Origin of the sequence: Pseudoalteromonas sp. MMG010 (genome assembly GCF_018100905.1) — a bacterium.
Taxonomy (GTDB): domain Bacteria; phylum Pseudomonadota; class Gammaproteobacteria; order Enterobacterales; family Alteromonadaceae; genus Pseudoalteromonas.
Genome location: NZ_JAGJEG010000012.1, coordinates 1 through 57,671, shown reverse-complemented (window position 1 = coordinate 57,671; position 57,671 = coordinate 1). Strand labels below are relative to the sequence as shown.

Genomic DNA, 57,671 nt, shown 5'->3' with positions numbered 1-57,671 from the left:
TGAATGGGGTGCTAGGTATGCTAAATATAGTTCAGCAATCTGAGCTAGATCAACAACAAAACCATCACCTTGAGTTAGCGCAATCTTCTGCTCAATCTTTACTGAACATTATTAATGATATTTTAGATTTTTCTAAAATTGAAGCCGGTAAACTCGATATTGAAGAAATACAATTTAATTTATCAAAACTGTTAGGTGAAGTTGTTGAATCATTTGCCTTAAAAGCTGAACAAAATAAAACCACGCTAATTTTAGATGCCACTCGCATTCGCGTGACTGACATTATTAGTGACCCCAATCGACTAAGACAAATTCTTAATAACCTTGTAGGAAACGCAGTAAAATTCACCTTAGAAGGCGAAATTATTATTACTGCCCAAATAAGTACAAATAGTGACGGTGAGTTTTTACATTGCTCCGTCATTGATTCGGGTTTAGGTATCGCGCCCGATAAACAAAAAACACTGTTCGATTCGTTTACCCAAGCAGATACTTCAACAACACGTCAATTTGGTGGTACTGGCTTAGGGTTAGCAATCGTCAAGCAACTATGTCAACTAATGCAGGGTGAAGTCAGTGTAACCAGTGCTGAGGGCGTTGGCAGTACGTTCTCTTTTTCAGTAAAAATACAGCCAAGAATAAGCCCTCAAGAAGGTTTTCCGAGTCATTTAATTAAAGGAAAACATATTTTAGTCGTAGATAACAATACGTTAAACGCCAATATTGTTTATAAACAACTCACAATATGGGGAGCTAACGTGCAATGCATTACCGATTACAATGAAGTAATAGAATATATAAATAACACTCAACACTTCCCAGATGCCGTATTAATTGACTATTACTTTTTCGAGACAGCCAACCCAAAATACGTTAATGCATTACAAAATATGCTGTATAAAAGGCTAAGTAAAATTATTTTAATGGCTCCAATGAGCTACGCTAAATCGGATGCACAGCCAGCACTGAAGATAGATTGCATTGTATTTAAACCATTAACGCCATCCGATTTATTTGATTCATTGGTAAACGAAAAGTTTATTGAAAAAAAACATAAAGAGTACCACACCGCTCCTATTGTAAAACCCGCGCTAATAACGCCAAAAAGCACGGTGTCTGAGCAAGGCGAAATACAACCGCCTTCAGAGGCACACCTATTATTAGTTGAAGATAACAAGGTAAATCAAGTTGTCGCCGCGGCATTATTAAAGCAACTTAAAGTCACCTTTGATATTGCAGAAAATGGCAAACACGCATTAGAAAAATTACAGCAAAAGGAAGGAAAACCTTACGATCTAATCTTAATGGATTGTCAAATGCCTGTCATGGATGGGTATCAAACAACCAATGCGATTAGAAATGGTGAAGCCAATAAAGAGAATAAAGGCATTACTATCATTGCCTTAACTGCAAATGCAATGCAAGGCGACCGTGAAAAATGCCTTGCTGCAGGAATGGATGATTATCTGACAAAGCCATTAGATATTGCAGCATTAGAACCTAAACTTAAGCAATGGCTAGATAAACAATAAACGTGTAAGCTTAATTAAATTTTTATTTAACCGTCGGGCACACTATGCAGTTATCAGCAATAGGGCAACGTATTATCGGTTGCTTATTAGAAAAACAAAGTACTACGGTTGAGCATTACCCGTTATCTTTAAACTCATTAACCAATGCCTGTAATCAAAAGTCGAACCGCGATCCAGTTATGAATTTAACCGAAAGCGATGTGCAAAATGCATTGGATTCGTTAGTAACTCAACGAGTAGTAACAACAGATGAAGGCCTTGGCGGGCGCGTTACTAAATACGATCACCGTTTTTGTAACTCTGAATTTAGCCATTTGCAATTTACACAACAACAACGTGCGATTATATGTTTACTCTTACTCAGAGGTGCTCAAACACCTGGAGAAATAAGAACGCGCAGCAGCCGATTAGCTGATTTTAATAATGTGAATGACGTTGAAAATGCGCTAGAGAGTTTAATTAACGACGGTTATGTTGCAAAATTAGCTCGAGAGCCTGGGAAACGAGAAAGTCGTTATACACATTTATTCTGCGATCAAGACGACATACATCCAGCTGAAAGTGATATAACCGCACAATTACATAATGATGAGTTAAATGAATTACAAGCACAGGTTGATCAGCTAAAAGAACAACTTTTGCAAATTAAAAGCCATTTAGGACTTTAATTCATACACACTACATCAGATAATAATAAATAATAGACTAAAAAGGAGCTGGCCATGCGCGCCGAAATAATGGCTGAAATGAAAGTACAGCCATCAATCAATATTAATTCAGAAGTCACTCGTCGAGTAAACTTTATTAAAGCCCGTTTAATTGATGCACAAGCCTGCTCATTAGTACTAGGTATTAGCGGTGGCGTTGATTCATCAACATGCGGTCGTTTATGTCAAATTGCAGTAGATGAATTAAATAGCGAATATAATACTGATAAATATAAATTTATTGCTGTACGCCTACCCTATGGCGTTCAAGCTGATGAAGATGAAGCGCAACTTGCAGTCGACTTTATACAGCCAACATTACGCATGACTGTTAATATTAAGCCCGCAGCCGATGCTTTACACGAGCAGTCAATTGCAACCCTTAGCGACAATAATATTGCGCTACCAGATCAAGCTAAAGTCGATTTTATAAAAGGCAATGTAAAAGCTCGCCAGCGTATGATTGCACAATACGAAATAGCCGGTTTTTGTCATGGTTTAGTTGTTGGTACAGACCACAGTGCAGAAAATATAACGGGTTTTTATACTAAATTTGGTGATGGCGCCTGTGATTTAGCTCCATTATTTGGTTTATCTAAACGACAAGTTCGTGCAATAGCCAGCGCATTAGAAGCACCAAAAGCACTTGTAGAAAAAGCCCCTACCGCCGATTTAGAAAGCGATCGTCCAGGCCTTACTGATGAAGAAGCCTTAGGCCTTACTTATGACCAAATTGACGACTTTTTAGAAGGCAAGCCCGTTGATGAGCAAGCTGAGCAAAAGTTAATTTCGATTTACTTACGTACTCAACATAAACGCCAAGCAATTCCCACTGTTTATGATCAAGTTTAGGTCAAATATAGCGCATAACTTTATGCGCTATATTTACAACAATGTTTTAGCTGTTTAAACCGCCTTTATTAACCAATCTATACATTGAGAACAATATGGCCATGACTTCGCCAATATTAATTACAGGAGCAGCGCAACGCATTGGTCTTGCCGTTGCTGAGCATTTAATTGCCCAAGGACACTCGGTTATCGCCACATACCGTACGCGCCATCAAGCAGTCGAACGCCTCGAAAAATTAGGTGCGACTTGCTTATATGCTGACTTTAATAACAACGACAGTATTATCGAATTTACACAGCAACTAGCAACGCATGCCAGCAGCTTGCGGGCTATTATACATAATGCGTCGAGCTGGGATTGTGAAGCCAATAACCCTGACTTCCCTGCTCTATTTGAAAATATGATGCATATTCATGCAAAAGTGCCTTATTTAATTAATCTTCAATGTGCTGATCTATTGCTGACTTACGAACGTTTACATACAACGCCCAGCGATATAATTCACCTCACTGATTATATTGTCGATACAGGTAGCCCTAAACATATCGCATACGCAGCCAGCAAAGCAGCATTAGATAATTTAACAAAATCATTTAGTGCTAAATTTGCACCAAGTATTAAAGTAAATTCAATCGCGCCGTCACTCATCATATTTAATAAAGATGATGATAAACAGTACCGCGAAAAGACCTTAAAAAAATCATTAATGGGCATTGAACCAGGATGCCAAGAAATTATAGACAGCATCGATTTATTGTTAAAAAGTAATTATATAACTGGTCGTTCGATTGCTGTTGATGGCGGACGCCATTTAAAATAACACCTAATACTGAGAATCCTATGCACAATGAACTAAAGCAAAGTTATAAAAACATTATCACCGCTGTAGGCGAAGATGCCGATAGAGAAGGCCTACAAGACACACCTAAACGTGCGGCTAAAGCAATGGAATATCTTACTCAAGGTTATCGTCAAACACTGGATGAGATTACTAACAATGCCATTTTTAGTTCAGATGCAGACGACATGGTACTGGTACAAGACATTGAGTTATATTCAATGTGCGAGCATCATTTACTGCCTTTTATAGGGCGTTGTCATATTGCCTATATCCCAAACGGAAAAGTACTTGGCTTATCTAAATTTGCCCGTATTGTTGATATGTATGCGCGCCGCTTTCAGATTCAAGAACAACTTACGCATCAAATAGCCAAAGCGGTAGAAGAAATTACTGGCGCGAAGGGCGTTGGGGTTATTGTTGAGGCAAAACATATGTGCATGATGATGCGCGGTGTAGAGAAGCAAAACTCCAGTATGCGTACCTCAGTTATGCTAGGTAATTTTAGAAGCGATTCAAAAACGCGTAACGAGTTTTTACAGTTGATTAAGGGTTAACGCAATGGCCAATGCAATAATTAATGTAACCAATTTAAGGTTACGAACATTCATTGGCTTTAACCCCGATGAACGCGAAAAAAAACAAGATGTGATTATTAATTTAGAGATTCACTACCCTGGGGATCAAGCATGTGCAAGCGACGAAGTAGAGCAAGCTTTAAATTACAAAGTGATCACAAAAGAAGTCATTCGTTTAGTTGAGCAAGGTCACTTTTTATTACTCGAAAAACTGGTTGCTGAAATTCTTGCTATTTGCCACTCGCATCCTAGCGTACATTATGCAAAAGCACGGGTTGATAAACCTCATGCTTTGCGCTTTGCCGACTCAGTTTCACTGACATTAGATTGGCTTAAAAGTTAAATAACCCGATCTAACCCAACAGCAAAGGCCAATACCGCCACATAGCGCGCGCCTTTGCTAAACGTGACTAACGCTAAAAATATTACAAACCTTACCCTAAATATACCGCCGACCACCGTGAGTGGATCGCCAATAATAGGCACCCACGCTAACAACAAACTATACACACCATATTTATCAAAGTTTTGTTTTGCCTTGGTTAATGCTTGTTCAGATACCGGAAACCATTTTTTATCTTGAAACCGCACAACTTGCGTACCCAGCCAATAATTTATACAACTCCCTAAAACGTTGCCCAGCGTAGCCACACACCAAAGCCAAAATAAATTAACTTGCCCTTGGGTTATCATGGTTGTCATTAACACTTCTGATGAGCTGGGTAATAAAGTAGCCGACACAAGTGCGGTTAAAAAAAGCGTAAGGTATAGCATAAGCCCTTGTTAAAAAAATAAAATACAAAGCCAAAATACCATACCATATAAAAATCTAAGCTGAATATAGTTAGTGCATAAAGTGCTTGTTTTACTTGCACTTTACTTTGTCATATCACAAACAATTCACAGTAAAAATAGTTGTGATAAAAATGTGATAACTTTGTGAGAGTTTCTTGAGGTTGCTATTCGATACTTACACTCGAACCATCAATTACAGGAAATAAAAAATGAAAGCTTCAACATTAACAATGGCAACTTTACTTGCAGTAGCAAGCCAATCAACTCTTGCAGCAGAGCTAGAAGTTGAGTTTACTAACCTAACAAAAGGTTTGTACTTTACCCCAGTTTTAATCACTGCACATGACAGTGAAGATAAATTATTTGAAGTAGCAACAGAAGCATCAACAGCACTTCAAGCAATGGCTGAAGGCGGTGATATTTCAGCGCTTGTTACACAAGCAACCGCGTCAAATAGTGATGTAGTTGAAAACCCAGCTGCAGGCTTACTAGCACCAGCAACATCTGCCTCTGCAGAATTAATGACCACCGATGGCAATGAATACTTGTCACTAACGGCAATGCTATTACCAACAAACGATGGCTTTGTAGGTCTTGATAGTTGGAAAATACCAACAGAAGCCGGTACATACACAGTATATTTAAATGGTTATGACGCAGGTACAGAAGCAAATAATGAGCTTGTTGTTGAAGGTTCAGGCGCGCCAGGCGTACTGGGCATTCCAGCGGCACCAGGTGGTGATGCAGGTACAGGCGGTAGCGGTGTTATTATAGCCGATACAAATACAATGGTTCATATTCACCCAGGTAGTTTAGGTGATGACGAGCTAGAAGCAGGTAACAGTGATTTAGACAATACAGTACATAGATGGTTAAACCCAGTTGCTAAATTAACCGTTACAGTTAAGTAGGAGTGCTCCCATGTCATCTACTAATCATTTTAAGAAAAGCGCGCTGGTACTAATGCTGGCAGCCACACTTGCTGCTTGTAGCGACAACGATAATAACGACAGTGTTCCTGAAGTCGTGGACGTTGTTGAACCAGCACCAGTAATGAGCGAGTTTACAATTACATTTAGTAATTTAACGGCTGGCCAACCTTTATCACCGTTATCGGTTATTGCTTTTGAAACCGAAGCGCCATGGATGTTTGGTACTAGCGCCTCTGTTGGTTTAGAAATGCTAGCAGAAAGTGGTGCAAACGAAGAATACCTTGCTTTTAGCTCGGCATTAGCAAGTGCATCAGCTGAAGGTGCAATTACACCAGGCGAAACAACAAGCGTTGTTATTACAACAGAAGCACTTGAAACACTTAATTTGTCATTTGCAGCCATGCTTGGGAATACAAATGATGCTTTTACCGGTCTTAGTTCTGTAGATGTATCTTCATTAGCGGTAGGTGAGTCAATTTCGAACACCACATTTGCTTATGATGCAGGTACTGAAGCAAATACAGAAACAGCTGAAACTGTGCCGGGCCCTGCCGCAGGCGGTGAAGGGTTTAACGAATTACGTGACGATATTAACGATGTGATCACGATGCATCCAGGCATTGTGTCAAACCAAGATGGTTTAGTAACCTCTGCACTAGGTGCAGATCAAAAGTTTGATAATCCAGTGTCTAAAATAGTTGTTACGCGTACACAGTAAAATACCAGCTTGTAATGGGGAAGTGGAGAGACACGGATGTCCCCTTTTTTTTACGAGGTAATACATGCGTCACGAAAAAATTCTGGTAGTCGAAGACGACAGAGAAATAGGTCAACTAATAACAACACAATTATCAGCACTTAATTTACATGTTGACCATGTTGTGAGTGCCGAACTTGCACTAAAAAGAATCGCCAAACAGCCTTATGGCTTAATTTTACTCGATATAAATCTACCACAAATGGATGGACTGAGTTTATGTCGTAAAATAAAAGAACATTACCCGGCTATTTCGGTCATTTTACTCACCGCATTAAGCAGTGACATGGACCGTGTCATTGGTTTAGAAATGGGAGCAGATGATTATATTTGTAAGCCTTTTTTTGCCAGAGAATTACAAGCAAGAGTAAAAACACAATTAAGGCATCGTGCACTATTACTTAGCGCCCAAAATCCCGAAAGCGTCACCACAGACAACGAGCAAACTCTTGATATTGGCTTATTACATATCGCGTTTAGTTCCCATCAAGTTTACTTAGATAAACAAGCACTTAATTTAACCGCCACCGAATTCGACTTGTTAGTTTATTTTGCACGCCATCCAAACCATGTGTTTAGCCGCCAACAGTTACTCGATAAAGTTTGGGGATACCAACACAGTGGTTATGAACACACTGTAAACTCACATATAAATCGCTTACGCGCCAAGTTAGAGCTTCATCACCAAGGCCCTTGTATTGAAACAGTCTGGGGCGTGGGCTACAAGCTAAATCCAAGTCAATTAACAAGCTAAGGCTTTAATAATGAAGTTTTCTTTGTATCAAAAACTATCACTTTCTATTGTTATTATATTTTGCTTTATATGCGTTATTGTTTATAACTGGAGCAAGCAATTAGAGCTCACCTCAAAACATCATGCCGAGCAAAACTTACATTTATCATTAGCTGAACATTTAGTACAAGATAACCCTTTAATAAAAGAAGGGGTATATGATTACAATGCGCTAGAAAACCTATTTCATACCTTAATGATTTTAGGCCCAGCGTTTGAATTTTATTTTGTGGATACTCACGGACAAATCCTTACATACTCAGCAGAGCCTGGGAAAGTAAAGCGCAGTCATATTAATTTAGAGCCTGTAAAAAAATTAATTAATGGAGCGAGCAGCGCTCCCGTGTATGGTGATAACCCTCGAAACACCAACGAGACAAAAATATTTTCTGCAGCCCCGGTGTTTAATCACAATCAGCTACAAGGGTATTTGTACGTTATTATTGGTGGCGAAGCATACGATACCTCTTTAAATAATATAAAAAGTAACGACCAACTTTGGCTTACTGCTTTATGGCTCGGTTCAGCGTTATTATTTTTAATGATAGCCATGCTGATTTTATTGCGCTTTTTTACCAACCCATTACAACGTTTAGCCAATAAAGTAAGCGAAATAGAAGCCAAAGATTACACCTTAACCGACACCCAGTTAAGTCAGTTTTCACATCAAAAAAACAACGAAGTACATACCTTAGAACGCAGTATTCAAGCCATGCTTACGCGTATTAATGAGCAATTTAAAGCGTTAGAGCAAAGTGACAAACAACGCAAAGAGCTACTTACTCATTTATCTCATGATTTACGCACCCCACTTGCATCATTGCAAGGATTTTTAGAAGTGATGAGCCAATCGCTCAACCAACTAAGCCCTACAGAGCAGCAAGAGTATTTACACGTATCATTAAATAACTGCGAGCAATTAAAACAACTTATTGAACAAATTTTTGAATTAGCTCATTTAGAAAACGGCGATATTAATATTCATAAAGAAACCTTTAACTTAGGCGAATTAATTTATGACTGTATTGCCAAATTTAGTATTACCGCAGAAAACAAAGGAATTAATTTATCGGTAGAGCCAGCAATTTGTGATTTTCCTGTATTTGCTGATATAGCAAAACTCGAACGCGTACTGAGTAACTTAATCGATAATGCAATTCGCCACACTCCCAAAGGCGGTAGTATCGCTGTGCAAGTGCATAAAAACGACGAACAACAACTATTTGTTAATGTTGCCGATACCGGTATCGGTATCAAAGAAGACGAGTTACACGCTATTTTTAACCCACACTATCAAGCTTCTAACTCAAACAATGAAGGACGCCAGCAAGGTGGATTAGGGCTTGCCATTTGTAAAGGTTTACTGCAATTAATGGATAGTGAAATCCAAGTGAAAAGTACACTCGGCAAAGGCACTTTATTTACCTTTAACTTGCCACAAAAAAAGGTGCTTTCGTAAAGCACCTTTGCCATGTTTAACTATTTAGTCGTTATTTTTTAATACCGGCTAAATCAAGCATAAAGGCATAATTAAGTGCGGTATCTTCTAATCGCTTAAAGCGACCCGATGCCCCTCCATGCCCTGCTTCCATATCTATTTTAAACAATAACTTATTGTTATCGGTTTTATAATCACGCAGCTTAGCAACCCATTTAGCAGGCTCAAAATACTGTACTTGCGAGTCATGTAAACCGGTTGTCACTAACATATTTGGGTATGCTTGCTTCGACACTTGATCATAAGGTGAGTACGACAGCATATAATCATAATAGCCTTTCTCATTTGGGTTACCCCACTCACCATACTCGTTTGTAGTCAGCGGAATACTCGCATCAAGCATCGTCGTCACGACATCAACAAATGGCACAGCAGCAACCATTCCTTTGTATAATTCGGGCGCTTGGTTTGCAACCGCCCCCATTAATAACCCTCCCGCGCTGCCGCCTAAAGCGAATATTTCGTCTTTTGCACCATAGCCTTGCTCAACCAGCGATTTAGTCACATCAACAAAGTCATTAAAGGTATTCTTTTTATTAAATAATTTACCGTCTTCATACCATGGACGACCTAGCATTTGTGAACCACGTATATGTGCAATAGCAAATACAAAGCCTCGGTCTAATAAGCTCAGTCGAGCACTCGAAAAAGTAGGATCGATGGTTGCCCCATATGAGCCATAACCATATTGCAATAACGCATTAGTGCCGTCTTTTTTAAACGAATCTTTACGGTATACCAAGCTAACAGGTACTTTAACACCATCACGAGCACTGATAAAAATACGCTCAGAGGCATAGTTATCCGCGTTAAAGTCACCTAAAACAACCTGCTGTTTAAGCTGCTCTTTTTTACCGGTTTTTAGCTCAATATCGTAAGAGGTCGACGGTGTCGTCATGCTGCTATAATAAACGCGTAGCGTATCAGCATTTATGTCGTTATTACCGTAACTTGCAATCGTATATGCACTATCGTTAAAGCCTAATACTTGCTCTTCGCCGGTTGTTAAATGGCGTACAACTAGGCGTGACTGCCCCATTTCACGCTCTTGATAAACTAAATAATCGTTAAATAAATCAATATCTTCAAGCTTCACATCATCACGTGGAGCAATAACACTCTGCCAATTAGCTTTATCGTGCGCTTTATCTGCCTCCACTTTCATCAGCTGAAAGTTAACCGCATTTAAGTTAGTGACAATATAATAAGTATTACCCAGTTTAGAGATGCTGTATTCAAGATCGGCTTCACGTTCAATAAAACGCTTAGGCATCGCTTTAGCATCATCTGCACTTAATACCGACATGCCCGAAGCCGCAGTGCTGCTATGCCAAATATAAATCTCAGAGCCATCTTTGCTTTTACTCAAGCCCATGTAATAGCTGCTATCCGTTTCCTCGTAAATAAGCTCATCATCACTTTGAGGCGTGCCTAACGTATGGCGATAAACTTGATAGCCCAGCAGGGTTTGTAAATCTTTTTTAATGTAATAAAAAGTTTTATTATCGTTTGCCCAAACAACCCCGCCATTTGTCCCCTCAAGGGTTTCTTCTAGTAACTTACCTGACGTTAAATCTTTTACTTTTATCGTGTAAATACGACGGCTTACAGTATCTTCACCATAGGCCATTAAATTGCCATTAGTGCTTACTGATAAACGACTCACAGCGTAATAATCATGGCTTTTAGCAAGTTCATTTACATCTAAAATCACAGTTAGATCACTGCCTTTAAAATCACTACTTCTTACATATACCGGGTATTCGTTATCACCACGTGTTTGCGATGAATAAAAATAGTCACCTCTTTTAATAGGTACCGAATCATCGTCTTTTTGAATACGCCCTTTTAATTCTTCAAACAACTCACTTTGGAACGTTTCGGTATGCGCAAGCATGGCATCGGTATAGGTATTTTCGGCCTCAAGGTAGTTAATAACATCAGCAGCTTTGCGCTCGTCGTCTCGCATCCAGTAATAGTTATCCACTCGGGTATCGCCATGGATAGTCATTTCATGAGGTACTTTTTTTGCTATTGGCGCAACTGCGTCTACTATTTTTTGTGCTTGCATCGTCGTTTTTTCAGTATCTGTTTGAGTGTTTATTTGGGTGTTTTTAGTCTCTGTAGGGGCTTCGCTACAACCCGCTAACACCGCAATAGTTAAAGCAGTAAGAGTAAAAGAGGCGTGCTTCATCAGGTCAAATCCTTATTATATTATTATCGTGTGATTTTAAATTTAATATACCTAAAAGAATGTGCTTTCGTAATGATATTTGTGAAGCTATGTAAAAATTAATTTTTATCGTTTTCATCACACGTCAATCTCAGATAATCTATAATTTTATGTACCAATTTTATATTTGATTGTAAGAGGGAAAATGAATAACGAAGTCATCAACATTTTAACCATGGCAAAAGTAATACAAACCGCCGTTGCACCGGTTTTTTTAATTACAGGTATTGCTGCAACACTCGGTGTTCTTTCAAATCGCTTGGCACGTATTACCGATAGAGCCCGCCAGCTTGAGCGCAAATTAAAAGTAAGCCTAGATGAAGAATTTAACCACTCGCTCACCACCGAATTACGCGCGTTATTAAAGCGTTCGCGGTGTATTCATATCGCCTTTAGTATGAGCGTATTAAGTGCACTTTTAGTCTCAGCTGTTGTTATGCTGCTTTTTTTATCACATATACAATCTGTTAATTTAGGGATCACCATTGGTAGTTGCTTTGTGATTGCAATGGCCTTACTTATTTGCTCATTTTTATCATTATTAGGCGAAGTGTTTTTAGCAACCCGAAGTATGCGCCGAGGCATGATATTTGCCGATATAGATACCAGTGAATAATAGATATTTGTTGATTGAACGACTTTTTCTTGAATTAAAGCACTCCCTCATATACAAATGGTAGAGTCGAGAATCATTTACAGGATAATAAACATGAAAATAAAACAACTTATTACGGGTATTTTACTATCTACATGCGCACTTAGCGTATCTGCAAACACCGCATTTAAAGAACCAAGCGATGCGATTAAGTACCGCCAAGCTGCATTTTCTATGATTTCGGTACAAATTGGTGATATGGGTGCCATGCTAAAAGGCAAAGTACCTTTTGATGCAGAACAATTTAAAATGCGTGCAAATAATGCCGCTGCATTATCTAAAATGCCATGGGAAGCATTTTATGCTGGCACTGATAAAGGCGATACTTCAGCCCTTGCTGCTATTTGGAGCGAAAATGAAGCATTTGTAAAAAAAGCCGCTGCATTTGCTGAAAACGCCGATAAATTAGCACTTGCTGCGCAAACTGGCGAAAAAGCTAAAATTGGAAAAGCATTTGGTGCATGGGCTAAAGGCTGTAAAGATTGTCACAAACAATTTAAAGATTAAAAATATAAAAAACCCGCAACTATTTTCACAGCTGCGGGTTTAACACTATAAGGGGAGAATCAGTGTACTGGTTTTACTTTCCTTCTATTAGGTTACCAGCGCCAATTTGTATTTTTCGAGGTTTTAATGCCTCAGGTATCTCACGCTCTAAATCAATACTTAGCAAGCCATTTTCAAGCCCTGCGGCTAGTACTTTAACGTGATCTCCTAACTGAAATTTTCGTTCAAAATTGCGTTCTGCAATGCCTTGATGAATAAATTTACGTTCGCTATTTTCATCTTTATTTGCCTTAGTACCAGAGACTTTCAAAGTATTATTTTCAGACTCAATACTTAATTCGTTTTCGCTAAACCCAGCAACGGCCATTGTAATTCGGTATTTATCATTATCGAGTGCTTCGATATTGTATGGAGGAAAACTTGGTTGCTTATCGGTTCGAGCGGCCGCATCCATTAAAGATGCAAGGTGGTCAAAGCCAATGAATGAACGATAAAGTGGTGATAGATCGACTGTACGCATAATAATATCCTCATATTTAAGCGATATATTTGTCAAAACTTTTCGGTTGAACAAGTTAGACAAAAAATTAAAAATTAAACTTAATTGGTTTTTCATAGGACCCATCAGGCGTCCTACTTAAAGATATAAGGATAGAAAAAAGCATTTCAAGGCAGATTTATAAATTTTTTTTAGGCGGTAAAATTAACAGTAAAAAAAAGAGTGTTCTTAAACATTGTTTAAGTAACACTCTTTAAATAACAATAAGTACTTAGATAATTTATAAAAAATTATCTAAGTGACTAATTATTAACAATTTATTTAGCTAACTTCACTACCAGAACACGGGCAATCTTCTTTATTTTTCTTATAGCATTGTTGATAGTTAAACCAATGCGCTACCGCAATAAAAGCAGATCCAATCAGTGTTAATGCTTTTTCGGCCACTTCATTGCCAAGTAACACTGCAAATATCATAAAGGCTAATCCGGTCACACCTGCGACTATATAGCGTGAACGCTTATGCTTTTTACAACCCAAGCTCAAAGCAAATAAGCTGGTAGGTAAAACAGCAGCAAGGATCCATAAATGAAACTGCTCATTATCTAACTGCAAAGCAGCTAAGTTTGGCAACATAGCTAAAATCACAGGCGTTGCAAAACAATGCACTGTACACATTAACGACAACCCAATGGCCATGCGATCCATTAAACTTTGACTAGATTTCATTATTTCCTCTATTAATCAACATGTTAAATGCTTGTAACTTGTTACTTCAGTAAACTTTTTTAAAACATATTTAAATAACATTTGTTAATTCAACTTGATACATTATAACATTTCAAGCGCTATTGATATAGTATAACATTTCGAGGAAGAAATTAACAATGAAAAAACGCTCACAACTCGCTATTTTAATAGCCGCCCTGCTACCCGCCAGTGTATTAGCAAATACCATTGAAGGTACTGTGATAAACAGTCAAGGTAATGCTGTCACTAATGCAGAAATAGAACTCGAAGGTTCTGATATAAAAGTTGCTACAGATAGCCGTGGCAAATTTATTATAAGCAAATTAAATCAAGGACTTAAAGAGTTTCATATCGTTGCTCCTGGTTACGCACATTTACACCGAGATATCACAGTCAATACGGATGAAACGCTTAATGTATCGTTTACGCTAGAGCGTTCTCCGATAGAAGTTATTGATATTGAGGCAACGCCAATACATATGTCAGCAATGGAGTCTGCGGCTCCGGTAAGTGTATTATCGGGTGAGCAATTAAGACGCCAGCAAGCTGCAACACTCGGTGATAGTCTTGAAAAACTACCCGGTGTAAATACTAATTTTCATGCAAAAGTGGCCAGTACCCCTATTATTCGTGGTTTGAGCGGACCTCGGGTATTGATCACACAAAATGGCCTTGATGTGAGCGATGTATCGCGGGTCGGTCCCGATCACTCTGTAGCTTCAGAGGCATCAACAGCACAACAAATCGAAGTATTACGTGGCCCAGCAACTTTATTTTATGGCAGCGGTGCCATAGGCGGCGTAGTCAATGTGGTTGATAACCGCGTACCGACCGACAGCACAACCCGTGGTGAGTGGAACCTAGAGCATAACTCTGTTGATAATCAAAAAGTTGCTTCATTTAATGCCACTACAGGTACCGACTCTTTTGCTTTTTATGCAGATGCTTTTTGGCGCGAAGCCGATGACTACGAAATCCCTGTTGCAGCCGAGCTCGATCACGATGACCATGAAGAACATAGTGGCGATTACACTGTTGAAAACAGTGATGAAGAATCAGATGGCTTTACGCTAGGTGCAAGTTATTTGATGGATGAAGGCTTTATTGGTTTAGCCGTTGAAACGTTTAATCGTCAATATGGGATCCCGGGTCATAGCCATGGTGATGAAGAAGAAGATCACGATCATGACGAAGAAGAAACCACTGACGAAAATGTTTATGCCGACTTAAAGCAAACTAAAGTGCAATTGCTTGGTGAATACAACTTAGATAATCAATGGCTTAACAAAATCAATCTACGTGCTGGTTACACAGACTATGAACATGCAGAAATTGAGCTTGGTTCAGTAGGCACAACATTTAAAAACCAAACCAGTGAAGTGCGTATAGATGCGTTACATCGTCAGTTTAATGAGTGGAATGGTGGTTTTAGTATTCATTACAAAAACAGTGATGTAGAAGCCCAAGGTGAAGAAGCCTTTACACCGCCATCACAAACGCAAAGCATTGCTATTGCGCTTATGGAAGAAAAACATTTTGGTGATTTTTTAGTGCAATTAGGTGGGCGTATTGAACACGTAACCTTAAATGCTAATAACGTATTATTACCTAGCCTCGATGCTCATGCTCATGACGACACTGACGTTGAAGATGAGCATGACCACGACCATGATGATGAAACGCAATTTATACGTGTTTTTGATGCAAAGCATGAGTTTACACCCGTTAGTTTATCAGCCGGTGTAGTATGGGATTTCACCCCAAGTTATAACCTAGGACTTTCGGTATCACGTTCAGAGCGTGCGCCTTCAGCGTCAGAGTTACTGTCATTTGGACCTCATATTGGTACTGGATCTTATGAAATTGGCGCATTATTTGATATTAACGAAGCTGGTGATTTTGACTTATCAGCGCACCCTGTTGATTTAGAAACAGCCAACAATATTGATTTAACCTTTCGTAAAACCCAAGGTGATATTGGCTTTATTTTTAATGCTTTTTATAACCAAGTAGACAACTATTTTTACCAAATAGACACTGGTTTATATGCCGAAAGTGCACATGACCATGCAGATGAAGACGAGCTAAGTGAAGAAGACGAACACACCTCAGAACTGCCTGTTTATTTATTTAAAACAGACGATGTAGTTTTACACGGGTTTGAGGCACAAGTTGCATGGCAACTAAATGACGAGTTTAAACTTAATGTATTTTCTGATTACGTACGCGCACGCTTACAAAGCGGCGGGAATTTACCGCGTACACCGCCACTTCGTTTTGGCAGTGAGCTGAGCTATAACAGTGAAAAAATCAGTGCAAATATTCATATAACTCGCTATCAAGATCAAGATCGCACCGCCTTAGAAGAAACAGCCACAGATGGTTACACCCTTATTGATGCAAGTGTTAGCTATGACCTTTCAGTGCTTAATCAAGATTTATCACTGTATTTAAAAGGCACCAACTTAACGGATACAGAAGCCCGTGTGCATAGCTCATTTTTAAAAGATCTTGCCCCTCGTCCAGGGCGTAGCTTCGCACTGGGTATTCGCGGTTATTTCTAATTAATACAAATTTTAAATAAAAGGAAATCAACATGACTAACCTATTCAGACTAAAATTATTAGCAATTGCAATAAGTAGCACACTCATTACCGCCTGTGGTGATGCCGAAACAACTATTGTTGAAAAAGATCCGATTGCGGTCGTCGATGACGAGCACGATCATGACGATGACGACGATGATCACGACGATAGCTATACTATCGACTCACTTGGCAGACTGGCCGTATTTGCTAGTGACAGTAATGAAGCCAGCTTTTTTGATTTAGACGACAATGAACTCCTTGATACTTTTACCTTAAACAGTAGTTCAAACACGTTATCAGCATCGCCTGATTTTCGTTATGCCATTATTACAAACCGTGAGCAAGATTACTTAGGGTTTATAGATAGTGGCATGTGGCGTGAAGATCATGGTGAACATTTGCATGATTACGAACAAGGCCCAGCATTTAGCAGCTACGAGCTAACAACGGGTAGTCGCCCGACTCATTTAATGACCCATGACGGACAATTAGCCATATTTTATGATGGTGACGCAGATTCGGGTACACCGGCCTCTGTTGAAGTCCTCACAGATAGCGATATTAGTAATGCAACAGCAACACTACCGGGTATTAGCTACGATATAAATATGCACGGTGTGGCTGAACCCCGCGGCGAACATTTACTATCAACGATACGCCGCGACGATGCCGATAACACATCGGTTGCTAAAGTACTGCCAGATCAAGTGGGGGTTTATCATTTTCATGATGGTGAATACGAACTTGAACAAACATTAGATCTTACGTGCCCTGATTTACATGGTGCAGCACAAAATCATGACTATGTTGTATTTGGTTGTGGTGATAGCGTATTAGTAGCGCATCAACATGACGACGAATACGAAGCCGAAAAAATAGCAAATATAGAAGCGGTAGGCACTGAACGCATTGGTACATTATATGGCCACGAAAATAGCGACACTATTTTTGGTGTTGCCGCAGGACACGATGGCAGTGGCTCAGTACTGCTGAGCATTCATCCTGAAAGTGCCGAAATGGAAGAAGTAGAATTGCAACTAGCCGATGGCGCAAGTGCGGTATCGTATTCTTTTTCAGCCAGTGGTGAACACTTTTTAGTGCTCGACAGCTTAGGCTTTTTAAATGTACTGACGGGGCATGACCATGATGGCGAAATGCACTGGGAACTTGCAGGCCAAGTTGATATTACCGAACAAGATGTAGCAACCATGCCTGAAGGTTTAAACTTTAGCATGACCGTGGCGCAAAATGGTGAGTTTGCCTATGTAGCCGACCCCATTGCTCAACATATTGTGCAAGTACACCTAGAAGACTTAAAGGTTGAAGGTGAGTTAGAACTTAACTTTCCACCAGCAAGTATTACTTGGTTAGGTATTGCTGAGGCAGAAGACGAGGACGATCACGACCATTAATTTTTATGCCTAAGCGCCTCATTAGCTTGATGCCTTAGCATAAAAATACTCTTACAAAGGTTGGCGTTTTAATGCCAACCTTTTTTATTTACATTTTGTAACAGACCACTTATCGCAACTGCACCGTTATTTGTTTTTTATTGTTATGATGTAACAGTTTTCGATATAGGATGTAAACTCATGAAAAAAATAACCACATTAGTAATGGCCATGGCTGCAACCCTTGCACCTTGGGCATCAGCTTACGAAACAAAAGACACACGCTTAATGCGTTTTCCCGACATTCATAATCAGAATGTGACCTTTGTATATAGTGGCGATATTTACATTGCCAACACACAAACGGGCGCCAGCAAGCGCTTAACCGATCACATAGGCTTTGAAACCTTTCCAAAGTTTTCGCCCGATGGTAAACGCATTGCCTTTGCCGCAGAATACAATGGCAGTCGTCAAATTTATGTTATCAATAGCGATGGCTCTAACTTAAAACAACTCACTTACTATAACGATGTAGGCCCAATGCCACCGCGTGGTGGCTTTGATTACCGCGTTTTAGATTGGACACCCGATGGTGAAAACGTTGTGTTCCGTGCTAACCGTACCCCTTGGGGTAAACGCATGGGTCGTCCGTATATGGTCCCTGCTAATGGCGGATTAGAGCAGCCTTTAGCTATTCCAGAAACCGGTGGCGGCATGCTATCGCCAGATGGTAGCAAATATGTTTACACGCCCATTGACCGTGAATTTCGTACTTGGAAACGCACCCGTGGTGGCCGAGCACAAGATGTGTGGATTTATGATTTAGAAAAAAACACCTCAGAGCAACTGACTACTAACCGCGCAACCGACCAGCAACCGACTTGGGTTGGCGATAATATTTATTTTGTATCTGACCGCGATTACACCTTAAACATGTACCAATATCGCAAAGGCAGCGAGCCTAAAAAACTCACTAACCATAAAGAATTTGACGTACTTTGGCCATCAGCAGGACCCCATGCTGTCGTGTACGAAAATGGAGGTTACCTATACCGCCTTGATGCAAAAACACAAAAAAGCAGCAAGCTAAGCATTAATATTGCTGGCGTACGTCAATATGCCATGCCGTATAGCAAAAATGTAAGTGACTTTGTTGACTCAATGTCGATTTCGCACGATGGTAAACGTGCATTATTTACTGCTCGCGGTGAGTTATTTAGTGTTCCCGTAAAACAAGGCCCTACACGTAATTTAACCTACACACCCAAAGGTCGTGAAATTGACGCAAGTTGGTCGCCAAATGGACGCTATATTGCCTACATGAGTGATGAAACTGGCGAATACGAAATCTATTTAAAAGATCGCAGTAACAATAATGCGATTAAACAGTTAACGAGCAACGGGACAATTTGGCGCTTTACCCCTATTTGGTCACCCGATAGCTCAAAACTCCTATTTGCAGATAAAAACCACACACTTTGGTGGTTAGATGCAAAATCGGGTAAACAGCATAAAATAGACACCGGAATATACGACGAACAAGGTATTCGCCAATATACTTGGTCGCCAAACAGCCAAGATATTGTGTTTGTTAAAAATAACGAAAATCGCTATGCCTCACTGTGGCATTACAACCTTAAAAAGAAAAAGGTAACTCGCTTAACCGACGAAATGAGCAATGAGCAAAACCCCACATTCTCACCCGACGGTCAGTACCTTTATTTTAGCTCCGAGCGCGACTTTAATCTTGCCTTTAGCAGCTATGAATTTGACTACATGTTTAATCGCGCCACTCGACTATATGCAGCCGCTGTAAACGAAAGCATTAAGCCGCTTATTGCCTTACAAAGTGATGAAGCTGCCATTGTTAAAGAGCAAAAAGATAAAAAAGACGACGGCAAAGTTAAAAATGCACTACAAAGCAATAACTTTATGCAGCGTGTTACCGCACTAAATGCCCCAGCGGGTGATTATAGAGGCCTAACCGGCGTTAAAGACGGCGTACTAACCTTGGCAAATGGTGCGCTACAACTTATTGGCACTGAGCACGATAGTAAGTTAGAAACCATCGCCAAAGGCGTAAGTAATTACACAATTTCGAGCAATGCCGAGCATGTGTTAGTTAAAGCAGGTAAAAACTTTAGCTTAATTGAACCAAAAGCAAACCAAGACTTAGCAGCCAACACGTTAGATTTAAGTAAAATGACACTTAAAATTAACCCGCAACTCGAATGGCAACAAATGTACGTAGAAGGGTGGCGTACACTACGCGATTGGTTCTACGACGAAAATCATCATGGCCAAGATTGGGATGCTATTTTAGCTAAATATCAACCTATGGCTGATGCCATTAGTCATCGCAGCGACCTTGACTATGTACTGAGTGAAATTGCCGGTGAAATTAACTCAGGCCATATCTACGTACAATCGGGTGATATGCCAAAAGCCGCGCGTAAAAACCATGGCTTACTAGGCGCTAAATTAGCCAGCGACCCTTCTGGTTATGTAAAAATAGAGCATATTTTCAAAGGCGAAAATTGGCATAGTGACTTCCGCTCGCCGTTAGGCACTACAGGCGTTAAAGCCCACAATGGCGATTACATTATTGCTGTAAATGGCCGTTCGGTTAAAAACGTTGCTAACTTTTACGAGCTACTTGAAAACACCCAAGGCGAGCAAGTAGAACTGGTACTTAACACTAAACCACGTAGCAAAGGCGCATGGCAAGTAACGGTTAAACCAGTAGCAAGCGAGCAAGGCTTACGTTACCTAGACTGGGTAAACTCACGCGCAGCCTACGTTAATAAATTATCAGATGGCCGTATTGGTTATGTACACTTACCGAATACCGCATTTGAAGGTAACCGCGCCATGTTTAAAAATTACATGCCGCAAACCACCAAAGACGCCATGATTATTGATGACCGATACAATGGCGGTGGCTTTATCCCTGAGCACATGATCACATGGCTTGCCCGTAAACCACTTAACTACTGGAAACGCCGCGGTGTAGAACCGACTAAAACCCCGCAGTTCTCGCACGATGGCCCTAAAGCCATGCTCATCAACGGCTATTCAAGCTCTGGTGGCGATGCAATTCCTTATTACTTCCGCCAAGCCGGACTAGGTAAGTTAATTGGTACGCGCACATGGGGTGGCTTAATTGGTATTTCAGGTAACCCAAGTCTTGTCGATGGCGGGCAAGTCATTGCGGCTACATTCCGTATTTTAGATAACGAAGGTAATTGGATTATAGAAAACGAAGGCGTTGCGCCCGACATTAAAGTAATCGACCGCCCAGAGCTTATTTATAAAGGCCAAGACCCATCAATAGAGCGAGCTGTAGAAGAGCTATTAAAGGAGCTTAAAGCAAACCCTAAGCAACCTTTAGTAGTGCCACCAGCGCCATCTAAGTTTTAATTTACTGCATAGCAAAATAAGTTAACACTAATAAAAACCCTGCAAATTTGCAGGGTTTTTTATTAAGCTTGAATTTGCGTAGGTTGACTATAGGTGAAACGAACTTGTAGTTAAGAAATAAGGCAACAGAGTTTCAGGCACAAAAAAAGGTGCATAATGCACCTTTTTAATTTTAACAAATTAATTATAACCTATTGATTTTATTCAACTGTAACCGATTTAGCTAAGTTACGTGGTTGGTCAACGTCAGTACCTTTAATTACTGCTACGTAGTACGACAGTAACTGTAGTGGTAATGTGTACACAATTGGCGCAATGATGTCGTCGGTATGATTGACGTTAATTACACGCATGGTGTCGTCTGATGCAAAATGCGAGTCGATGTCGGCAAATACATAAATAATACCGCCACGGGCGCGAACTTCTTCTACGTTTGATTTAAGCTTTTCTAGTAATTCATTGTTTGGCGCGACAACAATAATTGGCATGTCGGCATCAATAAGGGCTAATGGGCCATGTTTAAGCTCACCTGCGGCATAAGCTTCGGCATGAATGTACGAAATTTCTTTAAGCTTAAGCGCGCCTTCCATTGCAATTGGGTATTGCGAACCACGACCTAAAAACAGTGAATGGTGTTTATCGGCAAACTCTTCTGCAAGCTCAGCTATGCCATCGGCAAGTAATAATGTTTCTTCAAGTTTAGCTGGCAATACTTTTATAGCGTTTACAATGGCACTTTGGTTTAGGCATTTTTCTTGCGCTATAGACGCAGTAAGCATTAACAAACCAACTAATTGTGTGGTAAATGCTTTAGTTGATGCAACGCCAATTTCAGCGCCTGCTTTGGTCATAAAGGCAAGGTCTGATTCGCGTACAAGCGATGAGCCGGGTACATTACAAATGGTCATTGATGCCATGTAACCTTGCTCTTTAGCTAAGCGTAATGCCGCAAGTGTATCGGCTGTTTCACCCGATTGCGAAATAGTAACAAGTAAGCTGTTTTCATGCACAAACGATTGGCGATATCTAAACTCTGAGGCAATTTCTACGTTACAACTTACGCCTGCAAATTGCTCAAGCCAGTAGCGTGCAACCATGCCTGAGTGATAAGACGTACCACAGGCAATAATTTGCACGTGTTTTACATCTTTAAATATTTGCTGGGCGCTGTCACCAAAGGCATCAATGGCAACACGGTCATCGTTTAAACGCCCTTCAAGCGTATTACGAACAGCCACTGGCTGCTCATAAATTTCTTTTAACATGTAGTGACGGTAATCACCTTTACCTGATGCATCTTGTGTGATGTTTGATTCAATCACTTCACGCTCTACCGCGTCGCCATTCTCATCAAAAATTTCTACGCTGTCACGAGTAATACGTGCCACATCGCCTTCTTCTAAAAAGATAAAGCTGCGTGTAACGGGTAATAAAGCAAGCTGATCTGAAGCAATAAAGTTTTCGCCAAGGCCTAAACCAATAACTAATGGGCTACCTGAGCGAGCAACAATAATTTCGTTGTCGTTGGCTTTATCGAATACGACAGTACCAAATGCACCTTCAAATTGCTTAACCGCAGCTTGAACAGAAGCTAATAACGAGGTGTGCTCTTTACGCAGCTTGTGAATTAAGTGCACCATAACTTCGGTATCGGTTTCAGATAGGAACTCGTAACCTTCTGCTTTAAGTGACGCACGTAAGCTGGCGTGATTTTCAATGATACCATTGTGTACCAGTGCAAGTTGATTGTTTGATACGTGCGGGTGGGCGTTTGCCTCTGTTACGCTACCATGTGTTGCCCAACGAGTATGTGCAATACCGGTATGGCCCGATACACCGGCTTTTTCAAGTGCAGCTTCTACGTTCACTACTTTACCCACGGCTTTAACCGTATTAAGCGTTGTTTCCTCTAAAAGAGCAACACCAGCAGAGTCGTAACCACGGTATTCGAGGCGCTTTAACCCTTCTACTAAAATTTTATTAACCGGGCGTTCTGCAACGGCTCCAACGATTCCACACATAATCTCTCCAATAATTTTTAAATGTTGGCCACTTTGTGGCTACTATATAATCTCTGCGCAAATAAGTTTTACACCACAGGCTTCAATTGCTTTGCGTTTATCATCTGCTAAGCCGCTGTCGGTTATTAATGTGGTCACTATTTGCCATGGTAATTCTAAATTAGGTATTTTTCGGCCAATTTTATCTGACTCAACCATAACGATGACTTCGCGCGCGGCTTTTGCCATTACTTGGCTTAACCCAACTAGCTCGTTAAACGTCGTCGTGCCACGCTTTACATCGATGCCATCGGCGCCAATAAATAATTGGTCAAAGTCGTATGAGCATAAAACATGTTCGGCAACTTGCCCCTGAAACGACTCTGAATGAGGGTCCCATGTTCCTCCGGTCATCAAAAGTGTTGGCTCGTTTTCTAATGCCAAGAGCCGATTAGCAACTTTAATAGCATTGGTCATCACGACCAGTCCGCGCTTATTAGCCAGCTCGGGGATCATTGCTGCGGTAGTACGCCCACTATCAATAATAATACGGTTATGATCTTTTATAAGTGCTGCCGCGGCTTTAGCAATCGCCACTTTTCGTTTAGAGTCTATTTCTTCACTAACAATTTCTTTAGGCAGTGCAATCGCACCGCCATAGCGACGTAGTAATAAACCACTTTTTTCAAGCGCTGTTAAATCTTTACGAATGGTGACTTCTGACGTTTGAAACTGCTCAGCTAACTTATCTACAGCCACTTCTCCTAGCTCGTTTATTTGCGCCAAAATTAGGTGTCGACGTTGCTGGGTATTTCGTTTGGTCATAAGTAACACATTTAAGTTTCGTTTCGAAAGTTAGCGCATTTTAAACGAAACAAACTAAATGGCAAGTGAACGTATAAAAAATAAAGCCGCTTTCATCAATATATAATAAAGGTAGAATGGACTCTGCCCTTTATCGCCTGATTAAAAATAATTTATATGTACATATTTAACAGTTTAAAAAAAGAATATTTAATGCTTAGAAAGCACGCTGGCGAAATCTGCCGCTTGTTTTCAAAAAGCCCTAGTAAGGGTAATTTAAAACGAGTTAAAAGTTTATTTTCTCACAGCGGCGAAGGCGTAATTATTGAGTCTGGGTTTCATTGTGATTACGGCTCACAAATACAAATTGGTGATCGTACTTTTATAAACATTAACTGCACGATGTTAGATGCACCCATTATTGAGGGCAACATTACTATTGGTGATGATTGTTTAATAGGCCCTAACGTTCAGCTTTTGGCTGTATCTCATGCGGTTAACCCCACTGAACGACTAAAAAAAGAAAACTTTACAGCACCGATTACTATCGGCAATAACGTGTGGATTGGCGCGGGAGTTATCGTTTTAGCGGGTGTTACTATTGGCGATAACGCGGTTATAGGAGCAGGGTCGATAGTGACCAAAAATATTACTGCAAATACAGTGGTAGCGGGTAATCCCGCAGTGAAAATTAAAGATATTTAATTGTATATATTGTAGGTCGTCGTTTACGGCGACAATAACTTAAACCCTTAAATTATACATTTTACGCGCTGAAGCACGTCCTACATAATCTCAAATACATTCGTAGGTCGTCATTTATGGCGACAATAACATATACACTTAAGCTACATTTTACGCGCTGAAGCACGCCCTACATAATCACAAATACATTGTAGGTCGTCGTTTACGGCGACAATAACTTAAACACTTAAGCTACATTTTACGCGCTGAAGCACGTCCTACATAACCCCAAACACATCCGTAGGTCGTCGTTTACGACGACAATAACTTAAACCCTTTAATTATACATTTTACGCGCGGAAGCACGTCCTACATAATCACAAACACATCCGTAGGTCGTCGTTTACGGCGACAATAACTTAAACACTTAAGCTACATTTACGCGCTAAAGCACGTCCTACATAATCACAAACACATCCGTAGGTCGTCGTTTACGGCGACTACGCCTTGCGAAGTTAAGCTTACAAATATACTGAATTCCAATACGGGTAATCACCTATTGTGCTAACCAACTTCCGTCTTAATGGGTTTGCAGCAATATACCTTGCTATTTCAATCCTATTTTCTTCTTCTCGCAGCGCATGATCATAATACGCTCTTTGCCAAACAGGCTGATTTTTACTTCGTACTTTATTGACTTCCCGAGCAGATGCCCCTTTTAAATGGCCTACAACAGTTCCTAATTCACTTGATGTTAATTGCAATAAACCATGGAAGTGATCAGGCATTAACACCCAAGTTAACCAACGACATTGATACTTGAGCTCATTACTAGCAATACATCTACAAAAGGTATTAGCATGATCGGAATTACTAAATATTCTTTCTCTGTGGTGGCATGTAAAGGTAATGAAGTATTCACCTGATTGAATTGATACGCGCCCTTTTTTTAAGTTACTCCAGCTCATTTGATAAACTCCTTTTCCCCAAAGCAAAAGTAAAATATAGCCTATTAACGCGCTAAAGCACGTCCTACATAATCGCAAATACATCCGTAGGTCGTCGTTTACGGCGACAATAACATAAACACTTAAGCTACATTTACGCGCTAAAGCACGACCTACATAATCACAAGTACATCCGTAGGTCGTCGTTTACGGCGACAATAACATAAACACTTAAGCTACATTTACGCGCTGAAGCACGTCCTACATAATCTCAAACACATCCGTAGATCGTCATTTATGGCGACAATAACTTAAACCCTTAAATTATACATTTTACGCGCTAAAGCACGTCCTACGGTAGGTCGTCGTTTACGGCGACAATTAGTTCGCAATATATTTGGTAATAACCATTACTCAAATTTAACTCACTCTATGTTAAGCTAGCCTGCTTTAGGTTAGCTGCATTTATATTTTAAGGGTAGGTTAGTACGTGTTTTCAAATAAATTTATTCGCATTTTTGCCATTTCGATTGTTTTATCTGGCTGTAAAACTACCATTAATAACCCAGATCCAATTATAGAGCCTAACGTTGAACAACCTCAATCGGTTATCGTTACTCCCCCCGCCCATCTACAAGTTGAGCCAAAACAAAGTGTTTCTCCAGAAGAATTAAACGATGTATGGCAACGTATTCGTTCACAATTGAGCTTTGCAGACTCGCAGCACCCAGCGGTTAAAAAACGTATTGACTGGTATTTATTACACCCTAATTATATGGATGAAATAAGTCGCAGAGCCGCTCCTTATTTACATTACATAGTAACCGAAATAGAAAAACGTAAGTTACCGCTAGAACTTGCACTTATGCCTTTAATTGAAAGCGATTTTAACGCCAGTGCCTACTCGCATAAGCATGCTTCGGGCCTTTGGCAATTAACGCCATCGATAGCTAAGTACTTTAAGGTAAATATTTCTCCGTGGTATGACGGTCGCCAAGATGTGGTAGATAGTACCCGCGCTGCGCTAGATTTTATGCAATACCTATATAAACGCTTTGATGGTAATTGGTACCATGCTATTGCTGCCTATAATTTAGGAGAAGGGCGTGTACTAAAAGCAATTAAAAACAATAAAAAACAAGGTAAGTCCACCGACTTTTTTAGTTTAAAATTGCCTAAACAAACCAGCCAGTACGTCCCTAAATTACTAGCGGCAGCACAGCTATTAAAAAGTAAAAAAATGGGATTTCCGCTCATTGCTAACAAACAAGTGATTACAGCAGTTCCTATTAAAGGTTCAGTTATTTTAGATAACAGCCAACAATGGCAAGAAATAGAACTTTTAAATCATGGTGTTATTCGTTTCCCTGCCGTGATTGACGCGCCCCATATTGTTGTACCCGTCGATTTAGAATCAAAGTTTAATACGATGCTAGCCCAGCAAAAAACAAACGATTACAGTCAATGGCAGCACTACACTATTAAATCAGGCGACAGCTTAAGTGTTATTGCTAAACGCTATGCATTAACCGTTAAACAATTAAAAGCATTTAATAACTTAAAAAGCTCACGCATCCAAGCAGGAAAAAAGTTGTTGCTACCCGTATTAGCCGATACCGAAATAGCACATAAAGTAAAATCGGGCGAGAGTTTATGGAAAATAGCCAAACGCTACAACGTGAGTATTAGTAAGCTTAAACAATGGAATAACTTATCGAAAAATCGATTAAACATTGGCGATGTTCTTACAGTTTTTCTTTCTAATAGCTAACTAAAGGGCACTATAAATACAGCGTGCCCTTTAAGTATCGTACGGCATGCCCGGTTATAGTAACCGACTGCTCTGCAACTTCACATAACAGCTCGCCACCGCGGCTAGATGCCTGATAGGCATTAAGGGTTGTTTTGTTTAGTTGCTCTGCCCAATATGGCGCAAGACCCGTATGAATAGAACCCGTTACAAAATCTTCTTCGCCACCACTGGCGGGCCAAAAGTAGCGCGATACAAAGTCACAAGCCTCCCCTGGCGCACTGGCAACCACATCGAATGGAAATAATGCTTTTAATGCGGTTGAATCAGTGGTTAGGTCAATAATATCTTGTGCTGTTTCGTATATTGCAAAATACGCTTGTTGATTTTTAAGGACTTTAACAGGCGAGATTGATAAGCCTTGCAATAATTTAGTCGGTATTTCAAGCACCGGGGTTGGCGCTTGTTTAGGAAAGGTCATGGCAAAGCTGCCATTTGGGTTTTTATTTACAATGAGCGTCCCCACTGCTGCGCCATAAAAGGTAATCTGCGTTACGTTATGCTGCTCGCATAAAACATAGGCCGCTGCCAGCGTAGCATGACCACAAAAATCTATTTCCATTAACGGCGAAAACCAACGAATGGCGTAACTGCCATCGGCTTTTTGGCACGTAAATGCGGTTTCTGACACATTATTTTCGGCGCCAATTTTAAGCATTAAATCGTCGCTTAACCACGACTCTAAAGGAACAACCGCCGCATAGTTACCTTTAAATAACTCGTTAGTAAAAGCATCTATCTGATGAATAGTGAGTTGCATATTAAAAATTTAAAAATGAATCATAATTAAACATGCCATAAACCCAATAAATTGTCAGTACTAATTCGTTACGCCATTACAGGTCTCATTTTGTAATATTGCATACAAGCAAACTGAACAATATTAGTAAGCAGCAACATAACAAACATTAATACGTGCGATGTACTTGGTATGGCTAAACTAAGCTCAACGGTTAAACCACATACACCTGCCAAACATTGAAAAATAAAATAGCGCGCACTTAAGTTACTAATATTGCCACTGCGAAGTGTTTTATAAGTTTGTGGCATCACACGTACCGAGCTCATTACCAGTCCAACATAAGTTAACACATTAAGTAATGTGCCAATTTCAAACTGAGGAAGTAGCAATAATAAAAAAGGTGTAAGTGAAAGGCTCAGCATAATCACTAACTGCATTCGCTCATTTTTTGCGGCATTGTAACGGGTAAAATAATATAAAATTAATGTACTTAAAGCACCTGTAACTATAAAAGGTAAAGTAATTAGAAAGCGTTCGAAGTAAATATTATAAGCGGTAAAGTACAAGCTTTGTGATAACCCAAAAGTGAGCATTAACAATGATACACCCGACGCACTGCGGTTTTTTCTAATTTTGTTCAGTAAAGGTAAAAAGCTAAATACCAAAATTAATGCTGACAAAATAGGTAGGTAATATGTCAAAGTTGCCTCACGGATACACACTGTAAAAATCAGAAAATATGCTTTATAAACCCAATGTATTTATTAAGCTCGATTATTTAGCGCGGATTTTATAGCGCTACTATTTTTAAACAATAGCGAGATACCGATTAGATTTTTTAGCTGGCAACATTTCAATACAAAAAGTGTTATTTAAAATGAACAGCAAAGTATTTATTCCCTTTTATTATATTAGATTGAAATAATATTGATAATTGTTACCATTAACGAATACGTTATTTAATAAAATAGATTATGAGAAAAACGCTTTTTAAAATTCACAGCTGGGTCGCTTTATGTGCCATGTTACCGCTATTAGTTATCAGTATTACCGGAAGTGTACTGGTATTTAAAAGTGAAATAGATGGCTTACTCCTTCCCGATAGCCACTATGTTATTGACGAACACGCTCAGCGAAAGTCGATGGATGATCTTATAAACACCGTAGAATCTCGTTACCCTGAACACGTAATTGGCAGCTGGGAAATTTTTAACGACGATACCGCCGACCGAGTTTATTTAATTAAACGCGGCACAGAACATTGGTTTAAATTTCATTTAAATCAATATACTGGCGAAGTATTATCGGAACCAGTAGGGACTTCGCATTACTTTACCGATTGGTTTTTAGAACTACATTACACGTTTTTATTAAACGACTTAAAATCATTACCAGGGCAAACAGGCACCGTATTAGGCTTCTTTTTTGCGTTGTTTTTCTTAACCCTTGGTATTACCGGCCTCATTATTTACCGTAAGTTTTGGCGACGCTTGTTTAGCGTACGCTGGCGTGCAACCCTACAAATAGTGCTTAGTGATATTCATAAAATGACGGGCGTGCTGGGTTCTCCAATTATCATTATTTTAGCGATTACAGGAGGGTATTTTAATTGGGCTGTTTGGTATCACGAAGTTATTGAACACCTTGAAGAAGAGCATTACACCTTAACTGAAAAGCTTCAAAGCGAGACGGTTTCTTTTCAAAACATTCTCGATGAGAGTAGCAAACACATTGCCTCATTTAATGGTACTTATTTATTAATGCCACTAAGCCCAGATGAAAACATTACTTTATTTGGCGAGGTAACAACCAGTAATCCGTTTGCGAGTGAATACGCTAATACCGTGGTTTACGATAAAAATACCGGTAAACATTTAAGCAACTGGGATATTCGTGAAGTTGGCGCTGGTTGGCAAATAATTGATAGCTTTCGTAAGTTACACTTTGGTTATTTTGCCGGGCTTGCTAGTAAAATAATATGGTGTATTGTTGGTTTAAGCCCAGTATGGCTAGGTGGTACTGGATTTTACTTGTGGTTTACTCGTCGCCAACGTAAGAAACAATCGCAAAGAAATCGTTTAAATAAAACAGTATAACTTGATATTTAAATAACTCCCTTGTACCTTAAATTCACTATAAGGGAGTTATAATATGAAAAAGCTTTTCATTATTTTGTGCCTCAGCAGTGTTTTTTTATCTGGCTGCAACAGCACATCTACAGCTAAAACTGAACAATCAGAAACCTTTTTATCATTACATCAACTTATTAATCACAGTTTATTTCAGCAACAAAAAACCCCCTCTGAAGAGGCGATATTTACTTTATCTAAAGCACAAAAAAAACGCTTTTTAAATTACGCTAAACAGCATTTTGACACTGTTCGTGCTGATAGGATTATATATAACTACCTCGAAGAACAGTTGTCTGATTTTAAATACTACGGTGAAACACTCAGTGCTACAGAATCTGTGAGTCTCGAAAAAGGAAACTGCATTAGCTTAGCAATAGTGACACAAAGTTACGCAGAATTGCTTGGATTAGAAACGTCTTTCCAAGAAGTAAGTAGTACACCTATATATGCTCAACAAGGAAACTTAATCTATGTTTCTAAACACTTAAGAACAAAAGTATATGCGCCACCTCCCGAAAAGAAAAAAGGCGTTCTTTCGCTTTTTCGTTCAGGCACGCTCATTGACTACTTTCCTACTCGCGGCAGCTTTTATTCAGGTAATGCATCATATAACGATTTAGTCTCGATGTTTTATAGCAATTTAGCCGGCGATACACTACAAAAAAAGCAATACGATTTTGCATACTCGTTTATTATACAAGCGAATAAGTACACCCCAAATCACCCTGAACTCTTTAATATGGCGGCTATATTACATCGTCGAATGGGCGATAAAACCAGTGCACAACACATTTACCAAACCGCATTAGAGCAAGATAACGTGAGTGTTAATTTACTTAGCAACTATCGTATATTGGCGCAAGAAATGGGCGATCATGCTTTGATTGAGCAAATAAATAGAGCATTAATTAATGACGAAAAGGACCCTTATGAGTTATTAGTTATTGCAGCAAATGCCAGACAACAAGGTGCATTAATTCGTGCTAAGTCTAATCTTGAACTGGCTATTACAAAAGCGCCATACATTGCCGATTTATATTTAGAACTTGCTAAAGTTCATTTTCAGCAAGGGCATACAGCTCGTACCCAATCGCTGCTATCAAAGGCCATTGAACTAGAGCGTGACAAACAAAAGCTCAACATATATCAAGCCAAATTACTGGCATTAAGCAATATAAATTAGTGCAGTTTTTACATCCAACTTCGGGTGTCAGATTCAACCTGATACAAAGTAAAATCAATTAAATAGTTTGCATCGGGCGTTTTTATATAAGGCATAAAAGCAAACCCCGATGCGAGTTGAATATGCACCGATGACAGCGACGATTTACGCATAAAATAGGTACTTATACTGTGCGCGCTTTGTGCTTTATATAACTCAAATACACGATACTGAACGCCAATCATGCCTTTTCTGATCACTAAATAGTGCCGCCCTTGATCTTGATGCAAATAATATCCATAACCCTGATACGATAACGTCACTAAACCCGAAAGCACAATAACGCCCCCTACGCTTATCAAAGTAGTCAACTCAAGTGCGATACATAGGCCAAATATAACTACGCTAGGGAGCGCAGCAAAAAAGGCTAAGTTTTTATACAGTAAAGCACGGTGTGCCCCTTTAAATATCAACTTTTCACTATCAAACCAAGGATAAACCCATTGGCATACACTATTTACTTGTGGCTTTGTTAATACAGGCAATACTAAGGTTTGCTTATTTTTTTTTGCCGCATTAGCCCCCCACCCACCACTTGATGCCTGTAAGCATTGCAGTGTATAGCGTTTAAGTAAACGCGACATAATATTTTGCTTAATGACTATCGACTGTACTTTATCTAGGCTCATCGTTAGCTGATGGCGTTCTAACAAACCAGAAATACGTTTAAACTTAGCGTCTTTAAAATACACTTCAAAGTTATAAAATCGAGCCAACGCCATAGCTACCGATAATAATATTGCCATTAAAAAGAGCATTACGACCAACGTTGCTACAGCAAATGCAGCGGCCGTTGTGATCAGTCCAAGCTCTTGCTTATAAAATCCTTCAAGGTTAGCTATTAACTGCTTTTCTAAAAAGTTAATAGTGGCGTTAATAAAAGGAGCGGCAGCAGCAAATGCTAAAATAGCCATATTCGACATTAAGCCAAATTTAGCAATTTCTTTATTGCTGATTAATAAGCTTTTTTCATCGTAATCATCATCGTTCGTATCATCGCTGATATCGCTTGTTGCGATTTGTTGCTTTTCTTTGTAGGTAAATATTTGCTTACGCATGGCTTGTGCATATTCATTAGTCACACCCGGTAACACCACTTCTTGTGCGGTACTGCCTGCAGCATCAAAAATACAATTAACTAAGTTAACGGGGGTAAAATAAAAAGGAGTGGCAATATTTACATTTTGTACTCGTGAAAATTTAAGGGTTAAGCGCTCTTTTTGAAGCACTCCTTTATTAAGTAAAATTTCGTTATCATCAGAAATGCTGTATTTAAAGTTTAAATAATAAAGTAACGAGTACAGCACTAATCCACACACAGCAACAAGCGCAGCGATTTGCCCCCAAAATAGTTTATTTTCAACCTGAGTAACAAAAACCACCAGCATGGGAAGTAAATTTAACAGCCCATCTTTAACAAAGCGCACACTAAAATGCACCACAAAATACACTAAAGCCCAAGGCGATACTTTTTGCCAAACCGGTTGTGAATTTTGATGGGTATGTATATCGCTAGTCATGGTTAATCGCTTGCTCTTTACTACCGTCAATACCGTAATTTTGCACAAATTGTCGTATTTCTTTGCAATGAGTATGTGTTAAACCTGTTAGTTGTAAATCAGCGCTCATTCCACCTGCACTATAGAGCTTTAAACTGGCTAACCCTAATTTTCGCTCTAATGGCCCTCGATGAATTTCTATATGTTGAACACGAGCTAAAGGTAAAATGGTCACCTTTTGCCAAATAACCCCTTTTTTAAGGGCTATATCGTGGGCACGCACTGCCACCCCCTGCAAACGTACATTTAATACGTTATAAAACAAAGATGTAATAATTAATACAGGGGTAATCACTAACAAATAAGGTTTTAAATGACCCCATAAGTCGCTATTTATATAATAAAAAGCACCTAACACCCCAATTAAAGGCAGGTAAAACATTAACCAATTAAGCTGAACATGCATCAAAGCTCTATCTGCAAGAGGGTTAAATCTAATCGCTTCATGCTGCGGAAATTGTATTAATTGAGGGTTACTAAACACAGGTTATCCTTAATTCAACTATTTACACCAGCTTATGGTGGTCGTAAGTGTGTGGCTTTGTTTAGGCTCAAGTGTAACGGTATCACTTAGTACATTTGCAGCCTCTAAACACACCATGTACTGATATTCATCATCGGCAAAATGAGACAAGCGCTGCGCTTTATCAATCCACGGGTTCCAAAGCACGCATGACGTTGAGTTTTCGCGGCCCACTTTAATAATCCCCTCAGGAGTATGTATAAGCTGCTCAGGTGCAGCATGGGTATATACCTGATCGGTTTCGCGTGCAAACGTGACCACATCGTTTTGTTTAAACGGGCCTTCGTTAAACTCAATAAATTGTGCGCCCTGTAAGCCCTCCACTTGTGTATCGCTAATTGCCGAGGTGGGAAAGTAGCTATGCAGAGCTTGAGTGTAACTAAATGCCTGCGCACTTAAGTTAGTCGTTGTTAAATGCACCGTTAGTGTATTGCTTAACACAAACTCTATTTTTAAGCTTGATTGATGCGGCCAAAGCGTCGTGTCAACTTGTCGCATTGGCAATTTTAAGCTAACACTGATTTCGTTATTACTTTCATGTACTTCATCGGCTTGCCATACGCTCGTACGCGCAAACCCATGAGCAGGAAACTCACTGTTTTCATGATTACCAAACCACGGCCAACATACCGGAATGCCGCCTCGTATGCTTGTACCTTGTTCAAACGTTTCATCACTAGAAACCCATAACAAGGGCTTGTTGCCTTTAGGTATAAACTCACTAATATGTGCACCTTGTAAAAATATTTTAGCGCTACATAAGTCGCTTTCAACATTAATATATTCTAGGCCACTGGCTAAGCGCTCAATGCTAACAGCGGGTGATAATTTCATTGAATTTCCTATTTTTTAAACATTTTTAACTTATTTATAATAACGATATAAACACGCTTCGTACATTACAACTATAAATTAGCCCACTTTTAACGCATATTATTTGAATTCAATTTATTAGATGTGTAACATTTCTGGATTATGCCGCTAACTTTGCCCTTATATGAGATACACTAATGCAAAAATATGACGAATTATTGGTTTCTTTACGCAAAGTGATACGTGCGATTGATTTACACTCGAAACAACTCAATAAAACTTCGGGGTTAACAGGTCCACAATTGTTAATTATGCAGGAAGTGTTTAAGACCGACGGTATTACAGCGAGTCGTATTGCACAAAATGTTAATTTAAGCCCAGCAACAGTCACCAATATTTTAGACCGAATTGAAAGCAGAGGGCTGGTGACACGCATACGAAGCCTCACTGATAAACGTCGTGTTAGCCTTCATTTAACAGAACAAGGCCAAGCACTTTTAAATAAAGCGCCGCAGCCACTACAAGAGCATTTTATTGAAAATTTTTCTGCCTTAGAAGAATGGGAACAAAGCTTACTGCTTTCCTCAATGCAACGTGTTGCTGCAATGATGGATGCCGATAAAATTGATGCATCGCCATTATTAGAAGTTGGCGCACTTACACAAGCCACAAAAGAATAACAGTATTTAGCTTTAAGCACCGTTTACTACACTGTGCTTATCAGCTAAATTATTATTACCTTAACGGCCTTTTATTTACCTAATGAATATTAGTTAAATTTCATTTTGCCAAAATAATTTACTGTTTATGAAAATAAAACAAACCTTGGTCCGCTATAAAAACATCAGCCTTAAAATGCTTGGGTTATTATTGGTTGCACTTGGCATTATCGGTATATTTTTACCTGTCATGCCTACAACTATCTTTTTTATTTTAGCGTTAGCGTGTTTTACTCGCTCATCTCCTGCATTAGCTCACTGGCTACTAACCCACCCGCGATATGGTAGTCCATTACAGCATTGGCAAAAATATCGTATTGTCCCTATAAAAGCCAAGGTATACGCTGCTATTGGTATGTTAATTGGGTTTATTTTTTTACTCTACAGTAGCGCTCCAATATGGGTGATCGGGTGTGTAGCGTTAATAGAGATAACGGTATTAATCTATTTAATATTACGTCCTAGTATCATTCCCACATCTTAACCCTCATTGTTAACACCAAGTAAAAGTAAAGTTTAGTAAGTAAGTTAATTAGTTTATTTGTAATTCTTAATGAAAATGATTATCATATCGGTATGGTTTTAAAATAAATTAAAATTAACTTTATGGCGTTTTTTAACAAGCGAGCGATTTATAGTATAAGCCGCGCTTTACATATTTATATTTCTACAGCTCTCTTTTTTTTACTGATCTTATTTTGTATTAGCGGAATTGTGCTTAATCATGTTGATTGGTTAAAAAACGATAAAAACAATGCCGATAACACGCTTGCGATCCCAAACTCATTACTTATTAAAGCAAATAAGCAACGCGACACTCTGCCTACCCTCTACCCCGAGATAGAAGCCTTTATAACACAGCAATATTCGCTATCTAATCCTAAAAGCATTGAATGGGAAAAAGAAGATAGCCTGGTAATGCTCGATTATCCGTTACCTGCAGGCTATGCCTATATTGAGTTTGACTTTAACGCAGGCGAACTGCTTGTCGAGTATCAAACTGGAGGGATTTTAAGCATTATGGGCGACTTACATAAAGGTCGTTATACCGGTGAAGTGTGGAGCTGGGTGATAGATATATCGGCAGTATTCATAATTATATTTTCGCTTACTGGGATGATCATATTATTTCAAAACAGAAAAAAACGCTTAACAGGAATAGGTTTAACCTTGCTGGGAGTTGTTACTCCTTTGGTTATTTATTTATGTTGGGTACCGCAAATTAAAGGAGTGTCTTAATGTTAAACTCAACACGCTTAATCAGCGCTATTTTATTAATCATGACGTTATTATTTCAAAGTAGTGCGCACGCAAATACCAGCCCACTCGAAATAGAACTCACGTTACCCAACCTTGATGTACAGCCTTACCATCGCCCATATGTTGCTGTTTGGCTTGAAACACCAAAACGTAAACATGTAACAACAATTACTTTATGGGTACAAAAAGCAGAATGGTTTAAAGACTTACGTCAATGGTGGCGCAAAGCAGGTAAGAAAGCCATTAACTTTGATGGCGTAAGTGGCGCGACCAAGCGCGCAGGCAGCTACACCATTAACTGGGATGGAAAAGATCTAAACGGCAATGCAGTTAAGCCTGGAAAATACTTACTTAATATTGAAGTTGTACGTGAAGAAGGTGGCCGCGATTACTCACGAGTAGAACTTGATTTAACACAATCGGGTAAAGTGACGATTGCAGGTAAAAAAGAGTTTTCGCAAAGCTTTGTAACAATCAACGCACTGTAAATGACACCAATATCATCGATATTTAAAATTTAAGGATTCAAAATGAAAACAACATTATTAAAAACCGCATTAATTGGTGCACTTAGCTTATCTGCACTGGTATCAACATCGGCAAGTGCTCATAGCCGCTGGTTACTACCTTCACATACCTCATTATCGGGTGATAAAGCGCATTACGTCATGATTGATGCTAGCGTATCAAACGAAATTTTTGCCCCCGACAAAGCCTTTAAACCAAAGCAAAAAGGGGCTGCGTACGATGATTCATTAATCATGGCATTAGCGCCAAATGGCGAGCCTGTTTCAGAGACTATTCGTGCCTATTACTTACAACGTAAAAGCTCTGCAGCAGTTAGCCTAAAAGCGCAAGGCACTTATCATATAGCCATGACACAAACCCCTCTTTACATGACGTTTTACAAAAATGCGGAAGGTAAACGTAAGCGCGTTTTTGGTAAAAAAGCAGATGTGAATTTACCTAAAGATGCAAAAGAAATACAAACAACTAAAATGATTTCAACGGTTGATACATTTGTTAGCCGCAACGGTACATCTAAACCAGCACAGCTAGGTTCTGGCTTAGAGTTGGCAGGTCCTACACACCCAAATGATTTATTTGTAGGCGAAAGCGCTAAATTTCAGCTGTTACAAGATGGCAAGCCTGCAGGCAAAGGCATTGAAGTCATGATTTTAAAAGGCGATACCCGCTACCGTAATGAACGTGGTGAAGTAAAAGTAACTACTGATGAAAATGGCTTTTTTAGCACCACATGGCAAGAACCTGGCTTATACCTTATTGAAACGTCAAACAAAGTTAAAGTTGATGAAGCCGGTGTTGATGCTGGCCGCTATGCATTATTCACAACACTCGAAGTTGCACCTGAATAATTAGCGCTTATAAAGCCCATAGGCCAAACACCTGTTTGGCCTTTTTTATCACTCATACCCACTTTTATTATCTAAGCTATAAAAACCAAGTTCCTCATATTTAGCTCACCTTGCAGACATTCGATACCATGTTGTGAATTTTTGATCGAAATAGCATTAACATGCGTAAACACTGAGCCTAACTACATACAACTTTGAATAAGTTAGTTTATTTTTATCTTTGCGGTGCTGTAGAGAGTTCTATATCATGCGCTCTTTTTTAAAATCATCTAGCAGTAAGAGAATCAATTAATGACACATAACGGTTTATCGGCTAAAAAGTTAGCCCTCACTGTGGCAATTACAACAATATTAGGCTCAGTATCTAGTAACACATTCGCCGCAGAGCAATCTCAAAGCCAAGCACAGGAAAGCATTGAAGTCATTTCTGTCACGGGTACTCGCCGTAGTTTACGAAGTGTAGCTGAAAGTACCGTACCCGTTGATATTATTACCAATAGCGATATGGCTAGCACAGGACAATTAGAAATAAGCCAAGTACTGGCCAATCAAATCCCTAGCTTTAATTACCCTAGCGCGACACTTGCCGATGGTACCGACCATGCTCGCCCTGCTGTATTAAGAGGCTTAGCGCCCGATCACACCTTAGTTCTTGTTAATGGTAAACGTCGCCACTCAGGGGCTCTATTAAACCTTGGCGGTACAGTGGGACGTGGTTCAACTGCGGTTGATTTAAATATGATTCCTACATCGGCTATTAAACGTGTTGAAGTACTACGCGATGGCGCTGCAGCGCAATACGGCTCTGATGCAATTGCAGGGGTAATTAACATTGTACTTAAAGATGCCACCGAAGGCGGCAGCGTAAGCGTAACCTACGGTGAATACGACACCCAAATGGCCGGTGTACCTAACCTAGAAAGCACTTACGCCGACGCAAATGGCGACCTTGCATTTACGACAGGCGAAGACCGAAAAGTGAATGACGGCGCTACCCGTACGATTAGTGCAAATTCAGGCTTTGCGCTTGCCGATAATGGTTTTGTAAATGTCTCTATTGAATATCGCGATAACGACTCAACTCAACGCTCAGGCTTTGACCCACGCGAGCAATACGACCGCCTTGAAGATGGCAGCCTAGACCCGCGTGAATTTACTATCGACCGTTATAACCATCGTTTTGGTAAAGCCGAATTAGAAGATTATGCCCTGTTTTACAATATGGGTTACGAATTTGAAAATGCTTTAAACTTATATTCTTTTGGTAGTTACTCAAATCGTGAAGGTAACTCAGGCGGATTTTATCGTCGTGCAAACGATGACCGCAATGTGATAGAAATATACCCCGATGGTTTTTTACCACAAATAGTGTCTGATGTTGAAGATTACTCTTTAGCATTGGGCGTACAAGGCGAAACAGGTGATTGGAGTTGGGATGTAAGTACCAACTACGGCCGTAACGACTTTTCTTTTGGTGTTGTTAACAGCTTAAACACTTCGCTAGGAGTAAATAGCCCTACCGAATTTGATAACGGTGCGCTTGTTTACGAGCAGTTTATTGTTAATGGCACAGCAAGCACGGTACTCGATTTAGGCTTACCTGATGAGGTGTTTTTTAATTTAGGTACTGAGTATCGCAAAGAAAACTACACCATAGAGCAAGGTGAAGAAGCTTCTTATATTACTGCGCTAGATGAGCAAGGTAATGCTATTGCAGCCGGTGGTGCACAAGTATTATCTGGGTTTGGCCCACAAAGTGTTACCGATGAAAGCCGCCATAATATTGCTGTATTTGTTGAATTAGACACCTATTTAACAGAAAAGTTAAATGTAGTCCTCGCAGGACGTTATGAAGACTATAGCGATTTTGGCGATACCTTGACCTCAAAACTAGCAACTCGTTATAGCATTAATGATCACCTTTCATTTCGTGGAGCTGTTAGCACAGGCTTTCGTGCGCCATCACTAGCACAAAGTTCGTACCGCCAAATATCTACCGTACTTGAAAACAATCAACCTTTTGAAGTCGGTTTATTTCCTGTTAACGCATCAGCAGCACAAGCTTTAGGTGCAACAGAGCTTGAAGCAGAAGAGTCGGTAAATTTAACCGCAGGCTTTATTTATACTCAAGGGAACTTTAGCCTAACGGTTGATGCATACCGTATTGATATTGATGACCGTATCGTATTGTCTGAAACATTATCAGGTGATGCAGTCGCACAAATTTTAGCGAGCGCAGGTGAGGTTAATACCGACAGTGTTCGTTATTTTACCAACGCTATAGACTCGCGCACCCAAGGGGTTGATGTTGTACTTACCTACAATATCGCGTTAGCGGATTACGGTGACCTACGCTTAAATGCAGCAGCTAATGTAAACGATACTGAAGTTACTCATGTTAAAGATAACCCAGAGGAGCTAAACTCATTAGGCGAAGACTACGTGTTATTTGCGCGTCGTGAAATAGGGCGATTTGAAGAAGGAACTCCCGATACCAAATTAAACTTATCGGCGGTGTGGAATATTAACCAATGGCAAACAACACTGCGCGTTACACGTTATGGTGAAGTAGCAGATATTTCAACTACAGCTGAGGGTGACGAATACTTAGATGCTAAATGGATCACCGATCTCGAAGTAGCTTATCGCCCTGATGAATCGTGGAAATTTGCTCTAGGGGCGAATAACCTATTCGATCAGTACCCTGAAGCAACGGTAGGAAATATTGGTTACTCAACCTTTGGACAAATCTTCCCATACAGTCCATATACACCTTACAGCCTAGATGGTCGCTTCCTTTATGGTAATGTGACTTACAGCTTTTAAGCCTGAAAAAAAGGATGCCTTGGCATCCTTTTTTAAATCTCGACAGGTGTCTCACACAGCCCTCGCACTCCCGGTTTGATAATAAAGACATTGCCACTTTGAGGGTATTTTTGTTGTTGTTTTTTACTTAATCCCACTCGCGCGGTGGTGATTGCAAGTTGCTCACGCCATTTACCTATAAATGCCACACAGGTGACCTGAGGAACAGGTACAGCAATGTGTTGTAGTTTTTCTCCTGCGGCTGAAAAACGATAGACCCCAAATCCTCCCCATGCAGCAATCCATAAACAATCCTCCTCATCCACGGTCATTCCATCAGGAAATCCCATGTCCTCGCTAAAGGTAATAAATATATGTTTATTGGTTAACTGCCCCAACTGATCAACAGAAAAACGATATACTGTACGCTGTGCTGAATCCGTTGAGTACAACCACTTGCCACACCGACTAACAGCCGGACCATTACTAATCATATAGTTATCGTCTACTTTTGTAGGCGCTTGTCCATGCCCAAAACGATATAACGCACCTTGCTGTTTTTTCTCCGCTTTATCCATAGTGCCAAAGTAAGCAAAGCCATTTCGATCTGTTTTAGCATCATTTAATCTATTTTCAGGGGGCTCATTTAATAACGAAAATAATAACGTTCGCTCAAATGTGTTTGTATCAAGTTGGTATATTGCTTTTTCGAACCCTGCAATAAGCTGACCTTTTGTGGTTTCCATTACCCAACAAATCGGCTCTACCATGTCATAACGCGATGTCTTGTTGTTTTCTAGGCTATAACAAAAAAGCGCCTTCCCTAAAATATCTACCCACAACAAGCTATTTTTTACTTGCCAATAATAAGCGCCCTCACCTAATAAACAGCAACTTGAGATGGTATGTGTAATGTCATCAGATTGAATATGCATATGGCGACTCTGTCTTTTAAGTCTTGCCATCATTGCCTATTCGGTGCTGCATTAAAAGACTTAATAATGGTTTTTTTGACTATTTATTTGTTTTTATGTACATGCTTAAAAAACAAAATCCTTTTATAACAATAAGATAGGTTTGGGCTTGTTTTTGCTTACTATTGATATAACTCAATTTAAAGCAATTTAATAATAAGGATTATCCTATGAACACGTTTACCTCATTTACAAAAACAATTTCACTAATTGGCGGCGCACTTTTACTAGGGGGCTGTGTATTTCATATATCGCCAAGTGTTGCCTCAGTAAAGCAAACCAAACAGCTGTCTTTACCAAGCCAAAACATAGCCTATTTAAATGTATTAGCGGGCGCTGGCTCACTTGAAATAAAAGGCTCAAATACGGCCACCAGCATTGATATAGATGCCACTATTTATACCGCCGATATTGACGATGAATACGAGCTAACGCTTGAGCAACACAATAACCAAGCAAAGCTGGTTGCCCAAAATAAAAACCAAACTGGTATGCGTATTTATAGTGGTCAATCGCCACATATTGATGTGATTGTAACGCTACCCCGTCACTTAAAGCTTGATATTAACGATGGCTCTGGCGATGTAATCATCACCGCCATGCAAAACGATATAAACATAGAAGATGGCTCGGGTAGTTTAACGATCGACAGTGCTAAAAACCTGACGATTGATGATGGCTCTGGCGATATTTCTCTTGAAAATATTATGGCCAATTTAGAAATAACCGACGGATCTGGCAGTCTTTATATTAGTAATGTGACCGGCAATACGGTTATTGAAGATGGATCGGGCGACATGGATGTGCGCAATGTAAGTGGCACACTTGATGTTGAAGATGGCTCTGGTGAAATAACGATAAGCCATATAACAGGCGCTGTAACTGTCGATGATAACTCAGGCAGTCTGCTTATTGAGCATATTAGCTCAACCGTCACCATTGAAGATGGTTCGGGCGATATTCGTGTTAATGGCGCTAAAGAGCTCATCATCACTGAATCAGGCGCAGGCGATGTAAGCATTGATAATATTAGCGGCAGAGTAAAAGTAGACGATTAATTATCGTAAAATAACCCATTGTATTTTTAAAGCAGCTAAGCCATGCTAAAGCTTTTTAGGATGTACGCGTGTTAGAAATCGCTTTAATATACTTAGCAGCAGCCATTGTAGCAGTACCTATCGCCAAGCGAGCTGGGCTTGGCTCAGTGCTTGGTTATTTAATTGCAGGCATCCTCATTGGCCCGTATGTTTTGGGTGTGGTTGGCGATCAAACTGATGTCATGCACTTTGCTGAATTTGGTGTCGTGATGATGCTGTTTTTGGTCGGTTTGGAATTACAGCCTTCACGTTTATGGACGCTTCGTCATTCAATTTTAGGGCTCGGTGGCTTGCAAGTGATACTCACCGGCGCAGCTATTTTTGCATGTTGTTATTGGTTTTTTACCATGCATTGGCAAACCGCACTGGCCATTGGTTTAATGCTAGCGCTTTCATCTACCGCTATTGTGCTACAAAGCCTTGAAGAAAAAGGCTGGCTTAAACAAGAAGCCGGACAAAATGCATTTTCGGTTTTACTATTTCAAGATATTGCCATTATTCCTATTTTGGCGCTGCTGCCACTTCTTGCTTTTGCACCGCAAAGTAGTTCAAAAGGTATTAGTGACTCCATTATTGCAAGCTGGCCTGTTTGGCAGCAAGTGGGCGTATCGGTTGGCGTGATCGCTGTAATTATTGCCGCGGGTAAATATGTATCAGCCCCTCTGTTTAGATACATTGCAAAAACCCATATGCGCGAAATATTTACTATTTTTGCACTGTTTTTAGTGGTTGCCATAGCGCTGGTTATGCAAAGTATTGGCTTATCGCCAGCATTAGGTACTTTTTTAGCCGGTGTTGTTCTTGCCGAAAGCGAATTTAGACACGAGTTAGAAGCCGATATTGAACCCTTTAAAGGCCTACTTTTAGGGCTGTTTTTTATCACCGTAGGCGCCTCAATTAATTTTCAGCTATTAACAAACGAGTTTACGAGCGTCATTGCGCTAGTTGCTTTACTCATACTCATTAAGGCTTGTATTTTATTTGCCCTCGCGGTGATCTTTAATATAAGCAAAAAACAACGCCTGCTATTTGCATTAGCATTGGCACAGGGCGGTGAATTTGCTTTTGTACTATTAAGTGTAACCTCAACATTAAGTATTTTAACGCCAGATCAAACCAGTTTAGTGACCTTAGTCGTCGCAGTTTCAATGCTAATTGCCCCGCTGTTACTCATGGCTTACGAGCAACTACAAAAGCGCAGTAGTCGCACCAAACCTGAGTTTGATAAACCGGAGCAAATTAGCACTGCTAAACACGTAATCATTGCCGGTTACGGGCGCTTTGGGCAGATTATGGGACGTTTATTACATGCCCAAGGCTACGATATTACAGTACTTGATCACAGCCCAAGCCAAATAGAGTTACTACGCCGCTTTGGCAGCACTGTATTTTATGGTGATGCAGCCCGCCAAGAACTCCTTGAAGCAGCAGGCGCGCACACGGCACAAATGTTAGTTGTCGCTATAGACAATCCAGATAAAACGATAGAAATAATTAAGCTTGCCCGTAAAAACTATCCGCAGCTTAAAATTGTTGCTCGCTCTATCGATCGGCGTCATGCGTATCAAATGCTTAATTTAAAGGTAGATGCCTTTAACCGTGAAACCGTCGATTCAGCGATAAACCTCGCAGTAGAAGCTCTTGAGTTACTAGGTAACAATAAACAAGATGCCGAGCGCGCAGGTAAACTATTTAGAGACCACGATCGCGCTGCCGTAGTGCAACTGGCCGAACTATGGGGTGACGACGCCAGCTATGGCATAGCCGTGCGCCAACGTATGGAAGATTTAAAACAAGTACTGCAACAAGATAAGCAGGCGCAAAAGCAGCTTAATACTTGTGTTCAAAATCAATGTGATGAGGATTAACAGCCTCTTTATAATAGTGACTAAATAATGATTGCGTTGGGTATTTACTTGAGCATCATTGCGCTATTGCCTACAATGGCGCACGCTTATTTTATTACAGGTCAAGACTATGAACGACAATACAAACAAACCCGCATTACCCGATCGCCTTTCTATAAATCCACGTAGTAAATTCTATGTTGAAGAAGTGTTTAATTTCGATATTGGTATTCGCCATAACGGTAAAGAGCGCTCTGACGTTGAAGAATACTGTATTAGCGAAGGCTGGATTAAAGTAGCTGCACCTAAGGCACTTGACCGTCGTGGACAACCTTTATTAATGACTGTTAAAGGCACTGTTGAAGCGTTTTACCGTTAATAGTAAAAGCTGATACTATGAATATACTCATTACCCGTAAGGTCTCCCTTTTAAAGTGGCGATGGGTATATTCACTATTTTTTATTACGTGTTTCCAGCATTTTTTGTACGCGCAATTAATAATTCAGCAACTTGTTGCTTCACCGCTCGCTTATCGCCATTAGGCACATTAAAGCGCGTTGCTAACTGCGCTATTTCTTCATCATTTAAATTAAACGATAAACGTTGTCGGGTTTTCTTTGACTTAACATCTAGCCCTAAAATCTTTCTGATCATATCAGAGGGGGTGAGCTCTTGGTCTATCGCTTGCTTTTTTATTGATTTTTGCACTTCACTGCTTAAATCAAATGCCATTTGTGTTGCACGTACTGCATTTTCTTGGCGTAACCATTTTTCTTTGGCATCACTCACTGGCGTCTCCAGGGAACAAATCAACAATATCGCTAATAGGGCGTGTTAGCGTCAGTGATACTTCTGTTTCACCGCCATCCCAAATTTCAATATTTAAGCCATGACTTCCGTCATCGGAATTTAAGCAAATCATTTCGCAAGGCTCTGCGCCCGCTTGCTGATAACGTGGTAGGCTTGTAGAGCGAAAATCTTTTTTATGAAAATAGCATACAAAAGGAGTTTCACTTTGCTGATAGCTTGTACCTAAAAACTGCATGTAGCGTTCGGGGCTATTTTTAACGGTAATATGCGTTAACGATTCTTCATCAAAAATACGTGCGAACTCATCTAAGGTAAAAATAGCATCGACATCATCACGCTGAATTTTTATAGAAAAATGGGCTTTTTGTTCACCATCTTCTTGTTCAATTTGTAGAAAAACAACCTGACCACTGTTACTTTCAAGCACAAATTCAGTATCGCTACTATGTTCGTATTGATACGTTTGTACTTCGATCACTCGCAATGTCTCGCCTTTTAACCAGCTTGGGTAGGCAAACGAGTCGATCACACTAAGCATGTCGCCTTTTTTAAGGTCTTTAGCATGATTTAATTGACGTTCTGGTTGTTTTTTAGATTTGAAAAAATTAAACATAGTTCACTACCCTTGCGACAAAAAAGGTAACGTACCTAAATACGTTACCTTTTAAAATAGATACTCTGGTTATTAACCGTTTTGCTTTGCTTTAATGCGCGCTAAAATATCAGCACTTTTTGGGTTGGTATCACCAATCCCTGCTTCAGCCATTTTCGCTTTTAAATCGTCACCATTAACTTGTGATTCAAGCTCTTTCGCTGCACCTAGTTGGTCTTGGCGATCTTGTTGGCGTTGTTTAATACGCTCAAGCGATTCACGCGCAGAAGTCATTGACGAACTATTCGTATTTAATGTGCTGTTAACCGCCATGGTTGCTTGTTGCACGCTTTCAGTGGTTTTCACCATTGTTAGCTGGCGTTGGTTTTCTTTTATTGATTTTTCGGCTTCTTTAACTTGCTGTTTAAGCGTTACAATATGGTTGCTAAAACCAGATAATACTTGCTCGTGCTCAGCTTTTTCGCCTTCAAAGTCGCCAATTTTTTCAGCAATTTCTAACGCTAACGCTTCGTTGCCTTTTTCAAGCGCTTGTCCTGCGTAAGCTTCGTGCTCTGCTATCGATGCCTCTACCGCGCTAATTTTACGCTTAGTTTGCATTTCTTTTGCCATGACTTCTGTTAGGCTTTTCTTTGCTTTTTGTAATGCGTTTTGTGCATCGGCAATTTCTTGTTCAAAAATACGGATACCATTTGCATCAACAATTGCTTCGCCCGCTTCACGTGCGCCGCCACGAACTGCTGTAAATAATTTCTTTAAAATACTCATAATCTTAACTCCAAAAAATTGCCTTACCTTGCTCAGGTAGGGGATCATGTAAACGGGCTTGGATTGTTATCCTAATCGTTTAAATACAAAGTTACCGCTTCAAGTGCATCGATTGCGTTATCAGCTAAAGTCACTAATTCGTGAGTAATATCATCAAATGATGAGTTAACCGATAGAGCACCAAAAATGGCATATTTTTTATCTATTTTAGCAAATGCACTCAATGGGATTGGCACGTTCAAGCGCAATAAGGTTTCGTTTAATTCGTTACGAAGCGACTCTTTCACTTCCTCTTCACTAAACAAATAACTAATACATAGCAATTGCTCTTGTGTTTGCGTAACAAAAATCGGAAGTTCATCGTTACCATCAACAATGACTTGTAACACATCTTGCTCACCTGGATTGGCAATCAAGAAAGATTCAAAGTTAGCGCCTTCGGTTTCAAAAGAAGCTAGTTTTATTGAAAGTTCGTTTAATTCCATGTCTCTGCCTTTTTTGTTAAATGACATATTATGTCTGAGTTAAGATTCTCACGCCTGACATATTATGTCAACCGGTTTCATTAATTTTTATACAGCTCACTCTCGACTTGCCATGCCCCTCTGTAATAATCATACAGTTGACCCGAGCCTAATCTATTAATATCTATATCTTTTATGTTTTCAAAATAACTATTAGGAAACACAAAGCTGGCAAGTAAATACTCTTTACTCACCCATCGAGAAGCCACTGGCATGGTGTTTATATTAGCAATACGAGCACGGGGTGATTGACCCATTTTAGTGGCTATAGTCCAGCCCCACTGACCAAAAGAAGGTATATTTTGCTGATACTGTTGTACAAAATTAAACCCTGCCGCCTTCACTGTTTTGCCAATACTTAAAAATGCTTTTTTGGCATGATAAGGCGATGTAGATTGCACCGCCATTGCACCATCTGGGGCAAGTAGCTGACGAATATGGTTATAAAAATAATCACTGTACATTTTGTTTAAGTCGGGGTGATTCGGATCAGGCAAATCAATAATAATCGTATCAAACTGCTGGCTTTGATCGAGTAACTTCTCTATCTCTAAAAATGCATCACCGACAATAATGTGCGCTTTGGGGTTTGCCATTGCCTGCTTATTTAATTTCTCTAAGCGAGTACGAATATGTTCTGGAGGGTTGAAATTGGTGTCGGCATGGCCAAATAAGTTTAGCAACTGAGCATCTAAGTCAATCAGTGTAACGTGTTTAACCGGCCACTTTAACACGTCTCTTAGTGCAAGGCCGTCGCCGCCTCCGATAATCAGAACTTTGTCGTGACGATTTGATGCAAGCATTGCTGGGTACACCAACATTGAGTGGTATATTTGCTCATCAATACTGGAGAACTGCAAGCGACCGTTTAAATACAAATCGGTGATAGGCTGAGCTTGGTTTTTACTTAATCGCTCAGTTAATACAACATGTTGGTATTTAGTAGCTTGTGAGTAAATCACTTTATCTTTGTAAAGTACATTACTCAATGAGTTCATCCAACTACTGCCAAATAGTAAAATAAATGCAAATAGAGCAAGCAACAAAATATGGCATAACAAGAGTAATTTAGCGAAACGCACCTGAGCATGGTAACGCCATAAAAATGCCAATCCTGCCACTATATTAAATAATGCGGTCCACGCTGCCGCTTGCATAATTGGCATAGCAAGCATAATACTCACCCAAATAGCCGCGCCAATACCTGCACCTATGTAATCGGCACCATAAATGGTCCCTGCATTATTTTCTAAAAATCGGCCATATACATGCTGTCTAATACGCGCAATTAAAGGTATTTCCATACCAATAAATAAGCCCAGTAATAAACCAAACACATAAGGTAAAAACCGTGACCATGCTTGTAATTTTTGAAAAACAAAGCCATTGAGTATGATATCGGGAGGGAGGTTAAATATTTCAGAAAATAAATGAGGTAACGAATAACTAACAGCAATGACGCTTGCAATCGCTAAAATACAACCCATACCCACTAAAGCAATAATGCTTTCGAGCCAGGCAAAAGCTGTAAATGCATCTTTAAACCAGCGGGCTAAAAATGCCCCCAAGCCCATCGCCACAATCATGGTGCCTATCATGGCATAGATTGCACTTTCTACAGAGCCCAGTACACGCCCTGCATAATGCGAAAGTAAGTATTCATAAATAAGGCCACATCCAGCGAGTATGGCCATCACGGTAATAAGCAGTATATCGTGCCCAAGTAATGCACGTTTACTTGGGCTAATTGTTTGACTAGACACGTATTATGCGCCTAATAATGTAGCCATTGTAACTCCAACAGCAAACGAAATTGCCGCAGAAATAGTAGCAACCCCTACATTTTTTTGACGATTTACTTCATCAGATATATCACAACCCGATAAAATTATTTTAATAGTAACTACGTGTAAAATAATAAAAGCAATTAAACAAACAACGGCACTAAGCGCCCAATATAATAAGCTCGCATTAATATTATCGGCAACATAAGGTGCTATACCACTTGCTGCGGTAATAGCCAGTGCGCTACCGATTAAGTATCCAGCATAACGAATACCTACCGCTAAATTATCATCAATAATAGCTTGCTGCAGGCAATCACCGTTTTTATTTGTACGTTTAAATAATTGCACACGGTATTGGCTAACCAACAACAACACTAAACTGCCAATAATAAAAGCAGCAACAACAATAGGTAAGCCATGCCAGCCATCTGTAGCAACCCATAAAAGCGCAGAGCGAATAACAATAGCGACACTCACAACATGACCAAAGTCAATCACCGCTGCCGTTACATTGCCTTTTACAATTTCGTTATGCAGACTGACTTTACGCAGCGCTACTTTGTCTTGAAAAAAGTGACCTAATTTTATCAATACAATAGCGAGCACGCCGTAGGCAAACATTTGCAGCGCTTCTTGTTGTAGCGACTCTGCAAACGCCCCACTACTCACACCGGTTAATACAATAGCTAATGCCACTAAGCCAGCAGCAAAACTAATCCCAAAAGCAAAATTATCACGCTCTGTGATTTCGTCGTTAGCATGTAAATTAGAAACCCAGCCTTTTATATATTTAAGACTTAAAAACAATAATATTATAATGGCAAAATCAATGGCTAATGCTTGTAATGACCACATAGTTATTCCGTTAAATTCGTACATTTTTTAACTCCAACGTTATTCTTTTACTTACCGCGACTGACACCGCGTGAAGTTCTACTATTACTATTTCGAACCGATCCTGAGCCATTACTATAATTACTTTTAGACGCATAGCTGCTTCGGGTTTTCGGTGGTGTATAACTACTACGGCTTAACCCTGACGCACCGGTTTTTTTACTCGCGTATGGACTCGTAAATTGCTTACCTTGACGCTGGTAAGATTGACGAGTGCGAGTTTCTAAAGCGCTTTGAGTTTTGATTTGCTTAGGGCTGGAGTAACGTGTGCGGCCATAATCGTTATAGTAGCTGTATTTTCTGCGCTTACTCCAACGGCCATATTCAACACGGTCAAATACATCTCCCAAAATACGGTACATTCCATACCACTGCCAAAAACTAATACCATTATTATTAGTTTGCCAGTTCCCATAGTTTGGGTTACCCACTAACTGATTGCCCTCTCCTTCACCCTCAGCTAGCTGGCTAATTGCCCCTATGCGCGCAAGTGAACCATTAGACATATCTGCTAGCATATTAATAGGATCAGTTAAGGCATCTGAAAATAAAGTTGGCTTCGCAGCTTCTCTTAATACATCAATATTAAGTAACGTTTCTTCATAAGGAGGAATAAGATAAGTTTTTTTTATATCGGTTAAACGTTGTTGTAACCCACTAAAAAGAGCACCATTTTTTGTCGCATCTTGCGCAATTACATCAGCTACTTTTGTTAGTTCTGGGCGCTGTTGCTTTAATATATTTGCATATTCTTTTAAAACAATCGCATTTTTTATACTATCGTTTTCAAGTGCTCTGCCTAATTGAGCGAGCTCTGCATCGGCTGTTTGTATAGATTGCTGAATTGTTTGTTTGAGCTGCTCTTCTTTAGATTGACAGCCTACAAGCGTAATTAACAAACAAAACAGGCTTAGACATTTCCAAACTTTAATATTTGACATTCATGTCACCTGATTACTTAAAATAACTCCCGTAGTTTTACACAGACCCAGCATTTAACCAACAATGAAATTGCAACAAAGTACGAATAAACATCTAAAGTGCAATTTTGTAACCTTTTAAAATCCCCTGCTTATTTATTTTTCTGATTTCATAAAATTAATACATTAAGGTGTATTAATAAGTTAACATTTCACTTAAAGTATTAAGTAATAGTGTTATATCAATACTGTATCTTTTGTAGGTACAAATATACTTAAAGGTAATCGTTAATGTTTCAAAGTATTCGCTATAAATTCATTTCAATTACTATTATTTCTATTTTAATCACTTCAAGCTTAGTTTTTTTATCCTCAATAAATGAACACAAAAGTTTATACAGCCACTCTGTAAAAGAAAATTTAGATGCAATGTCATCAAATATTGCAGATAACCTGCTTAGAATAATGTCAGAGCAGCATGACATGTTTGCTATTACAACAGAGCTATTAGGGCTTGATCGATATGAGCATATAAAGTTTGTAAATGTTTTTGATGAGAATTGGCAGTTAATACAATCATACGTTCATCCAAATTACCTTAAATTAAAAAACTATAAACCAACATTAAACTCCATAGCCGTTAACCAACTTCCATTTAGCGTTACAGAAATAGATGAAGGACTCGCAGCATTAAAACCAATTGGTGAGGCCAGCTACCCTATTGGCTATTTATTAATAGTACAAGATTTAAAAAAACCACTCGCGCAAAGTAAAAGTAACTTATTTAATAGTACGATCCCTTTTGTGATTGTTGTTGTAATATTAGCCATTGCCTTCTCCTTTTGGGTATATCAACACCTACTAAAGCCTTTACTGCAATTATCTAAATTCACTCGTAAAGTAGAAAAAACCACCGATTATAAACTGCAATATAAGGTCAGTGGTAAGGACGAAGTATCGCAGTTGGGTAACGATATTAATAATCTACTACAGACAATTAATGGCCAGATAAAAACAAATCGAAAACACACTGCAAAGCTATTAGAACAAAAGCACGCTATGGAGCGCCTAGCTAATTACGATATTTTAACGGGTTTGCCTAATCGAATATTTTTTCTGGAACAATTACGTTTAGCACTAAAAGAAACACAAAAAAACCAACAAGAGCTTGCCATTTTATTTTTCGATATAGATAACTTTAAAGGTGTAAACGACACTTTAGGGCATGAAACTGGCGATAAATTACTTAAATCAGTGGCAGATAAAATTAAAAGCCATTTACGAGCTGAAGATATTATTGCGCGTATCGGTGGTGATGAATTTTTAATTATGTTGCCTAACCTTGATGATTTAAATCGGGCTATAGATACAGCAAAGCGAATCATTAATTTAATGCACGACCCTATAAAAATTAATAACTGGGATGTGCAAACTGGCGTGAGTATCGGCGTTGTTAGTGCACAACAAGCCAATTATAATATTGATGTTGCAATAACGAATGCCGATATTGCAATGTATACAGCAAAAGAACAAGGAAAGGGGACCTATACTGTATTTAACCCCGAATTACTTGCAGATAACCAACGTAAAATTCAAATAGCGAACTTAATTAACCAAGCCATTAATGAAAATGAGTTTGAGCTATATTATCAATTAAAAATAAATAAAAGTGGTAAAGCAAAAGGCTTAGAAGCTCTCATTCGTTGGCCTAACTCGGCATTAGGTTTTATATCACCGGGGGAATTTATACCGATTGCCGAACAGGCAGGTAAAATTAAAGCGATCACCCGCTGGGTACTAACTCAAGTATTTAAAAACTTAGAAAGCTTAAAGCAGCTAGTTGATGAAGATGTATTAGTATCACTTAATATTTCTAGCCATGACTTACAAGACCCCTGTTTTATAGACATAATAAAAGAGAAAGTAGTTAAATATAATTGTGATTTAAAACATATACAGTTTGAAATCACTGAATCTAGCTATCTTGATCACTTTAGCAATGCCAATGAATTTTTTCATGATATAAAAGCAATGCAGGGCTCTATCGCGCTCGATGATTTTGGTACAGGTTATTCATCATTAAGTTATCTGACCCAAATAGAAATAGACACATTAAAAATTGACCGGATGTTTGTGAATCAATTAGATAACTCTTCTAAGAATGCCGTTGTACTACAAACAATATTAGACTTAGGTAAGAGACTTGATTTAACAATATGCTGTGAAGGTATAGAAACCCCTGAACAAGCACATTATTTATTAGAAAATAATGCTGATGACTTGCAAGGGTTTTACTTTGCAAAACCAGTACCAATAGAACGACTCGCGAGTGAAGTAGCGAACGCTGAAAAGTTATTTTCTGAGTTAACGGTAGTAAAAAAATAACACTATTTTTTTACTACCGTTAAGCTTGCAGGTATTTTTGTATCTGCAGGCACATAGGCAATTGCATTCTCTTCTGCAAGAATATAGCTCATAACAGCGTCTATATTCGAAAACTCAATCGGGGGCTTACTACGCCCAGTAAACTTCATTTGCGCCCAATAAGCTTGAATCCTCGACTCTGTTAAACCAACTATATGAGTATTAAAGTCGACCCTAATTGGGTTTCCTACCTGTAAATTAACCGGCTTAAATTGACGGCTTAATGCTCCGCCCATGTATATATGCCTGATTTGCTGTTTAGTTAACACCTTATTTTTATCTGCAATATTAGCTACAACGATAATATTACTCGGTGTTGTATTTTCACTATAAGCAAACGTCGTATAAAGCATCGTAATTAATAATAAAATTAATACAGTCGCAGGGTTTTTTAAGTGATTAGTTGTAACTTTCATTAAAATACCCACTCTAAGCCAAGTAGATATAAATTACCCTTTTTATCAAAATTTTGAGAGTCAGATGAACTAAAAAATGAATTAACTCCATCGTTACCTTTAAGTGTTGAAACTTCGGCTTTAAGGGCTATATTTGTTCGGACATCCCAACGAACTCCTAATGTCCAACTTTCAAGTTCATCAGGGGTAGAGCTTCTAAATATTTCTTGATATGCATTATTTAGCTTATCTAAATCATCACTAACCCCTGTGGGAATTTCATTGATAGTCGAACCGCTAGTAACATCACTGTTACCATAAGTTAAGTGATAAGTAATAGCGCCTAAGTTAAAGCCACCCGTTAAATAATAATTATCTGCACTGGGAATAACTTCAAAATCGGTTGTTATTCTAATCCACTCAGCTCTAAAAAAATAATTTAGGTTATCAAATAAAATACTCAGTTGTTCAGCTTCAGCTTGTCCTTTAGTTGATAACGTATCAGCACTTTGTGTAAAACCAAGTTCACGTAACTGAAACTCCATTTCTTTAAGGTCACTGAAATCCAGTGAAGCATCGCCACTATATTTAGCCGCTCTAAACTCTAAATTAGATACATTCAGCTTACCTATTACGCCAACAAGATTATCAACCTCCAACCCACTTTTAATATTACCAACTTCAGTGACACCATTTTTATAACCATAATAACTTTCAATACTGGCATCAAAGTTTTTCCCTGAAAACTTATAGATAACATCTATCCCATTAAAGGTATCAAACAAATAAGTATTGTATACCTGCTGTGGGAGGTTTATCCAAGGATAGGCAAAACCAACGTCAGAAAAATCACTCATAGCAAAAAATGGAGTACGCAGTTTACCTAATTTCATTTGTATATTATCGGTAGGTTGGTACGTTAAATATAGCCACTCCAAACCGGATGAATCATCTTCACTAACGCGACTATCGGTTAACTTAACCTGCCCAGTCAGTGCGAAATACTCATTAAGTTCATAATCTAATTGTAAGCCAATTAAACTATCTGGTGAAAAGTTGATGCTATTGTCATACCCGTCATATTCAACATTTTCCTGATCAAAATAACCCGCAATAATTCGAGCATAGCCAGAAAATTCAATAGCGTCATTAGCATGTGCGTTAAATTGCCCACAAGCACAAAAAAAAGATAAAAATAATGCAATTTTAGATTTCATATAAAATAAAAACCCTTTTAAATTATAAGTTTTAACTAACCCTTTGATAAACTCAATACAGCCAGGCTAATCGGCAAAGTAATATTTTCAGGTATATAAGCAATCGCATTTTCATGCTCAATTATATACTGTAAAACCTCGTCGACAGTCGCCTTTACTATTGGTGGTTTACTTCTTCCTGTAAACTTCATCTGCGCCCAGTAAGATTGAATCCTAGATTCGGTTAATCCGATAATATAAGTATTAAAGTCTACTCTCAGTGGATCCCCCACTGGTAAATGCACTGGTAAATACTTTTGGCTAAGCGCGCCTCCCATATAAATATTCCGCACTTGTTGCTTTGTTAAACTATTAGTTAACTCAGACGAGTTAATAACCAAAACAATATTACTACTCTCTGTAGCATAGCTATTCGTCATGACGACAAAATTAAAAAACAAAAAAAGAGATATCTTTTGTAATGTGCTCTTAACTGGTTTTATATACATTAATAAACCCAATCAACAGCAAATAAAAACAACTCGCCTTTTGTTACTGTCTTACCATTGTCATTAATAAAAAAAGAGTTATACCCTCCAGCACCCTTCAAGGTGGACGCTTCAAACTTTAATGCCAAATTAGGTAATACATCCCATCGGACACCTGCAGTCCAGCTTTGCAATGCATCAGGCTTAGAACGGTCAAAAATAGCAAGGTACTCTGACGCAATAAAATCTAAGTCATCGCTTACACCCATAGGTATTAACTGCGTTCCAGAAGGTGTTGGTAAATCGACATCACTATCAGCAAATGTTAAATGGAAGGTTAAGTTATTTATATTAACCCCCCCACTGAGGTAATAACTTGATATATCAGATACTAAATCTAACGAAGAGGTAATTTTTATCCATTCAGCACGAGCAAAATAATCTAAATTATCATAACTTAAACCGAATTGCTTAACAGCTGCACGTCCTTCGGTCTGTAATAAATCAGCACTTTCGTTAAAGTTTAGACTAACCAGCAAGTCCCTAAAAGAAAATAAGCTATCACGGTATAAATTTAGCTCTGCCGTATAATTAGAAAGCCTGACTTCAAAGTTTTCGATATTAACTTTACCAATAACGCCAAAAATTCTTTTCGCTGAAAAATCAGTATTGATAGGACCTATATCTAATTGCCCTGATTCTTGGCCAAAATATCCCTCTACACTGGCATCAAACAAGGGGGTACTAAACTTATAGGTCGCATCGATACCATTAAAGGTATCAAATAGATAAGTATCATACACTTGTCTAGGAGGGCTTATCCAAGGGTAAGCAAAGCCGACATCAGCAAAGTCACTCATAGAAAAAAATGGGGTTCTTAGCTTTCCTAATTTAAATTGAAGTTGCTCTGTAGGACGATATGTCAAATATAACCATTCTAAGCCTGAACCATCTTGATCAGTGGTATTGTTAGGTTTTAATACCAGTTGTCCGGTTAGCTCTAAGCCTTTAACAAACTGATATTGTGCCTGAATCGCAAATAAGCTATCGGGCGATCCACTAATACTGTCAGAGTACCCTTCATAGTCAGTATCTTCTACATTTAAATACCCAGTAACAACTCGTGCATAACCCGAAATATCAACTCCTTTTGCATAGCTAGTGCCTTGAAATAAACTACAAGCAGCAACCAACCATGTTATATAAAATCTCATTAAAAAATTAACCCTTAATACTATTCTAATAAAAATTAGTAAGAATAAATAACCAAATCTAAAGTAAGTATAGTGATATAGAACTTAAATGTTAATAAAAATTATAAAATTAATAAATATGTAGTAAAAACATCCTGACAATATGAATACTTAATTATAATTTAAATATGTCGCGGATTATTTAACGGATCTTTCTTAACGCTTTTTAGCTAAAGCTAAACCCACAGGATCTCTACACTACGAGTAGTGATTTAGGACTATAACGTGTTTACTGGCTTCTCATTCACCCTCATTTTCTTCTCTTTGTGAGCAGTGGTTTTGTTTTTGGTTTTAAGTGATTAAAACATTAATGCACAAAGAGGCGCTTCGCTTTGGAGACGCTGCGCTTTAGAGAAGTGATTTAGGGACTAGAACGTGTTTGTTGGCTTCTCATTTACCCTCATTTGCTTCTCTTTGTGAGCATTGGTTTTGTCTTTGGTTTTAAGTAACTAAGACATTTATTCACAAAGAGGCGCTGCGCTTTGGAGACGCTGCGCTTTAGAGAAGTGATTTAGTGACTAGAACGTGTTTGTTGGCTTCTCATTTACCCTCATTTGCTTCTCTTTGTGAGCATTGGCTTTGTCTTTGGTTTTAGTAATTAAGACAAATTTGCACAAAGAGGCGCTTTGCTTTGGAGACGCTGCGCTTTAGAGAAGTGATTTAGTGAAAGCTGGGAAGTCCAGACTAGAACGTGTGTTGGGCTTCTCATTTACTCTCATTTACTTCTCTTTGTGAGCAATGGCTTTTGTCTTTAGTTTTTAGTGATTAAGACATTTATGCACAAAGAGGCGCTTCGCTTTGGAGACGCTGCGCTTTAGAGAAGTGACCTAGTGATTTAGTGACTAGAACGTGTTTATTGGCTTCTCATTTCCCCTCATTTGCTTCTCTTTGTGAGCATTGGTTTTGTTTTAGTTATTAAGGGGTTACGATTAGGTACGGGCCTACTGAGCTCTGCATGGGC

Annotated in this window: 53 protein-coding genes (1 of these 53 running past the window's edge); 29 read left to right on the top strand and 24 right to left on the bottom strand. The window is 39.2% G+C overall.

All coding sequences use genetic code 11. From position 1 onward, the window contains the following. From J8L70_RS12610 to folX, 6 genes are all read left to right on the top strand, one after another. Nucleotides 1-1,532: the 3' portion of a response regulator gene (locus tag J8L70_RS12610; protein WP_211055949.1), read on the top strand. The gene continues 1,870 nt to the left of window position 1, outside the view; only the last 1,532 of its 3,402 coding nucleotides appear in the window; its start codon lies off the left edge, out of view; its stop codon occupies nt 1,530-1,532. A gap of 44 nt (nt 1,533-1,576) precedes the next feature. Then, a complete protein-coding gene (locus J8L70_RS12605) occupies nt 1,577-2,200 on the top strand; it encodes a DUF480 domain-containing protein (protein ID WP_211055948.1) in 624 nt (207 codons plus the stop codon). A gap of 54 nt (nt 2,201-2,254) precedes the next feature. Next, complete coding sequence (gene nadE / locus J8L70_RS12600) at nt 2,255-3,091, top strand: ammonia-dependent NAD(+) synthetase (protein WP_211055947.1); 837 nt, start codon at nt 2,255-2,257, stop codon at nt 3,089-3,091. Between the two features lie 101 nt (nt 3,092-3,192). Further along, on the top strand, nt 3,193-3,912 hold the full coding sequence (folM, locus tag J8L70_RS12595; protein ID WP_211055987.1) for a dihydromonapterin reductase: 720 nt from the start codon (nt 3,193-3,195) through the stop codon (nt 3,910-3,912). A gap of 20 nt (nt 3,913-3,932) precedes the next feature. Further along, nucleotides 3,933-4,487 (top strand): GTP cyclohydrolase I FolE, encoded by a 555-nt coding sequence (gene folE / locus J8L70_RS12590; protein WP_211055946.1) that lies wholly within the window; start codon nt 3,933-3,935, stop codon nt 4,485-4,487. 4 nt (nt 4,488-4,491) lie between these two features. Continuing rightward, nucleotides 4,492-4,851, top strand: a complete 360-nt coding sequence (gene folX, locus J8L70_RS12585) for a dihydroneopterin triphosphate 2'-epimerase (protein WP_211055945.1) — start codon at nt 4,492-4,494, stop codon at nt 4,849-4,851. On the opposite strand, the gene J8L70_RS12580 is transcribed toward folX, so the two are convergent. After that, nucleotides 4,848-5,282: a YqaA family protein gene (locus tag J8L70_RS12580; RefSeq protein ID WP_211055944.1), complete on the bottom strand. Its 435-nt coding sequence runs from the start codon at nt 5,280-5,282 to the stop codon at nt 4,848-4,850. The two genes, folX and J8L70_RS12580, sit on opposite strands and share 4 nt — an antisense overlap. 230 nt (nt 5,283-5,512) lie before the next feature. Here J8L70_RS12580 and J8L70_RS12575 point away from each other — a divergent pair, with 230 nt between their 5' ends. From J8L70_RS12575 to J8L70_RS12560, 4 genes are all read left to right on the top strand, one after another. Next, on the top strand, nt 5,513-6,214 hold the full coding sequence (locus J8L70_RS12575; RefSeq protein ID WP_211055943.1) for a spondin domain-containing protein: 702 nt from the start codon (nt 5,513-5,515) through the stop codon (nt 6,212-6,214). Between the two features lie 10 nt (nt 6,215-6,224). Next, nucleotides 6,225-6,953, top strand: a complete 729-nt coding sequence (locus tag J8L70_RS12570) for a spondin domain-containing protein (RefSeq protein WP_211055942.1) — start codon at nt 6,225-6,227, stop codon at nt 6,951-6,953. A 64-nt stretch (nt 6,954-7,017) separates the two neighbouring features. Beyond that, complete coding sequence (locus J8L70_RS12565) at nt 7,018-7,746, top strand: response regulator transcription factor (protein ID WP_211055941.1); 729 nt, start codon at nt 7,018-7,020, stop codon at nt 7,744-7,746. Between the two features lie 10 nt (nt 7,747-7,756). Beyond that, nucleotides 7,757-9,244, top strand: a complete 1,488-nt coding sequence (locus tag J8L70_RS12560; protein WP_211055940.1) for a HAMP domain-containing sensor histidine kinase — start codon at nt 7,757-7,759, stop codon at nt 9,242-9,244. A gap of 31 nt (nt 9,245-9,275) precedes the next feature. On the opposite strand, the gene J8L70_RS12555 is transcribed toward J8L70_RS12560, so the two are convergent. Beyond that, nucleotides 9,276-11,477 carry a S9 family peptidase gene (locus tag J8L70_RS12555; protein ID WP_211055939.1) on the bottom strand — a complete coding sequence of 734 codons (2,202 nt, stop codon included), beginning with the start codon at nt 11,475-11,477 and terminating at the stop codon, nt 9,276-9,278. Nucleotides 11,478-11,661: 184 nt separating this feature from the next. On the opposite strand from J8L70_RS12555, the gene J8L70_RS12550 reads away from it, so the two are divergent. Together J8L70_RS12550 and J8L70_RS12545 are read left to right on the top strand one after the other, a co-directional pair. Beyond that, entirely contained in the window at nt 11,662-12,132 is a 471-nt protein-coding gene (locus J8L70_RS12550; RefSeq protein WP_211055938.1) for a DUF2721 domain-containing protein, read from the top strand. Between the two features lie 93 nt (nt 12,133-12,225). Further along, on the top strand, nt 12,226-12,678 hold the full coding sequence (locus J8L70_RS12545) for a cytochrome c (protein WP_211055937.1): 453 nt from the start codon (nt 12,226-12,228) through the stop codon (nt 12,676-12,678). Nucleotides 12,679-12,751: 73 nt separating this feature from the next. Here the strand turns inward: J8L70_RS12545 and J8L70_RS12540 are convergent, their stop codons facing one another. Both J8L70_RS12540 and J8L70_RS12535 read right to left on the bottom strand, forming a co-directional pair. Beyond that, a complete protein-coding gene (locus tag J8L70_RS12540; RefSeq protein ID WP_211055936.1) occupies nt 12,752-13,198 on the bottom strand; it encodes an Hsp20 family protein in 447 nt (148 codons plus the stop codon). A gap of 300 nt (nt 13,199-13,498) precedes the next feature. Further along, nucleotides 13,499-13,906 (bottom strand): MerC domain-containing protein, encoded by a 408-nt coding sequence (locus J8L70_RS12535; protein ID WP_211055935.1) that lies wholly within the window; start codon nt 13,904-13,906, stop codon nt 13,499-13,501. Nucleotides 13,907-14,064: 158 nt separating this feature from the next. Here J8L70_RS12535 and J8L70_RS12530 point away from each other — a divergent pair, with 158 nt between their 5' ends. The 3 genes from J8L70_RS12530 to J8L70_RS12520 all read left to right on the top strand — a co-directional run bounded on the left by J8L70_RS12530 (nt 14,065) and on the right by J8L70_RS12520 (nt 21,326). After that, nucleotides 14,065-16,491, top strand: a complete 2,427-nt coding sequence (locus J8L70_RS12530) for a TonB-dependent receptor (protein WP_211055934.1) — start codon at nt 14,065-14,067, stop codon at nt 16,489-16,491. 32 nt (nt 16,492-16,523) lie between these two features. Continuing rightward, a complete protein-coding gene (locus tag J8L70_RS12525) occupies nt 16,524-17,927 on the top strand; it encodes a 5-methyltetrahydrofolate--homocysteine methyltransferase (protein ID WP_211055933.1) in 1,404 nt (467 codons plus the stop codon). 180 nt (nt 17,928-18,107) lie between these two features. Beyond that, nucleotides 18,108-21,326 carry a S41 family peptidase gene (locus tag J8L70_RS12520; RefSeq protein WP_211055932.1) on the top strand — a complete coding sequence of 1,073 codons (3,219 nt, stop codon included), beginning with the start codon at nt 18,108-18,110 and terminating at the stop codon, nt 21,324-21,326. A gap of 200 nt (nt 21,327-21,526) precedes the next feature. Here J8L70_RS12520 and glmS read toward each other — a convergent pair whose 3' ends face one another. Next, nucleotides 21,527-23,347 carry a glutamine--fructose-6-phosphate transaminase (isomerizing) gene (gene glmS, locus J8L70_RS12515; RefSeq protein ID WP_211055931.1) on the bottom strand — a complete coding sequence of 607 codons (1,821 nt, stop codon included), beginning with the start codon at nt 23,345-23,347 and terminating at the stop codon, nt 21,527-21,529. A 42-nt stretch (nt 23,348-23,389) separates the two neighbouring features. Beyond that, a complete protein-coding gene (locus J8L70_RS12510) occupies nt 23,390-24,151 on the bottom strand; it encodes a DeoR family transcriptional regulator (protein WP_211055930.1) in 762 nt (253 codons plus the stop codon). Between the two features lie 156 nt (nt 24,152-24,307). On the opposite strand from J8L70_RS12510, the gene J8L70_RS12505 reads away from it, so the two are divergent. Beyond that, nucleotides 24,308-24,835 carry a sugar O-acetyltransferase gene (locus J8L70_RS12505; protein ID WP_211055929.1) on the top strand — a complete coding sequence of 176 codons (528 nt, stop codon included), beginning with the start codon at nt 24,308-24,310 and terminating at the stop codon, nt 24,833-24,835. Between the two features lie 500 nt (nt 24,836-25,335). Here J8L70_RS12505 and J8L70_RS12500 read toward each other — a convergent pair whose 3' ends face one another. Then, nucleotides 25,336-25,782 carry a transposase gene (locus J8L70_RS12500; RefSeq protein ID WP_211055928.1) on the bottom strand — a complete coding sequence of 149 codons (447 nt, stop codon included), beginning with the start codon at nt 25,780-25,782 and terminating at the stop codon, nt 25,336-25,338. A gap of 469 nt (nt 25,783-26,251) precedes the next feature. Between J8L70_RS12500 and J8L70_RS12495 the strand changes: the two genes are divergently transcribed. Next, nucleotides 26,252-27,532 carry a LysM peptidoglycan-binding domain-containing protein gene (locus tag J8L70_RS12495; protein WP_211055927.1) on the top strand — a complete coding sequence of 427 codons (1,281 nt, stop codon included), beginning with the start codon at nt 26,252-26,254 and terminating at the stop codon, nt 27,530-27,532. A 10-nt stretch (nt 27,533-27,542) separates the two neighbouring features. Here J8L70_RS12495 and J8L70_RS12490 read toward each other — a convergent pair whose 3' ends face one another. Together J8L70_RS12490 and J8L70_RS12485 are read right to left on the bottom strand one after the other, a co-directional pair. Further along, nucleotides 27,543-28,331 (bottom strand): PhzF family phenazine biosynthesis protein, encoded by a 789-nt coding sequence (locus tag J8L70_RS12490; protein ID WP_211055926.1) that lies wholly within the window; start codon nt 28,329-28,331, stop codon nt 27,543-27,545. A 68-nt stretch (nt 28,332-28,399) separates the two neighbouring features. Then, nucleotides 28,400-29,014, bottom strand: a complete 615-nt coding sequence (locus J8L70_RS12485; RefSeq protein WP_211055925.1) for a PQ-loop domain-containing transporter — start codon at nt 29,012-29,014, stop codon at nt 28,400-28,402. 273 nt (nt 29,015-29,287) lie between these two features. Here J8L70_RS12485 and J8L70_RS12480 point away from each other — a divergent pair, with 273 nt between their 5' ends. Next, on the top strand, nt 29,288-30,409 hold the full coding sequence (locus tag J8L70_RS12480; protein ID WP_211055924.1) for a PepSY-associated TM helix domain-containing protein: 1,122 nt from the start codon (nt 29,288-29,290) through the stop codon (nt 30,407-30,409). A gap of 55 nt (nt 30,410-30,464) precedes the next feature. Next, on the top strand, nt 30,465-31,628 hold the full coding sequence (locus J8L70_RS12475; protein ID WP_211055923.1) for a hypothetical protein: 1,164 nt from the start codon (nt 30,465-30,467) through the stop codon (nt 31,626-31,628). Between the two features lie 8 nt (nt 31,629-31,636). Here the strand turns inward: J8L70_RS12475 and J8L70_RS12470 are convergent, their stop codons facing one another. The 3 genes from J8L70_RS12470 to J8L70_RS12460 are packed head-to-tail and all read right to left on the bottom strand — an operon-like array spanning nt 31,637 to nt 34,583. Next, nucleotides 31,637-33,187 carry a PH domain-containing protein gene (locus J8L70_RS12470; protein ID WP_211055922.1) on the bottom strand — a complete coding sequence of 517 codons (1,551 nt, stop codon included), beginning with the start codon at nt 33,185-33,187 and terminating at the stop codon, nt 31,637-31,639. Beyond that, a complete protein-coding gene (locus tag J8L70_RS12465) occupies nt 33,180-33,710 on the bottom strand; it encodes a PH domain-containing protein (RefSeq protein WP_211055921.1) in 531 nt (176 codons plus the stop codon). Before J8L70_RS12465 ends, J8L70_RS12470 begins: the two co-directional genes overlap by 8 nt. 18 nt (nt 33,711-33,728) lie before the next feature. Beyond that, complete coding sequence (locus J8L70_RS12460; RefSeq protein ID WP_211055920.1) at nt 33,729-34,583, bottom strand: D-hexose-6-phosphate mutarotase; 855 nt, start codon at nt 34,581-34,583, stop codon at nt 33,729-33,731. A gap of 176 nt (nt 34,584-34,759) precedes the next feature. Here J8L70_RS12460 and J8L70_RS12455 point away from each other — a divergent pair, with 176 nt between their 5' ends. From J8L70_RS12455 to J8L70_RS12430, 6 genes are all read left to right on the top strand, one after another. Further along, entirely contained in the window at nt 34,760-35,242 is a 483-nt protein-coding gene (locus J8L70_RS12455) for a MarR family transcriptional regulator (protein ID WP_211055919.1), read from the top strand. A 127-nt stretch (nt 35,243-35,369) separates the two neighbouring features. After that, complete coding sequence (locus J8L70_RS12450; protein ID WP_211055918.1) at nt 35,370-35,765, top strand: YbaN family protein; 396 nt, start codon at nt 35,370-35,372, stop codon at nt 35,763-35,765. 122 nt (nt 35,766-35,887) lie between these two features. After that, nucleotides 35,888-36,520 (top strand): PepSY-associated TM helix domain-containing protein, encoded by a 633-nt coding sequence (locus J8L70_RS12445; RefSeq protein WP_211055917.1) that lies wholly within the window; start codon nt 35,888-35,890, stop codon nt 36,518-36,520. Next, nucleotides 36,520-37,029, top strand: a complete 510-nt coding sequence (locus tag J8L70_RS12440; protein ID WP_211055916.1) for a DUF2271 domain-containing protein — start codon at nt 36,520-36,522, stop codon at nt 37,027-37,029. The genes J8L70_RS12445 and J8L70_RS12440 overlap by 1 nt, the downstream gene beginning before the upstream one ends. A 42-nt stretch (nt 37,030-37,071) precedes the next feature. Beyond that, nucleotides 37,072-37,917 carry a DUF4198 domain-containing protein gene (locus J8L70_RS12435; protein WP_211055915.1) on the top strand — a complete coding sequence of 282 codons (846 nt, stop codon included), beginning with the start codon at nt 37,072-37,074 and terminating at the stop codon, nt 37,915-37,917. A gap of 291 nt (nt 37,918-38,208) precedes the next feature. Further along, the gene (locus J8L70_RS12430; RefSeq protein WP_211055914.1) at nt 38,209-40,743 is read left to right on the top strand and encodes a TonB-dependent receptor; all 2,535 of its coding nucleotides are present in this window, start codon (nt 38,209-38,211) and stop codon (nt 40,741-40,743) included. 32 nt (nt 40,744-40,775) lie between these two features. On the opposite strand, the gene J8L70_RS12425 is transcribed toward J8L70_RS12430, so the two are convergent. Then, nucleotides 40,776-41,657 (bottom strand): SMP-30/gluconolactonase/LRE family protein, encoded by an 882-nt coding sequence (locus J8L70_RS12425; protein WP_211055913.1) that lies wholly within the window; start codon nt 41,655-41,657, stop codon nt 40,776-40,778. Between the two features lie 209 nt (nt 41,658-41,866). Here J8L70_RS12425 and J8L70_RS12420 point away from each other — a divergent pair, with 209 nt between their 5' ends. From J8L70_RS12420 to J8L70_RS12410, 3 genes are all read left to right on the top strand, one after another. Further along, nucleotides 41,867-42,754, top strand: coding sequence for a hypothetical protein (locus J8L70_RS12420; protein ID WP_211055912.1), 888 nt, complete (start codon nt 41,867-41,869; stop codon nt 42,752-42,754). A 68-nt stretch (nt 42,755-42,822) separates the two neighbouring features. Next, the gene (locus tag J8L70_RS12415) at nt 42,823-44,661 is read left to right on the top strand and encodes a monovalent cation:proton antiporter-2 (CPA2) family protein (RefSeq protein WP_211055911.1); all 1,839 of its coding nucleotides are present in this window, start codon (nt 42,823-42,825) and stop codon (nt 44,659-44,661) included. A gap of 109 nt (nt 44,662-44,770) precedes the next feature. Continuing rightward, complete coding sequence (locus J8L70_RS12410; protein ID WP_211055910.1) at nt 44,771-45,019, top strand: DUF3297 family protein; 249 nt, start codon at nt 44,771-44,773, stop codon at nt 45,017-45,019. An 84-nt stretch (nt 45,020-45,103) separates the two neighbouring features. Here J8L70_RS12410 and J8L70_RS12405 read toward each other — a convergent pair whose 3' ends face one another. The 7 genes from J8L70_RS12405 to J8L70_RS12375 all read right to left on the bottom strand — a co-directional run bounded on the left by J8L70_RS12405 (nt 45,104) and on the right by J8L70_RS12375 (nt 50,975). Beyond that, nucleotides 45,104-45,430: a hypothetical protein gene (locus J8L70_RS12405; RefSeq protein ID WP_211055909.1), complete on the bottom strand. Its 327-nt coding sequence runs from the start codon at nt 45,428-45,430 to the stop codon at nt 45,104-45,106. After that, entirely contained in the window at nt 45,423-46,064 is a 642-nt protein-coding gene (locus J8L70_RS12400; protein WP_211055908.1) for a DUF4178 domain-containing protein, read from the bottom strand. The genes J8L70_RS12405 and J8L70_RS12400 overlap by 8 nt, the downstream gene beginning before the upstream one ends. A 72-nt stretch (nt 46,065-46,136) precedes the next feature. Then, entirely contained in the window at nt 46,137-46,829 is a 693-nt protein-coding gene (locus tag J8L70_RS12395; RefSeq protein WP_211055907.1) for a PspA/IM30 family protein, read from the bottom strand. A 71-nt stretch (nt 46,830-46,900) separates the two neighbouring features. After that, nucleotides 46,901-47,314: a DUF2170 family protein gene (locus tag J8L70_RS12390; protein ID WP_211055906.1), complete on the bottom strand. Its 414-nt coding sequence runs from the start codon at nt 47,312-47,314 to the stop codon at nt 46,901-46,903. Between the two features lie 80 nt (nt 47,315-47,394). Next, nucleotides 47,395-49,116, bottom strand: coding sequence for a polyamine aminopropyltransferase (locus J8L70_RS12385; RefSeq protein WP_211055905.1), 1,722 nt, complete (start codon nt 49,114-49,116; stop codon nt 47,395-47,397). 3 nt (nt 49,117-49,119) lie between these two features. Beyond that, nucleotides 49,120-50,019 (bottom strand): DUF350 domain-containing protein, encoded by a 900-nt coding sequence (locus J8L70_RS12380; protein ID WP_211055904.1) that lies wholly within the window; start codon nt 50,017-50,019, stop codon nt 49,120-49,122. Between the two features lie 23 nt (nt 50,020-50,042). Then, nucleotides 50,043-50,975 carry a CHAD domain-containing protein gene (locus J8L70_RS12375; RefSeq protein ID WP_211055903.1) on the bottom strand — a complete coding sequence of 311 codons (933 nt, stop codon included), beginning with the start codon at nt 50,973-50,975 and terminating at the stop codon, nt 50,043-50,045. Between the two features lie 270 nt (nt 50,976-51,245). Between J8L70_RS12375 and J8L70_RS12370 the strand changes: the two genes are divergently transcribed. After that, on the top strand, nt 51,246-53,339 hold the full coding sequence (locus J8L70_RS12370; RefSeq protein ID WP_211055902.1) for an EAL domain-containing protein: 2,094 nt from the start codon (nt 51,246-51,248) through the stop codon (nt 53,337-53,339). 2 nt (nt 53,340-53,341) lie between these two features. Here the strand turns inward: J8L70_RS12370 and J8L70_RS12365 are convergent, their stop codons facing one another. Genes J8L70_RS12365 through J8L70_RS12350 form a run of 4 tightly spaced genes read right to left on the bottom strand, consistent with a single transcriptional unit; the run spans nt 53,342 to nt 56,671 of the window. Beyond that, nucleotides 53,342-53,794, bottom strand: a complete 453-nt coding sequence (locus J8L70_RS12365) for a hypothetical protein (protein WP_211055901.1) — start codon at nt 53,792-53,794, stop codon at nt 53,342-53,344. Then, complete coding sequence (locus J8L70_RS12360; protein ID WP_211055900.1) at nt 53,794-54,990, bottom strand: hypothetical protein; 1,197 nt, start codon at nt 54,988-54,990, stop codon at nt 53,794-53,796. The genes J8L70_RS12365 and J8L70_RS12360 overlap by 1 nt, the downstream gene beginning before the upstream one ends. A 35-nt stretch (nt 54,991-55,025) precedes the next feature. Next, nucleotides 55,026-55,478 (bottom strand): hypothetical protein, encoded by a 453-nt coding sequence (locus tag J8L70_RS12355; RefSeq protein WP_211055899.1) that lies wholly within the window; start codon nt 55,476-55,478, stop codon nt 55,026-55,028. After that, on the bottom strand, nt 55,478-56,671 hold the full coding sequence (locus tag J8L70_RS12350) for a hypothetical protein (protein WP_211055898.1): 1,194 nt from the start codon (nt 56,669-56,671) through the stop codon (nt 55,478-55,480). Before J8L70_RS12350 ends, J8L70_RS12355 begins: the two co-directional genes overlap by 1 nt. Nucleotides 56,672-57,671 lie beyond the last annotated feature (1,000 nt).

Coding starts and splice junctions, on each gene's coding strand:
- J8L70_RS12605 (WP_211055948.1), top strand. CDS start 1,577: ATGCAGTTATCAGCAATAGGGCAACGTATTATCGGTTGCTTATTAGAA.
- nadE (WP_211055947.1), top strand. CDS start 2,255: ATGCGCGCCGAAATAATGGCTGAAATGAAAGTACAGCCATCAATCAAT.
- folM (WP_211055987.1), top strand. CDS start 3,193: ATGACTTCGCCAATATTAATTACAGGAGCAGCGCAACGCATTGGTCTT.
- folE (WP_211055946.1), top strand. CDS start 3,933: ATGCACAATGAACTAAAGCAAAGTTATAAAAACATTATCACCGCTGTA.
- folX (WP_211055945.1), top strand. CDS start 4,492: ATGGCCAATGCAATAATTAATGTAACCAATTTAAGGTTACGAACATTC.
- J8L70_RS12580 (WP_211055944.1), bottom strand. CDS start 5,282: ATGCTATACCTTACGCTTTTTTTAACCGCACTTGTGTCGGCTACTTTA.
- J8L70_RS12575 (WP_211055943.1), top strand. CDS start 5,513: ATGAAAGCTTCAACATTAACAATGGCAACTTTACTTGCAGTAGCAAGC.
- J8L70_RS12570 (WP_211055942.1), top strand. CDS start 6,225: ATGTCATCTACTAATCATTTTAAGAAAAGCGCGCTGGTACTAATGCTG.
- J8L70_RS12565 (WP_211055941.1), top strand. CDS start 7,018: ATGCGTCACGAAAAAATTCTGGTAGTCGAAGACGACAGAGAAATAGGT.
- J8L70_RS12560 (WP_211055940.1), top strand. CDS start 7,757: ATGAAGTTTTCTTTGTATCAAAAACTATCACTTTCTATTGTTATTATA.
- J8L70_RS12555 (WP_211055939.1), bottom strand. CDS start 11,477: ATGAAGCACGCCTCTTTTACTCTTACTGCTTTAACTATTGCGGTGTTA.
- J8L70_RS12550 (WP_211055938.1), top strand. CDS start 11,662: ATGAATAACGAAGTCATCAACATTTTAACCATGGCAAAAGTAATACAA.
- J8L70_RS12545 (WP_211055937.1), top strand. CDS start 12,226: ATGAAAATAAAACAACTTATTACGGGTATTTTACTATCTACATGCGCA.
- J8L70_RS12540 (WP_211055936.1), bottom strand. CDS start 13,198: ATGCGTACAGTCGATCTATCACCACTTTATCGTTCATTCATTGGCTTT.
- J8L70_RS12535 (WP_211055935.1), bottom strand. CDS start 13,906: ATGAAATCTAGTCAAAGTTTAATGGATCGCATGGCCATTGGGTTGTCG.
- J8L70_RS12530 (WP_211055934.1), top strand. CDS start 14,065: ATGAAAAAACGCTCACAACTCGCTATTTTAATAGCCGCCCTGCTACCC.
- J8L70_RS12525 (WP_211055933.1), top strand. CDS start 16,524: ATGACTAACCTATTCAGACTAAAATTATTAGCAATTGCAATAAGTAGC.
- J8L70_RS12520 (WP_211055932.1), top strand. CDS start 18,108: ATGAAAAAAATAACCACATTAGTAATGGCCATGGCTGCAACCCTTGCA.
- glmS (WP_211055931.1), bottom strand. CDS start 23,347: ATGTGTGGAATCGTTGGAGCCGTTGCAGAACGCCCGGTTAATAAAATT.
- J8L70_RS12510 (WP_211055930.1), bottom strand. CDS start 24,151: ATGACCAAACGAAATACCCAGCAACGTCGACACCTAATTTTGGCGCAA.
- J8L70_RS12505 (WP_211055929.1), top strand. CDS start 24,308: ATGTACATATTTAACAGTTTAAAAAAAGAATATTTAATGCTTAGAAAG.
- J8L70_RS12500 (WP_211055928.1), bottom strand. CDS start 25,782: ATGAGCTGGAGTAACTTAAAAAAAGGGCGCGTATCAATTCAATCAGGT.
- J8L70_RS12490 (WP_211055926.1), bottom strand. CDS start 28,331: ATGCAACTCACTATTCATCAGATAGATGCTTTTACTAACGAGTTATTT.
- J8L70_RS12480 (WP_211055924.1), top strand. CDS start 29,288: ATGAGAAAAACGCTTTTTAAAATTCACAGCTGGGTCGCTTTATGTGCC.
- J8L70_RS12475 (WP_211055923.1), top strand. CDS start 30,465: ATGAAAAAGCTTTTCATTATTTTGTGCCTCAGCAGTGTTTTTTTATCT.
- J8L70_RS12470 (WP_211055922.1), bottom strand. CDS start 33,187: ATGACTAGCGATATACATACCCATCAAAATTCACAACCGGTTTGGCAA.
- J8L70_RS12460 (WP_211055920.1), bottom strand. CDS start 34,583: ATGAAATTATCACCCGCTGTTAGCATTGAGCGCTTAGCCAGTGGCCTA.
- J8L70_RS12455 (WP_211055919.1), top strand. CDS start 34,760: ATGCAAAAATATGACGAATTATTGGTTTCTTTACGCAAAGTGATACGT.
- J8L70_RS12450 (WP_211055918.1), top strand. CDS start 35,370: ATGAAAATAAAACAAACCTTGGTCCGCTATAAAAACATCAGCCTTAAA.
- J8L70_RS12445 (WP_211055917.1), top strand. CDS start 35,888: ATGGCGTTTTTTAACAAGCGAGCGATTTATAGTATAAGCCGCGCTTTA.
- J8L70_RS12440 (WP_211055916.1), top strand. CDS start 36,520: ATGTTAAACTCAACACGCTTAATCAGCGCTATTTTATTAATCATGACG.
- J8L70_RS12435 (WP_211055915.1), top strand. CDS start 37,072: ATGAAAACAACATTATTAAAAACCGCATTAATTGGTGCACTTAGCTTA.
- J8L70_RS12430 (WP_211055914.1), top strand. CDS start 38,209: ATGACACATAACGGTTTATCGGCTAAAAAGTTAGCCCTCACTGTGGCA.
- J8L70_RS12425 (WP_211055913.1), bottom strand. CDS start 41,657: ATGCATATTCAATCTGATGACATTACACATACCATCTCAAGTTGCTGT.
- J8L70_RS12420 (WP_211055912.1), top strand. CDS start 41,867: ATGAACACGTTTACCTCATTTACAAAAACAATTTCACTAATTGGCGGC.
- J8L70_RS12410 (WP_211055910.1), top strand. CDS start 44,771: ATGAACGACAATACAAACAAACCCGCATTACCCGATCGCCTTTCTATA.
- J8L70_RS12400 (WP_211055908.1), bottom strand. CDS start 46,064: ATGTTTAATTTTTTCAAATCTAAAAAACAACCAGAACGTCAATTAAAT.
- J8L70_RS12395 (WP_211055907.1), bottom strand. CDS start 46,829: ATGAGTATTTTAAAGAAATTATTTACAGCAGTTCGTGGCGGCGCACGT.
- J8L70_RS12390 (WP_211055906.1), bottom strand. CDS start 47,314: ATGGAATTAAACGAACTTTCAATAAAACTAGCTTCTTTTGAAACCGAA.
- J8L70_RS12380 (WP_211055904.1), bottom strand. CDS start 50,019: ATGTACGAATTTAACGGAATAACTATGTGGTCATTACAAGCATTAGCC.
- J8L70_RS12375 (WP_211055903.1), bottom strand. CDS start 50,975: ATGTCAAATATTAAAGTTTGGAAATGTCTAAGCCTGTTTTGTTTGTTA.
- J8L70_RS12370 (WP_211055902.1), top strand. CDS start 51,246: ATGTTTCAAAGTATTCGCTATAAATTCATTTCAATTACTATTATTTCT.
- J8L70_RS12365 (WP_211055901.1), bottom strand. CDS start 53,794: ATGAAAGTTACAACTAATCACTTAAAAAACCCTGCGACTGTATTAATT.
- J8L70_RS12360 (WP_211055900.1), bottom strand. CDS start 54,990: ATGAAATCTAAAATTGCATTATTTTTATCTTTTTTTTGTGCTTGTGGG.
- J8L70_RS12355 (WP_211055899.1), bottom strand. CDS start 55,478: ATGTATATAAAACCAGTTAAGAGCACATTACAAAAGATATCTCTTTTT.
- J8L70_RS12350 (WP_211055898.1), bottom strand. CDS start 56,671: ATGAGATTTTATATAACATGGTTGGTTGCTGCTTGTAGTTTATTTCAA.